We start from the raw sequence: 56,456 nt of genomic DNA on the forward strand, positions 1-56,456 counted from the left end.
GATGTCGTACTACGATAGGGACGCATGATCCACCGGTCACCCCTGCGGGCCCAGCCGTGAGCGTCGTGGTCTGCGGCGAGGCGATGCTGCTCATGCTGGCCGAGCCCGGCATCCCCCTGGAGCGCGCCACCTCCTTCCGCCGCTCGATCGCCGGCGCCGAGTCCAACGTCGCCGCCGGGCTCGCCAGGCTCGGCCACGAGGTCCGCTGGCTCGGCCGGGTCGGCGCGGACCCGGCCGGCAGGTCGGTGCTGGCCATGCTGCGCGCCGAGGGCATCGACACCCGGCACGCCGTCGTCGACCCGGACGCCCCCACCGGGCTGCTGCTGCGTGACAGCCATCCGGCCAGGGCCATCGACGTCACCTACTACCGCTCGGGCTCGGCCGCCTCCCGCCTCGCCCCCGGCGAGCTGACACCCGAGATGGTGAGCGGCGCCCGGCTCGTGCACGTCACCGGCATCACGCCGATGTTGTCCGACACGGCGCACCCGGCCACGCTCCGCCTGCTCGACCTGGCCCGCGAGGCGGGCGCGACGGTCTCCTTCGACCCGAACGTACGGCTCAAGCTCGGCCCGCCCGAGCGGTGGCGCGAGCGCGTCGCCCCGCTCATGGCCCGCGCCGACGTGGTCTTCGCCGGCGAGGACGAGCTGGAGCTGCTCGGTGTGGACCCGGCCGGGCTGCCAGGACTGGCCGTGATCAAGCATCGCGACAAGTCGGCGAGCTGCGCCGGGCTGCGGCAGGAGGCGTTCCCCGTGCCCGTCACCGATCCGGTGGGCGCCGGGGACGCGTTCGCGGCCGGGTTCCTGTCGGGGCTGCTGCGCGGGGAACCGTACGAGGTGTGCCTGCGCGAGGCGGCCGCCGTCGCGGCGCTGGTCGTGCAGTGCGCCGACGACAACTCCGGGCTGCCCGACCGGGCCGGCCTTGACCGGGCGCTGGCCGCGTTCGCCTCCTCGGGCGAGACCGTGCACCGCTGAGCCCGTACGACCAGGAGGTTTTCCGATGACCGTCGCCGTCCACGTCGGCCCCGAGCCCGTGCCCGCCCTCGTCGAGGCCGTCCGCCGCGGCGGCGGGCGCGTCGTGCCGCTGGAGGAGGCCGAGGCGCTCGTCTACTACGGCAGCGGCGACCCCGCCGAGCTGCGCGGCATGATCGGCGAGCGGATCCGGTGGGTGCAACTGCCGAGCGCGGGCGTCGAGCGCATGGCCGCCGCCGGGGTGATCACCGACGAGCCGGTCTTCACCGCCGCCACCGGCTCGTACGGCCCCCAGGTCGCCGAGCACACCCTCGCGCTCATGCTGGCCGCCGCCCGCGACCTGCCCCGGTACGCCAGGGCCACGAGCTGGAGCCCGAAGGGCTCGGCGGTGTTCGCCGGCTCGACCGTCGCCGTGGTGGGCCACGGCGGCATCGGGCGGGCGCTCGTACGGCTGCTGGAGCCGTTCGGCTGCCCGGTGATTGCCGTCACCGACCGCGGCGACGCGCCCGGCGCGGCCCGGGTCCTGCCCCGCGACCGCTTCCGCGAGGCGCTGCCCGAGGCCGACTACGTCGTGGTCGCCGCGCCGCTCACGCCCCGCACCCGCGGCATGTTCGGGGCCCGCGAGTTCGCGCTCATGCGTCCAGGCGCCTGGCTGGTGAACGTCGCCCGCGGCGGCCTCGTCGTCACCGACGACCTGGTGGCCGCGCTCCGCGAGGGCCGCATCGGCGGGGCCGCCCTCGACGTCACCGACCCCGAGCCGCTCCCCGACGGGCACCCGCTCTGGACCATGGACAACGTCCTCATCACCCCGCACAGCGCGAACCCGCCCGCCGCCTACTGGCGCGGCCTGGCCGAGCGGGTCGAGGACAACGTGCGCCGCTACGCCGAAGGCGCCCCCCTGGAGGGCCGGGTCTCCCCGTCCGAAGGCTTCTGACGAGCCCCGCCTGGATCCCGTTGGCTCAGACCAGCGTGATGCGGGCGCCGGAGCTGAGGCCCGAGTCGTGGACCTCCAGGCCGACCGGCTTGCTCTTCTTCGGCAGGTCGAACACCAGCGTCCCGGTGAACGCCCCGCCCGACTCGATCCGGATCGGGGTGATCTCCTTGCCGGCGGCGTCGAGCAACCTGACCCCGCCGTGCGCCTCGTCGTCCTCGACGACCAGCTTCTGCTGGCTCGGATAGAGGACGCGGGCGTCGGGGCCCACGTTGTCCACCTGGACGCCGACCCGGCAGGTGCGCTTCGCGGCGGCCTTCGCCGGTTTCTGGCACGTCGTGCCGGTCACGGAGAAGCGCAGCTTGCCGTCCTGCACCTGACCGTCGGCGCCGGCCTCCGGGCCGCCGCGGAACAGCCACGCGAGGGCGGCCAGGATCAGCACCGCCAGGACGGCCGCCACCACCAGCGCGGTCAGGCAGCCGGTGGCGATGCTCCGCTTCCTGCGGGGCTGGGGGTAGCCCGGCAACGGCCCCTGCCCGGTGGTCGCGTGATGCGGCAGCGGCCCCTGGTTGCCGCGGGGGTGACGGGGGAGCGGCATCTGCCCGGTCTGATGCGGCGGCACCATCCCTCCCGGCACCGGCCCCGTCCGGTCGATCCGCGGCATGGGCCCCGTGTGGTCGACATGCGGCACCGGTCCCGTACGGTCGGCGTGCGGCACCGGTCCCGTTCTTTCGGGGTGCGGCAGCTGGCCGGTACGGTCGCCGTGCGGCACCTGACCCGTGCGGTCCAGGTGCGGCACCGGCCCCGTACGTTCGGCGTGCGGGATCTGGCCGCTGTGGTCGGCGAGCGGCACCGGCCCGGTGCGATCCGGGTGCGGCGGCGGACCGCCGTGACCGGGCGCGGGCGGCCTCGGACCCCGCCGACCGCCCTGCCCCTGCCCGGAGGCGTGCGGCGGCACCATGCCGGGCACCGGCCCGCTCCGCTCAGCCGGCGGCACCGGCGGCACGGGCGCGGCAGGGTGCGCGGAGACCCCCGGCGGCACCTGCTGCATCGGTGCTCCCTGCGGCGGGACCCCTTGCATCGGGGCTCCTTGCGGTGGGACTCCTTGCACTGGCGCCCCCTGCGCCGGGGACCCCTGCGGCGGGATCTGGGCGTGCTGGGGGATCGGGGCGCCCTGGGGAGGCACGTGGGGGCCCCGGCTGCTTCCGGGGGTGGGGCCGGTGCGCTCGGCGGGCGGCGGCTGCATGCCAGGGGTCGGCCCGGTGCGTTCCGCGGGCGGGACCCCGTGCGGTGACGCCCCCGTGCGCTCGGCCGGCGGCACAGCGCCGGGCCCCTGCGGGCCGGGCCCTTGCGCCCCAGGGCCCTGAGGACCAGGCCCTTGAGGACCAGGCCCCTGCACGCCAGGCCCCTGCACGCCAGGCCCCTGTACGCCGTGTCCCTGACCGCCGGGTCCCTGGGGGCCGGGGGGCTGGGTGAGGGGGGCGAACTCCGAGGCGTTCCAGGCGTTCGTCAGGTGCTTGGTGGCCGCGAGCTGGGCGGCGGGCTCGTCGGAGGCCTCCACCAGCTCCAGCAGCAACTGCCGCGCCGTCGGCCGTCGTGACGGGTCGGGGTGGATGGCCGCCGCCACCAGCCGGTCGAGCGGCGCGGGCAGCCCCCGCAGGTCGGGCGGCGCGGTACGGGCCCGCGCCGCCATGACGTACGCGTCCCCCTCGCCGAACGGATGCCCGCCCAGCCCCGCGTACGCGATCAGCGACCCCCACGCGAACACGTCGCCCGCCGGGCTGGTGCGGCCCTCGAAGACCTGCTCGGGAGCGATCCAGCCGGGCGTGCCCATGACCATGCCGGCGTTGGTGTGCCGGGCGTTGACGTGCGTCGAGCGGGCCAGTCCGAAGTCGATGACCCGCGGCCCGGCCAGCGTCAGCATGACGTTGGCCGGCTTGAGGTCGCGGTGCACGAGCCCGGCGGCGTGGATGGCGGTGAGCGCGGCGGCGACGCCGACGGCGGCGGCGTGCAGCACCGACGGCGACAGCGCGCCGTGCTCGATGAGGTGGTCCTCCAGCGAGATGCCGTCGATGTACTCGGTGACGAGGTAGAGCACGCCGCGGTCCTCGCCGTGGTCGAGCACCCGCGCCGTGCAGAACGAGGCCACCTTGCGCGCGTTGGACACCTCTTCGTGGAAGCGCGCCCGGTAGACCGGGTCGGCGGTGTAGTCGCGCCGGATGGCCTTGAGCGCCACCCTGGAGCCGTCGGCGGCCTTGGCGAGGTAGACGACCCCCATGCCGCCGGTGCCGAGACGGCTGACCAGCTCGTAGGAACCGATCGCCGGCGGGTCTTCCGGCTTCAGCGGAGTGCCTGCGGAGCGCCCCAAAGTCGCCGTCCTCTCGCCGTGGTCATCCCGTCCCAAACCGAACCGAACCTCCGCCCGGCATGCCGTTTCGTACCCCAGACTCTAACGGAGGAAGGGGCCCTCCGTAGGCCACTGGCGCTGAGCAGGCATGGCCTCAGGAACGGCCGGGCTTGCGGCGCGCCTGGCGCATCCGGACGCGCAGCCGGGCGGGGTCGGCGGTGTGGGGGATCGGGCGGTGCGGGGACAACAGCCGCCCGATCGGCTTGGGTTTGGCCTCCCGCAGCACCGCGGCCAGGAACGCGGTGCCGACGGCCAGCGTCAGGTGCATGGCGTCGCAGCCGGGACGGGCCCACCACTCGTCGGCGGCGGTGCCGTTGAGCCAGATCTCCGGCGCGAAGGAGTCGGCGTACGGCAGCCGCGCGCTGCGCTGGTGCACCGCCAGCGGGACGAGCACGGGGGTGCCGGCGGGCAGGGTGGCGCCGTACCAGTGGGTCTCGGCGGCGGTCACCCGGGACAGCGCCGGCACCGGCGGCCACAGCCGCAGCGCCTCGCGCAGGCAGGCCCGCAGGTGCTCGGGGTCGGCGCGGGCCGCCTTGCGGTGCGCCGGGTGCGTGGACAGCAGCGCGAGCGTCTGCATCAGCGCGGCCGAGACGACGCCGAGCCCCATCAGCCAGTAGGCGGCCTGCATGAGCCCCCGCGACTCGGCCTCGCCGGGGGTCTCGGCGATCAGCCCGGCCAGGCTGCCCGGCTCGGCCCGTCGCAGGTGGTCGAGGATGCGGGTGTCGTAGCGGCCGGACAGCAGCTCCCTGCGCCGCCTGGCGCGCCGCCGGCCGGCCCGCGTGAGGCGGGTCAGCAGCCGGGTCAGCTCCTCGTCGCCGGCCGCGCCGTCGCCGTAGACGCAGCGGCGGGCCACGCGCTGCCAGCGCGCGTCGAGCCGGTCGAAGTCCACCACGCCGCTGGTCAGCTCGGCGGCCTCGGCGCGGGCGATCTCGATGAACGCCGGGCGCAGCACGTCGGCGGGCAGCCCGAAGGGACGCTCCTGCATGCACGCCTCCAGCCCGGCCTCGACGCCGGCGGCGTAGACCTCGCGCTCCTCGACCAGCACGCGCAGCGCGTCGCGCCGGGACAGCACCAGCAGGGCGGGGCCGCGCCGGCCGCGGACGAACACGGGACGGCCGCCGTACCGGGACTCCAGGGTGGCCAGCAGGGGACGGGCCCGCAGCGGGTCGCGTCCGGGGAGCGTGTGCGGCGCCCACGGCGGGACGAGCGCGGCCGAGAGCCGCAGGCTCTGCAGCATGCCCGCCCTGGGCAGCCCCCTAGGCACGAGCGCCCTCCCGCCCAGTGGAACGTTCCACCGGCGCCCGCGGGTCCGGGGCCGTGCGGGCCCTGGCCCTGCGGACCGCGGGCGCCTCCGAGGTGGCCGGAGCGGGAAGGAGGTCCATGCCGCTCATGTGATCGCGCCGCCCGGCCCGCCCGCAACGCGGGGTTTCGGTCAGTGGAACGCTTCCGGCCGCGGGGCCCCGCGGCGTTCCGGTCATCGGGACGTCTGCTCGCCGAGCAGCGCCGCCGAGATCGCCTGCGCGGCCCCGCGCACCGCGATGGCGAGCCGCCCCAGGGGCACGCCGTACGCGGGCGCGGCCACGCCCACGGCCATGCGGATCCGCCCGCCCGGCGAGCCGAACGCCGGCCCGAAGACCGGTGCGGCCACGCACGACACGCCCTCGGCGAACTCCTCCCGCGCGTACGCCACCCCGTGCCGCCGCACCTGGGCCAGCTCCCGCTCCAGCCCCGCCAGCGTGGTGATCGTGCGGCCGGTCAGCCGTTCGAACGCGCCCCGCGCCAGGAACTCCTGCCGCAGCCCGGCGTCGAAGGCCAGCAACGTCTTGCCGGTCGCCGTGCAGTGCAGCGGCGCGCGGTCCGTGGCGTCGGAGGGGGAGGCGACCCGGTCGTGGCCGTACAGCCGCTCGACGTAGCGGGCCTCCAGGCCCGAGGGCACGGCCAGGTTCACCGTCTGCCGGGTGGTCTCGTACAGGTAGAGCAGGTAGGGCAGCACCGCCCGCCGCGCGCCGGGACCGCGTTCCGGCCCGCCCGCCAGCACCTCCAGCAGGTCGCCGGGCAGGTAGCCGGTGCCCGCTCGCCTGGCCAGCCCCCGCCCGCACAGCACGCCGAGTATGCGGTGGGCGGTGGACTTGGGCAGGCCGGTGCTGCGGCAGAGCTGCGCGAGGCTGACCGGCTGGCGCGCCCCGCTGAGCGCGAGGAGGATGTCGATCCCCCTCTCCAGGCTCCCCGGGTGCGACACCGGGCGGTCGTCGGCGAGCGGTGGCTCCTGGCCGGCCGTTTGCGTGAGCATGAATGTCCCTTCGCTCTCCGCGAGCAAGAGGGGGCTTCCCCGAGACTGCGGCTTGACCCTTCTTGGCCTACCCCGGTGGCCGCGTCTCCAAATACCCAGGTCAGCGTAATTTGATGAGCTCGGCACAGACCGAGACGGCCACCTCCCCGGGCGTTCTGGCTCCGATGCCGCGCGCCCGGCCGGCGATCAGCGCCACGTGCGGCACGCTCCGGGCCGGCGCCGCCCGCAGCACCGGCTCCTCGCCGGCGACGTGGCTCAGCGGCCGGTCGCCACGCGGACCAGGTGGGCGAGCGCCCGGGAGCGGCTGTGCGGCGGCCAGGCGATCACCGTCGTCACGGGCGGCGCGTCCACCACGGGGACGGTGGCGAGGTCGGGGCGCAGGTTCGCCCGGACGGACTCGGGCAGGATCACGCTCGCGCGGCCGAGCGCGACCATCTGGAGCAGCTGCGTCAGGCTGCGCACCTCGGGGCCGGGCCCCTCGGGGTAGGAGCCGTCCGGCCCCGGCCAGCGCGCCTGCGGCAGCCCCGGCAGCGCGGCGACCTCCGCCGTCATGAGCCGGGGCCGGACGGTCAGCGGATGCCCGGCGGGCAGGACCGCGACCTGTCCCTCGGTGCACAGGGTCTCGGTGTCGAACCCCGCGACCGAGTCGAAGGGCAGGTGCAGCAGCGCCGCGTCGGCCTCGCCGTCGCGCAGGAGGCGCTGCTGCTGCTGGGACTCGCACAGCAGCAGGTCGACGGTGACCGCGCCGGGCTCGGCGGCGTAGGCGTCGAGCAGCTTCGCCAGCAGCTCCCCGGACGCGCCCGCCTTGGTGGCGAGGATCAGGCGCGGCTCGTCCGCCGCCGCCTCCCTGGCCCGGCGCTCGGCGGCCGACAGCGCGGCGAGGATCGTCCGGCCCTCGGCCAGGAGCACCGACCCGGCGGGAGTGAGCGTGACCCTGCGGCTCGACCGCTCCAGCAGCTTCACCCCGAGCCGCCGTTCGAGCCGCATGACGGTCCGCGACAGCGGCGGCTGGGCGATCCCCAGGCGCTCGGCGGCCCGGCCGAAGTGCAGCTCCTCGGCGACGGCGACGAAATAGCGCAGCTCCCGCGTCTCCACGTCCCCAGGCTATCCGGGGCGATCGATACCCGTGGGGTATCGCTGCCGTACCCGGTCGGTGTTGGCCCGCCGCCCGGCCGGCGGCCACGATCGGAGCCATGACCGAACAGACGATCGCGCTGGTCACCGGCGGCAACAAGGGAATCGGGTACGAGATCGCGGCCGGCCTCGGCGCGCTGGGATGGAGCGTCGGCGTCGGCGCCCGCGACGAGCGGCGGCGGGTGGAGGCCGTGGCGAAACTGCGCGCGGACGGCGCGGACGCCTTCGGCGTTCCGCTCGACGTGACCGACGACGCGAGCGTGGCGGCCGCCGTCCGGCTGCTGGAGGAGCGCGCCGGCCGGCTCGACGTGCTGGTCAACAACGCCGGCGTCACGGGCGGCCCGCAGCAGCGGCCCACCGCGCTCGACCCCGCCACCGTACGGGCGGCCCTGGAGACGAACGTCATCGGCGTCGTCCGGGTCATCAACGCCATGCTGCCGCTGCTGCGCCGCTCGGCCGCGCCACGCATCGTCAACCTGTCCAGCCACGTCGCGTCCCTGACCCTGCAGACCACGCCCGGCGTGGACCTCGGGCCGATCAGCGGGGCGTACACGCCGTCGAAGACGATGCTCAACGCCGTCACCATCCAGTACGCCAAAGAGCTGGCCGGGACCGGCATCCTCATCAACAACGCCTGCCCCGGCTACGTGGCGACCGACCTCAACGCCTTCCACGGGACCGCGACGGCACGGGAGGGCGCGGCGGCCGCCATCCGGCTGGCCACGCTGCCGGACGACGGGCCGACCGGCGGCCTGTTCGACGACGCCGGCGTGGTGCCCTGGTGACCAGCCGGGCCAGTAGCCGGGCCCAGTAGCCGGGTCCGTACGCGTGCGGCGCCGGTGGGTCAGGGGCGCAGGGCCGCGGCCTCGGCGGCGAGCTTCTCGACGCGGGCCCAGTCGCCCGCCTCCAGGGCGTCGGCCGGGGTGAGCCAGGTGCCGCCGACGCAGCCGACGTTCGGCAGCGCCAGGTAGTCGGCGGCGGTCGTGGCGCGGATGCCGCCGGTCGGGCAGAAGCGCACGTCGGGGAGCGGCCCCGACAGGGCCTTCAGGTACGGCACGCCGCCCGCCGCCTCCGCGGGGAAGAACTTCAGCTCCTTGATCCCCCGCTCGGCCAGCGCCATGACCTCCGACACGGTGGCCGCCCCGGGCAGGTACGGCACCCCGCTCGCCTCCAGCGCCTCGACCAACGACGGCGTGGTCCCCGGCGAGACCAGGAAACGGGCCCCGGCCGCGGCCGACGCGGCGATGTCCTCGGCGGTGCGTACGGTGCCCGCGCCCACCGTGGCCTCCGGCACCTCGGCGGCGATGCGCGCGATGGCCTCGCGGGCGGCCGGGGTGCGCAGGGTCACCTCGATGGCCGGCAGGCCGCCGGCGACCAGCGCCCGGGCCAGCGGCACGGCGGTCGCGGCGTCCTCGATCACCACGACGGGGATCACGGGGGCCAGATCGAGCAAGCTCATGCGGTCTTCTCTCCTCATCGGCCCGCCGCCGGCGGCGGGCCGCATCAGTTCACGGACGGACCGGCGGCCGTCCTCAAGATCAGGGGACGGACCGGCGGTCGCCCTCAGGTCAAAGGACAGACCGGCGGTCGCCCCCAGGTCAAAGGACGGACCGGCGGTCGCCCTCAGGTCAAGGGACGGACCGGCGGTCGCCCCCAGGTCAAGGGACGGGCCGGTGGCCGTCCTCAGCTCACCAGTTCCCGGCGGGCGCGCTGGTTCAGCCAGGCAGCCGCGCCGGTCAGCGCGGGCTGCGGGGCGACGATGAGCGACGTCCCGATGCCCTCCAAATATGCCGACATATCAGGGTTGGAGGTGAAGCGTGCGCGGAAGCCGCTGGCCCGCACCCGCTCCACGATCCTGGGCAGCACCCCGCCGCCCAGGTAGACCCCGCCCCGCGCGCCCAGCGTCAGCGCGACGTTCCCCGCGAAGCTGCCCAGCAGGCCGCAGAACACCTCCACCGTCTCCGCGCACAGCGAGTCGTCCAGCCTGGCCACGATGTCGGCGGCCGACAGCTCGGGCGCGCTGACGCCGTTGACCTCGGCCAGCGCCCGGTGCAGCCGGACCAGGCCGGGCCCCGACAGCACGTGCTCGGCCACCACGTGCGGCAGCCCCCGCGCCCGTAGGACCCGGACGATCTCCAGCTCCCGCTCGTCCACGACCGGCACGGTGACGTGCCCGCCCTCGCCGGGGACCGGCGTCCAGCCGTGCTCGGTCGGCACGAGGGCGCTCACGCCGAGCCCGGTGCCGGGGCCGAGCACGGCCTTGACGCCGCGCGCGGGCTCCGGCCCGCCGAGCGGCACCAGGTCGTCGCCGCCCAGCTGCGGCAGCGACAGGGCCAGCGCCTCGAAGTCGTTGAGCAGCCTGGCGTAGGGCACGCCGAGGTCGCGTACGGATCCGGCCCAGGCCGAGTTCGTCAGCCGGTAGTGGTCGCCGTCGATCGGTCCCGCGAGGGCCAGGCAGGCCGCCCCCGGCCGCGCCCCGCCCGTGTGCTGCCCGAGGTAGGCGGCCACGGCGTCGGGCAGGGTGGGGTGGTCGGCCCCCGCCAGGACCGCGACGTGCGACGGCGGCTCGTCCAGCGAGGTGACCAGCCCGAAACGGGCGTTGGTCCCCCCGACGTCGGCGACGAGCCAGGGAAGGTCAAAGGCACTCACCGCGCACCTCCGGTGGTCAGGGCGGCGTCAAGATCGCTCGCCATCCTCCGAAGGATGCCATGGACGCTCACGGAGTCCCAGAGGGGATCGTGAGCACGTTCTGGGTAATGAGCGGTCATTGTCCGCCAAGCGGACATATAGCACCGTACCGTCATAAAACACGTCACCGTGGCAGTCCGGCCGGACGAGCGCCGACCGAGACGCCCGTCTCCAGGTGGGAAGCGCCGGCCTCGGCGGGGAAGCCGAGCCCCGGGCCGTGGTGCGGCGACTCGGCGCCGCTCACGCCGAAGATCCCCGCGCCCTGCTCGGCGTGGCCCGCCATCCGGCGGAACGCGGCGAACAGCTCCCGTCCGGTGCCCACCCACTGCGCGTCGCTCAGCGGACGGCCCTCGGGCGCGCGCCGGGCCAGCTCCTCGGCCGGCACCAGCAGCTCCAGCGTCCCGGCCGCCGAGTCCAGGCGGATCACGTCGCCCTCGCGCACCAGCGCGATCGGGCCGCCGTCGGCCGCCTCGGGCGACAGGTGGATGGCCGCCGGGACCTTGCCAGAAGCACCCGACATGCGGCCGTCGGTGACGATCGCCACCCGCTGGCCGCGGTCCAGCAGCACCGCCAGCGGCGGGGTCAGCTTGTGCAGCTCGGGCATGCCGTTCGCGCTCGGCCCCTGGTAGCGGATGACCGCCACGAAGTCCTGCCCGTCCAGCTCGCCCGCCTCGAACGCCTTCAGCAGGTCGAGCTGGTCGTCGAAGACCTTGGCGGGCGCCTCGATCACCAGGTGCTCGGGCTTGACCGCCGACACCTTGCTGACCGCCCGGCCCAGGTTGCCCTCGACCATGTGGATGCCGCCGTCCGCCGAGAACGGCTCGGCGACCGGCCGCAGCACGTCGAGGTCCTTGCTGCCGCCGGTGACCGGCGACCACACCAGCTCGCCGTCCACCAGCTCGGGGGCCTCGCGGTAACGGTCCAGTCCCGGCCCGGCCACCGTCATGACGTCGCCGTGCAGCAGGCCCGCGTCCAGCAGGTCGCCGATGAGCACCTGCATGCCGCCGGCCTCGCGGAAGTGGTTCACGTCGGCCTGGCCGTTGGGGTAGATCTTGGTGAGCGACGGCACGACCCCGGACAGGCGGGCGAGGTCGTCCCAGGTCAGGACGATCCCGGCGGCGGCCGCCATGGCGACCAGGTGCAGCGTGTGGTTGGTGGAGCCGCCGGTGGCCAGCAGCGCCACGCAGGCGTTGACGACGCTCCGCTCGTCCACCAGCTCACCGATCGGGGTGTACTCAGCGCCGTGCGCGGTGATCTCCACCGCGCGCCGCCCGGCCGCCTCGGTCAGCGCGTGGCGCAGCTCGGTGTGCGGGTTGACGAATGTCGAGCCCGGCAGGTGCAGGCCCATGACCTCCATCAGCGCCTGGTTGGAGTTGGCGGTGCCGTAGAAGGTGCAGGTGCCGGGGGAGTGGTACGACTTCGCCTCGGCGTCCAGCAGCTCGTCCCGGCCGACCTTGCCCTCGGCGAAGAGCTGGCGGGTGCGCGCCTTGACCTTGTTCGGCAGGCCGGAGGTCATCGGCCCGGCCGGCACGAAGATCGCCGGCAGGTGCCCGAAGTGCAGCGCCCCGATGAACAGGCCCGGCACGATCTTGTCGCACACGCCCAGCAGCAGCGAGGAGTCGAACATGTCGTGCGAGAGCGCGATCGCCGTCGCCATGGCGATCACGTCGCGGCTGTAGAGCGACAGCTCCATGCCGGGACGGCCCTGCGTGATGCCGTCGCACATGGCCGGCACGCCGCCCGCGACCTGCGCCACGCCGCCGGCCTGGCGCACCGCCGCCTTCAGCTCGGGCGGGTAGGTCTCGTACGGCTGGTGCGCGGAGAGCATGTCGTTGTAGCTGGTCACGATGGCCACGCCCGGCTTGGCCGAGCCGCGCAGCGCCGGCTTGTCCGCCTCGGGCGCGGCGGCGAAGCCGTGGGCCAGGTTGGCGCAGCCGAGGTGGGCGCGGGCCGGGCCCTTGGCGCGCGCCGCCTCGCCGTCGCGGCGGATCCGCGCCAGGTAGTTCGCCCGGCTGGCGGCGCTGCGCTCGGCGATGCGGTCGGTGACCTCCTGGACGACGGCGTTCATGTGCGGGTTCTTGGCGGGGTTCACAGTTCCTCCTCGTGCCACGCACGACCGCTGCGGCCGAGCAGTTCGTGGGCTCCGGCGGGGCCGGTCGTGCCGGCGGGATAGGGCTCGGGCAGCGCGGGGGCGGCCCGCCAGGCGTCCAGGATCGGATCGATCCAACGCCAGGCGGCCTCGACCTCGTCACGCCGCATGAACAGGGTGGGGTTGCCGGCCAGCACGTCGGTCAGCAGCCGCTCGTACGCCTCGGGCACGCGGGCGGTGAACGTCTTGCCGAAGCTCAGCGACATCGGCACCGGCTTCAGCGTCACCTCGCCCGCGCCCGGCTCCTTGGCCATGAGGTGCAGCTCGATGCCCTCCTCCGGCTGCAGGCGCAGCACCAGGCGGTTCGGGCTGCCACCGGGAAAAATGGAGTGCGGCACGTCCTTGAACTGCACCACGATCTCCGAGCGCCGGTACGGCATGCGCTTGCCGGTGCGCAGGTAGAACGGCACCCCGGCCCAGCGCCAGTTCCTGATCTCGGCCCGGATCGCGGTGAAGGTCTCCACCCGCCGCGAGGACTCGGTGGGCGGCGTCGAGCCGGGCTCGTCGAGGTAGCCGGGCACGTCGCCGGCGCCGACGTACTGGCCGCGCACGGTGAACCGGTCGGCCTCGGTGCCCGTGATGGGCCGCAGCGCCTGCAGCACCTTGACCTTCTCGTCGCGGATGGCCTCACGGTCGTTCTGCGCAGGCGGCTCCATCGCGGTGAGCGTGAGGAGCTGGAGCAGGTGGTTCTGCACCATGTCGCGCAGCGCGCCCGCGTGGTCGTAGTAGCCGCGCCGGCCCGGCGTGCCGACGGTCTCTGCGGCGGTGATCTGGACGTGGTCGATCCACAGGGAGTTCCAGATCGGCTCCAGGAAGGCGTTGGCGAACCGCAGGACCAGCAGGTTCTGGACGGTCTCCTTGCCCAGGTAGTGGTCGATGCGGAAGATCTGGCGCTCGTCGAAGATGGCGCCGACCTCGTCGTTGATGCGCTGCGCGCTCGGCAGGTCGTGGCCGAGCGGCTTCTCCAGCACCACGCGCGAGCGCGGCGTCACCAGGCCGGCCTCGGCGAGCTCGCGGCAGAAGGGGCCGAACGTGCGGGGCGGGCTGGCGAGGTAGAACACCCGGTCACGGTCCTCGTGCGGGGCGAGCAGCTCGGCCAGGTGACGCCAGCCGGGGTGGCCCGGGGCGCCGACGTCCACCGACACGTGGTGCAGCCGGCCCAGGAAGCGCTGCCACACGGCGGGGTCGTCCACGGGGACGGAGTCGCGTACCTCGGCGTCCACCTTGCCGCGGAAGTCGGCGTCGGCGAGCCCGCCGCGGGACATGGCGATCACGCGGGTCTCGGGGGAGAGCCGGCCGTCCCTGTCGCAGTGGTACAGGGCGGGCAGCAGCTTGCGCATGGACAGGTCACCGGTGCCGCCGAAGACGACGAGGTCAGCGGTGTGGACGGGACCTGCTGCGGGAGAGGTGGACACGGTGTCGAGCTCCGAAGATCTTCCAATGCGAGGACACAACGGACACTAACGAGAGTTTGGGTTGTGCACAAGCAGAGTTTTGGCATCTGAGATAAGAAAGTCTGGAGTTTCCATTACACAAGCGGGTGTGGTTCACTTGGCCGATGTCCCGTCGTACCGCCGCGAACCTCGCCACGAGCGGCGAGGTGCTCCGCCTCATCCGCACCGGTGAGGCCGTGACGCGGGCCGACCTCGGCCGCGTCACCGGCCTGTCGCGCCCCGCGGTGCAGCTGCGCGTCGCCGAGCTGCTCGAACGCGGCCTGGTCGTGGAGCGCACCGACGCTCCCTCGACCGGCGGCCGGCCGCCCGTCCGGCTGGAGTTCAACGCCGGGGGCGGCCTGGTGCTGGTGGCCGCGCTCGGCGCGACCCGCACCCGCGTCGCCGTCTGCGACCTGGCCGGGCGCGAGCTGGACGGCCGCGAGTTCCAGGTGGACGTCGAGGAGGGCCCCGGCGTCGTGCTGCCGCTGCTCATGGACACCTGGGACGACCTGCTCGGCGACCGCCCGCGCGAGCTGATCCGCGGCGTGGGCATGGGCGTGCCGGCGACGGTCGAGTTCGCGCAGGGCCGCACCGAGAGCGCCCGCGTGATGGCCTCGTGGACCGGCGTGGTGATCCCGCCGGTCATCCAGGCCCGCTTCCCCGTCCCCGTGCTGGTCGACAACGACGTCAACGTGCTGGCCATCGGCGAGCACCGCGGCCTCTACCCCGACGTCGGCGACCTCATGTTCGTGAAGGTGTCGACGCGGATCGGCGCGGGCGTCATCGCCGGCGGCGGCATCCTGCGCGGCGCGCTCGGCGCGGCCGGCGAGATCGGCCACATCCCCGTGCTCGACGGCGGCGGCGTGCTGTGCCGCTGCGGCAACACCGACTGCGTCGACTCCGTGGCCAGCGGCACCGCGCTGCTGCGGGAGCTGCGTGCGGCCGGCAAGGACGTCAGGACCATCGCCGACGTCACCGCGCTGGTCCGCGCCGGCGACGCCGAGACCATGGCCATGGTGCGCACGGCCGGCCGCCGCATCGGCGAGGTGCTGGCCGGCGCGGTCAACATACTCAACCCGTCGATCGTGGTGCTCGGCGGCGACGTGGCCGAGGCGTTCGGGCCGCTGGTGTCGAGCATCCGCGAGGTCGTCTACCGCCGCTCCACGGCGCTCGCCACCCGGCGGCTGCGCATCGAGCCGAGCAGGCTGGGCGCGCAGGCGGGCATCAGCGGATGCGCGGTGATGGTGCTCGACCACGTGCTCGCGCCCGAGGCCGTGGACGAGACCATGACGGTCACCGCCCTGCGCCGCCAGCCGGTCTGACTCAGGCGTCCCACACCGGCTCGGCGGACTCCCGCACCCCGCCGTCCGCGCGGAAGATCAGATGCCGGTCGAGGTCGCGGGCGAACCAGCGGTCGTGCGTGACGGCCAGCACCGTCCCCTCGAACCCCTCCAGCCCCCGCTGCAGCGCCTCCGCGCTGGCCAGGTCGAGGTTGTCGGTCGGCTCGTCGAGCAGCAGCAGCGTGGCCCCCGACAGCTCCAGCAGCAGGATCTGCAGCCGCGCCTGCTGGCCGCCCGAGAGCGTCTCGAACGCCTGCCCGCCCGCCGGGGCCAGCTCGTAGCGGGCGAGGGCGGCCATGGCGTCGTTGCGGGTCAGCGCGTGCTCGGCCATGATCAGCTCGGCGATCGGCCGGCCCCGCAGGTCGGGCCGCAGATGGGTCTGGGCGAAATATCCGGGGACGACCCGCGCGCCGAGCCGGGCCGCGCCGGTGTGCGCGATCGGCTCGCCGGCCAGCAGCCGCAGGAAGTGCGACTTGCCGGTGCCGTTGAGGCCCAGGACGCCGACGCGCTCGCCGTAGTGGATCTCGGCCGAGAACGGCCGCAGCAGCCCGGTCAGCTCCAGCTCCTCGCACGTCACGGCCCGCTTGCCGGTGCGCCCGCCGCGCAGCCGCATGCGCACGTTCTGCTCCTTCGGCGCCCGGCGCGGCGGGCCCTCGCGCTCGAAGCGCTCCAGCCTGGTGAGCGCCGACCGGTAGGCCCCGGCCAGCGCGTCGTTGTGCGCCGAGCGCTGCCGCAGCGTGTGCGCCAGGCGGCGCAGCCTGGCCCGCTCGTCCTCCCAGCGCCGCCGCCGGTCCTCCAGCCGCTCCGCGCGCCGCCGCCGCGCCTCGCCGTAGCCGGCGAAGCCGCCCCCGTGCACCCACACCGTACGCCCCTCCACGGTGACGATCCGGTCGGCCGCCTCGGCGAGCAGCTGCCGGTCGTGCGAGACGAGCAGCACGGTCTTGGCCGAGTCGCGGATCGCCCGCTCCAGCCACTGCTTGGCCGGCACGTCGAGATAGTTGTCCGGCTCGTCCAGCAGCAGCACCTCGTCGGGGCCGCGCAGCAGCGCCTCCAGCATGAGCCGCTTCTGCTCGCCGCCGGACAGCGTGCCGAGGCCGCGGCCGGCGATTCGTTCGTACGGCAGCCCGAGCGCCGCGTCCGCGCACACGTCCCACACGACCTCCAGCGCGTAGCCGCCCGCGTCGGCGTAGTCGGCGAGCGCCTGGGCGTAGGCGAGCTGCGCGGGCTCGTCGTCGCGCCCGGCCAGCGCCGCGGCGGCCGCCTCCATATCCGCGGCGGCCTGCCGCACCCGCCGGGGCGCGACGCCGAGCAGCAGGTCGTGGACGGTGCCCTCGCCGATGAACTGCCGCATCACCCCGATGCCGCCGCTGCTCGCCACCCGCCCGCCGTCCGGTCGCAGCTCGCCCGCGATCAGCCGCAGCAGCGTCGTCTTGCCGCCGCCGTTCGGGCCGACGAGCGCCGCCTTGGCCCCGTCGCCCACCTTGAACGACGCCTCCAGCAGCAGCGGCCGCCCGTCCGGCAGCAGGTACGTCAGATCGCTCACTTCGATGTGCCCCAAGCCGCCGCCCTCTCTCGATCGTCGTTCCACTACTAGACCATCGATCCGGTCGGCGTACAACGTATTATCGGCGGCGTGGAGAACGTGTGGTCGCGCCCGCGCAGGGCGCCCAGGCAGACGCTGACGCTGGAGCGGATCGTGGCCGAGGCGGTCGCGCTGCTCGACGAGGAGGGCGTGACCGGGCTGACCATGCGCCGGCTGGCCGAGCGGCTCGGCACCGGCTCGACCACGCTCTACTGGCACGTCAGGACCAAGGAGGACGTCCTCGACCTGGCACTCGACGCGGTCTTCGGAGAGGCGCCGCTGCCGGCGGCGCGGCCGGGCGAGCCCTGGCACGAGCCGGTGCGCGCGCTCATGGGCGCCTGGCGGTCGGCCCTGCTGCGTCACCCGTGGTCGGCGACCGTCCTCGACCGTCCGCTCCTCGGGCCGAACGCCCTGGCCCGCACCGAGTTCCTGTTCCAGACCCTGATCGCGGCCGGATTCCCCGCTCCTGGTGGCGCCGCGCACAGCCTGGCCGCCTTCGTCACGGGCTCGGTGATCTCGCAGGTCACCTGGCAGGAACGCGCGGGGGAGGAGGTGGACGTGTTCCTGCGCGAGCGGGCGGGCGGCTGGCCCGGCCTCGCCGCGCACGGTCTCGCGCCCGAGTGGGACGCCACGTTCGCCGAGGGGCTCGGCTACCTCCTGGCCGGGATGGAGCAGGCGCGGAGCTGACCGGGCGGGTCAGCAGGTGCAGAGCAGGCCGCGCAGCGCCGTCTCCAGGCACCCGCCCGACCTCGCGGGTCGCGGCCAGGGGAAGCGCACCAGCGACTCGTCCACCCGTACGGTGGCGCCGAAGCGGTCCAGCTCCCACAGCCACACCTCGCCCGCCGTCTCGCCGAGCTGCCGCGACACCCCGGCCGTGAGCTGCGGCCGGTGGGAGTCGTTGACGTGGGCCAGCACCCGCTCGGCGACGTCGGTGAGCGGGTCGGGCGCCGCGCCCAGGTAGTCGTCGGCGTCCAGCATCCCCGACTCCTGGCCGGTCAGGTAGACGACCTGGGCCACGTCCAGGCGCAGCAGCCGGGGCGCGTCCGGCCGCCCGAACCGCTCCAGTGCCTCGAACAGGCTCTCGTCCGCGCAGTGCGCGGCCACCGCCACGGCCGCGCCGCGCGCCTCGTCCTCGGGGACGGCCTCGGCCCAGCCCTGCACCTCGATGAGGCCGCGCGGGTGCGCGGCCGCGCCGAGCCTGCGCATCGCGGTCAGGTTCACCGCCACCACGGCGTCGCCGACCAGGCCGTGCAGGGTCTCGCCTGGGCGCACGAGGAGCACCGGACGGCCGCGCTCGTCCACACCGCCGCGGGCGGGCGAGGGAACGCCGTCGACGGCGAGCTTGGCGACCTCGGCGGTCGCGGCGAGAGTGCGGACCCGCTCGGGGATCGGCAGCATGACGCCTCCTTGGGCAACAGACACAGTGATAGGTTAGGCTTACCTAAGTAAGGATTACCTAATCACATCGAGGTGAACGTGCGCTACACCGGCCCCAAGGTGCGACTGTCGCGTCGCGCGGGCGTCCCGCTGACCAGGAAAGCCGTCCGCTACTTCGAGACGCGCCCCTATCCGCCGGGCGAGCACGGCCGCAAGACCAACCGCCGCAACACCGGCGACTACGGGCTGCGGCTGCTGGAGAAGCAGAAGCTGCGCTGGTACTACGACGTCTCCGAGCGGCAGCTGCGCCGCTACTGGGACCTCGCGGTGCGCAAGCCGGGCGCCTCGGGCGCCGAGCTGGTGACGCTGCTGGAGACCCGCCTGGCCTCCCTCGTGCTGCGCGCCGGGCTCGCGCCGTCGATCTACGCCGCCCGGCAGTACATCGCCCACGGGCACATCGCCGTGGACGGCCGCAAGGTGGACATCCCGAGCTACCTGGTCAAGCCGGGGCAGGTCGTGTCGGTCAGGGAGCGCTCGCGCGGGATGCAGCCGTTCGTGGCCGCCGCCGCCGGCATCCACGCCGACGAGCGCACGGCGGCGTACCTGTCCGTGGACCTCGCCGAGCTGCGCTTCACGCTGACGAGCCGGCCGGAGCGCGAGCAGATCGCGATCCCCGTCGACGAGCAGCTCGTGGTGGAGTTCTACTCCCGTTGACCGCGGCCGGGGGGCGTCACGCGGCGCCCCCCGCGCGCGGCTCACTCGACGGGGCTGTGCCGCCGCAGCTCGGCGACCTCCTTGCGGAGCTCGGCGAGCTCCCGCAGGATCAGCTCGGAGTGCACGGCGGCGTCGTCCTGGAGCGCGGCGCGCTCCTCGGCGCTCTCCTCGTCCATGGCGCTGACCACGACCGCCATGAACAGGTTCAGGATCACGAACGTGCACACCAGGATGAAGATGGTGAAGAAGATCCAGGCCGACGGGTGCTGGGTCATCACCTCCCTGGCGATGTTGCCCCAGTCGTCGCCCGTCATCGTCTGGTAGAGGGTGAACAGCGAGGTCGGCAGGGTCCCGAAGCGGTCGGGGGCGGCGCTGCCGTAGAGCTTGGTGGCCATCACGGCGGCCACGTACAGCACGAGGCCCAGCAGCACCACGATGGAGCTCATGCCGGGCATGGCGCGCAGCAGCGCCGAGACGACCCGGCGCAGGCTGGGCACCACGGACAGCAGCCGCAGCGCCCGCAGGACGCGCATCGCCCGCAGCACCGACAGGCCGCCGGTCGCGGGCGCGAAGGCGATGGCGACGATGAGGAAGTCGAAGATGTTCCACGGGTCGCGGACGAAGTGCGCCCGCTCGACGTAGATCTTGGCCAGCAGTTCGACGGCGAAGATGTAGAGCGCCGCGTGGTCCACCACGGTCAGCAGGGTGCCGTAGCGCTCCACGACGGGTGGGAACGTCTCCAGGCCCAACGTGGCGGCGTTGACCAGGATGACCCCGACGATGAAACGCTGGAAGCGCTTATGGGCGAGTACGGCACGAGTGCGTTCGCGCACGGATGATGCTCCTAGGGGAATGGAACAGGTGCCGTCCCATGATGGCGCAACATGATCAAGACAGTGGCGGTATATAAGGACGCATGTCATATCCCCCGTACGACCCGCCCTACTACGGCCCCCAGGTGCACAATCACCCCAACGGCACGACCATCCTCGTGCTCGGCATCCTGAGCCTGGTGGTGTGCCTCTTCATCGGCCCGTTCGCCTGGTCGATGGGCAATACGGCGCTGCGCGAGATCGACGGGAGCGGCTACGTCTTCGCCAACCGCGGCCAGGTCCAGGCCGGGCGCGTCTGCGGCATGGTCGCCACCGCCCTAATGGCCCTCACTCTGCTGTTCGTCGCCTTCGGGTTCACCGTCGCCATCGTCACCTCCTGAGGCCCCCGCCGGGGCTCGCCGGCCGTGGTCGCCGAGCCCCGACTCCAGCAGGTCGAACGCCCGCTCCGCCTGCCTCCTGAGATCGGGCTCGATGCCCGCCCAGTCCTCGCCCGCCGCCATGCGAGCGGCCGCGTACGCCCCCAGCAGCCGCGTGGCGGCGAGGATCTGCGCTGCCACCAGCCGAGGGGAGAGGTCCTCCGGCGCGGAGTCCAGCTCGTCGGCCAGCGCCCGCGCGAGCGCCGTCTCGCGCTGCTCCTGGAGCTCGCGCATCCTGGCGACCAGCGCGGGGCTGGCGGCGACGATCCCGGCGAAGACGTCGGCGCCCTGGTTGAGCCCGTAGCGCCAGTCGCGGCCGGCGATCGCGTCGAGGAAGTCGCGGCGGAAGGCCCGCACCACGCTCTCGCCCGGCTCCCGCTCCCGCAGCACCCGCGCCGGCAGGTCCACGGCGACGTCCTGCCGGTCGGCGAACAGGTCCTCCTTCGTCCCGAAGTAGTTGAAGACCGTGTTCACCGACACGTCGGCCGCCCGCGCCACCTCGGCCACGGTCACGTTGTCGAACCCTTTCGCCATGAACAGCCCCATCGCGATGTCGGCGATGCGTTGCCTGGTCTCGCGCTTCTTCCGCTCCCGCAGCCCCTCTTCCATGCCTGCATGCTACCCAAATTGCAGTCACTCCAAGATTGTGATTACCTCAATCTTGGAGGCGATGAAATGATCGAGACAACGGGTCTGACGAAGACCTTCGGCGACGTGACCGCCGTCGCTGGCGTGGACATCACCGTGCAGCCCGGCGAGATCGTCGGGTTCCTCGGCCCCAACGGCGCCGGCAAGACCACCACGATGCGCATGCTGACCACCCTGCTGCGGCCCACCTCGGGCGTCGCCGTCGTGGCCGGGTGCGACCTGCTCGCCGACCCGCGCGGCGTGCGCCGGCGCATCGGCTACGTGTCCCAGGGCGGCGCCGTCCCGCCCGCCGAGCCGCTGCGCGGCGAGCTGGAGCTGCAGGGCATGCTGTACGGCCTCGGCCGCGCGGAGTCCGCCGCCCGCACGCGGGCCCTCCTCGACCGGCTGGAGCTCACCGGGCTGGAGGAGCGGCCGGGCGCCGCGCTGTCGGGCGGCCAGCGGCGCCGCTTCGACATCGCCTTCGCCCTGCTGCACGAGCCGGTCCTGCTCTTCCTGGACGAGCCCACGACCGGCCTCGACCCGCAGAGCCGGGCCAACCTGTGGGACCACGTCCGCGCCCTGCGCGCCGAGAGCGGCCTCACGGTCTTCCTCACCACCCACTACCTGGACGAGGCCGACGCCCTCTGCGACCGGCTGCTGATCATCGACCACGGCCGGATCGTGGCCGAGGGCACGCCGGCCGCGCTGAAGAGCGGCGGACGCACCCTCGACGACGTCTTCCTCGACATCACCGGCCGCTCACTGCGCGAGGAGGCGGGGGTCTGATGCTGCGCGACACCTGGGTCCTGTTCCGCCACGGCGTGCGCACGACGCTGCGGCAGAAGGTCGGCATCGTCTTCGGGGCGGTGCAGCCGCTGCTGTTCCTGGTGCTGTTCGGGCCGCTGTTCGTCACGATCGGCACGTGGGAGACGCTCGTGCCCGGCCTGATCATCCAGCTCGGATTGATGAGCATGGGCCTGGCCGGGTTCGGCGTGGTCTTCGAGCGGAGTTCCGGCGTGCTGGAGCGGATGCGCGTCACCCCGGTCAGCCGGCTGGCGCTGCTGCTCGGCCGGGTGCTCAACAACGCCGTCACGCTGATCATCCAGACGGCGCTGCTGCTGGCCGCGGCCTACGCCCTCGGCCTGCGGGCCCCGGCGGCCGGGGTGCTGGCCGGGTTCGCGCTGGTGCTGGTGCTCGGCGTCAGCCTGGCCGCGCTGTCGTACGCGGTCGCGCTCACCCTCGACCAGAACCTGTTCGCGCCCGTGATGTCCACCGCGGTGATCCCGCTGGTGCTGCTGTCCGGGTCGTTCCTGCCGATGTCGATGGCGCCGGGCTGGCTCGACGCGCTCTCCCACCTCAGCCCCTTCCGCTACCCGCTGGAGGCGCTGCGCGAGCTGTTCCACGGCCACTACGCCAACGGGACGGTGGCGCTCGGCGTGGCGGTGACCGTGGTCTTCGCCGCGGTCAGCCTCACCGTCGGCACGCGCGTGTTCAACCGCGAGAACGCCTGAGGGTCAGGCCGCGCTCCGCGAGCGCCGGTCGAGCGCGGCCACGATCGCGCCGGGGTCGACGGTGCCGTAACCGTAGTCGTAGTCGAAGCCGACCTCGCTGCGGTCCTCGGCGGTGCGCCGCAGCAGCGCCCGGAGCTGCGCCGGCGACAGCCGGGAGGCCGGCCACCGGGTGCGGACCGCGGCCACCAGCCCGGCCGCGACCGGCGCCGCCGCCGAGGTGCCCGAGTCGGCCTCGCCCTCGCCGAACGCCCGCGAGCCTGCGAAGCGCGTGTAGGCGCACACGTCCGGCTTGCGGGCGGTCAGCCGCCCGGGGCCGCGCGAGGAGCAGCCCAGCCGCGCGCCGTTGACGTCCACGCCGCCGACCGACAGCGCGCGGGGGTGGGAGTTCGCGCCCGCGATGGGCCGGCTCGGGAACGGGTGGCGCCCGCCGGGGCGCTCCCGCCCGCGGTCGCCCGCCGCGAACAGCACGTCCGCCCCCATCCGGTCGAGCGCGGCCACCATGAGGTTGAACGGGTGGGCCGCGTTGTCGGAGTAGTTGCCGGGATGCCCGGCGGGGAAGTCGCCCTCCGGCGAGAACGACCCCCACGAGTTGCTCACCACCAGCGCGCGCGTCTCGGCCGGCTGGGCCTCCAGCACGCCGCGCAGGTGCGCGAAGGCGGCCACCGCGTCCGAGAGCAGACCGCCCGGCAGCGGACCGCCCGGCAGCGGGCCGCCCGTGACCGCGCTGACCGCGCCGCCCGGCAGGGCGTGCGACAGGGCGTCAGGCCGGGCGGGCGGCAGGGCGGATGACAGGGTGGATGACAGGGTGGATGACAGGGCGGGCGGCAGGACGGGCGGCAGCAGCGGGATGTCGATGAGCGCGGCCTGCGGGGCGGCGATCAGCGCGTCGAAGGCGCACATCGTCCCGTGGCCCACCCCGGACTCGCCCGGCGCCGGGACCGACCGGCCATCCGGCGGCCTCCAGCAGCGGGCGGTGTCGACCGTCACCGCCCGGCCGAGCCGCCGCGCGGCGTGGGCGGCGTTGACGCCGGTGTCCAGCACCGCCAGCGCCACGCCGGCGCCGTCCAGCCCCTCGGCGTGCAGCCCGGCCACGCCGAGCAGCCGCTCGACGTCGTGCCAGTCGCCGACCGGCGCCTCGCCCACGGGGACGGGCGAGGGCTCCACGACCGGGTCGGCGAACACTCCGACGACGTCCGGCCGCAGCGCGACGCCGGAGGCCGGCTCGCCGTCGGGGATCGTGCCGCGCACCAGCACCGAGGCGTCGCCGGGGGCCAGCGAGACGTCGAGCGGCCGGTTGAGCGGGAGCGGGTCGCCGCCCGCGCGGGGGACCGGCCGCGGCACCGTCACGGGCGCGAACGCCGGATCCAGCTCGACGCCCGGCAGCTCGGCCACCAGACCGGCGGCCACGTCGGCCGTGGTGACCTTCGAAGACGGGTCGGCGACGGCCGCGGCCAGATCGGGGGAGGGGCGGAGCTGGATCATCACGCGCATGGGTCACCACCGGAGGTCGTGGGGAGCGAGTCACCCCACCTTGCTCCATCCGGCGGGGCCCGTCCAGCGCCTTCGGCAGGTTTGACCTGCGAAAACGCCGCAAAAACCGCGAAGCGGACGACATTTCTTCCGGCCTGTCAGGCTTCCATGATCCCGGTCCGTTCACTACCGTGAGGCTCCATGACGCTCCAGGCGCGCACGCCGGTCGACGACGGAGAGAAGGCCCACTGGCTGGCGGTGCGGCCGAGGCTCGTCCTCGCCAGCGCCTTCATGCTCTTCCTGGAGCTGGCGCTGATCCGCTGGACCGGGTCGAACATCGTCCACCTGAGCTACTTCACGAACTTCGTGCTGCTCGGGTCGTTCCTCGGCATCGGGCTCGGTTTCCTGCGGGTGGGGCGCTCGCGGCGGCAGCCGTACTACTCGCCGGTCGTGCTCGCCGCGCTCGCGATCGTGGTGCTGGCCTTCCCCGTCACCGTCGACCGCGACACCGAGGGCGTCCTCTACTGGACGAGCCTGTCCACCACGGGGCCGCCCGCCTGGCTCATCCTGCCGGTCATCTTCTGCGCCGCCGCGCTCGTCCTCATGGGGCCCGCCGAGCTGGTCGGCCGCTGCTTCCCCGAGCTGCCCCGCCTGGAGGCCTACCGGTACGACCTCATCGGCAGCCTCACCGGCATCGCGGCGTTCACCGCGCTGTCGTTCCTGAGCGCGCCGCCGGTCTGCTGGGCACTGATCGCGGCCATCTGCTACGGCGTGCTGCTCGTGCCCCGGCCGCGCTCGCTCTACCTCGGGCTGGTCACCGTGCCCTCCCTGGCCGTCGTCGGGCTGCTGCTCACCGAGACGCTCACGGCCGGGGCGGTCTGGTCGCCGTACTACAAGGTCACCGCCAAGCCGCTGACGGTGCTCGGGGTGCCCGTCACCGACATCGCGGTCAACGGCATCCCGCACCAGCAGGCCGTGCCCGCCGCCGCCCGCCTGCAGTGGGAGGCCCAGTACGGGTTGCCGTACGAGCGGGCCTCCAAACCGCCCCAGGACGTGCTCATCGTCGGCGCGGGCAGCGGCACCGACGTCGCGATCGCGCTGTCCAAGGGCGCCCGGCGGGTGGACGCCGTCGAGATCGACCCCAAGCTGCGCGAGCTGGGCGGCTCGGTGCACCCCGACCACCCCTACGACGACCCCCGCGTCACCACGCACATCACCGACGGGCGGGCCTTCCTGGAGCGCGGCGGCGGCGCCTACGACCTGATCCTGTTCGCGCTGCCCGACTCGCTCACCCTCGTCTCCGGGGCCAGCTCGCTGCGGCTGGAGAGCTACCTGTTCACCGAGGAGGCCATGCGGGCCGCCCGCGCCCACCTCAAGCCCGGCGGCACGTTCTCGATGTACAACTACTACCGCGAGAGCTGGCTGGTGGACCGGCTCGCCGTCACCATGCAGCGCGCCTTCGGCCACAAGCCGTGCGTGGACGTCGTCAGCACCGCCGGGCAGCAGGCCGTCATCACCGCCGGGCTGACGGCCGCCGACCAGCGCTGCGCCGCCGAGTGGCCGGGCGCCGCCGCGGGCACGCCGCCACCCGCCGACGACGACCGGCCCTTCCTCTACCTGCACGACGCGACGATCCCGCCGCTCTACCTCGTCACGCTCGGGCTCATCCTCGCCGTCAGCCTGCTCGCCGTCCGCGTCGTCGCCGGGCCGTACCGGCGGATGCGCCCCTACAGCGACCTGTTCCTGCTGGGCGTGGCGTTCATGCTGCTGGAGACCAAGAGCGTGACCGGCTTCGCGCTGCTGTTCGGCACCACGTGGGTGGTCAACGCCGTCGTCTTCGCCGGCGTGCTGGTCGCGGTGCTCGCCGCCGTCGAGATCACCCGCCGCTTCCGCACCCCGCCGCTGCCCGTCATGTACGCCGTGCTGCTGGCCGGCCTGGCGCTCGCCTGGTTCGTACCGAACGCCTGGCTGCTGTCGCTGCCGGTGCCACTGCGCGCCCTGGCCGCCGTCACGGTCGCGTTCCTGCCGATCTTCGCGGCCAACGTGGTCTTCGCCAAGCGCTTCGCCGAGACCGCCGACGCCACCACGTCCTTCGGCGCGAACCTGCTCGGGGCGATGGTCGGCGGCTGCCTGGAGTACGCGGCCCTCGTGATCGGCTACAAGGGCCTGCTCGTGGTCGCCGCCCTGCTGTACGTCGGCGCCTTCGCCCTGCTGCCCCGCAGGAGCGCCGCCGCCTGACGCGGCCTCGTCAGAGGCCGCAGAGCTCGTCCAGGGACTTGGCGCCGGCCTTCTGGGTGTTGCGGGTGGGCGTCTGCGTCGGCGCCGCGGCCCGGGTCTGCGTCGGCGACGTGGAGGGGGCGGTGACGCTGGGGGAGGCGGTGACGTTCGCCGTCTGGGCCTGGCGGGGCGGGCGCATGGAGTCGGAGATCGCCTTCTTGGTGGCCTGGCGGATCTTGGCCCAGTCGGGGCGGCCCGAGTAGAACTCCGGCGGCACGAACTGCAGGCTGGTGATCTTGGCGTCCTTGACCTTGACGGCCAGCTCCATGATCGGCGGGAGCAGGGGCTGCGGGATGTTCGTCTGCGCCATGCGCTTGGCCGCGCCGGCGATCTTCCTGAAGTTGGTGAGGATGACCTGGGGCGTGGCCTGCTGGGCGAAGGCGCCGATGACACAGCGCTGGCGGGCCATGCGGGAGAAGTCGTCGCTGTTGACGCGGGAGCGGCCGTACCAGAGGGCCTGCTCGCCGCTGAGGCGCCGGTAGCCGGCCTTGATGGTGCCGGCGGTGCCGTAGAGGCCGCCCCACTTGACGTCCGACTCCACGTGGACCTTCAGGCCGCCGATGGCGTCCACGAGGGCGGCGAAGCCGTACATGTTGATGAGGGCGTAGTAGTCGATCTTGAGGCCGAGGGTGTAGCCGATGGCGTCCATCAGCGCCCGCGGGCCCATGTTCTTGCCGCCCATGATCTGCGGGTTGTCGTTGGCGTACTGCCAGACCTCGTTGAGCAGGCCGCCGTTGGGCAGCTCGGCCATGAAGCCGTTGGGGAACTGCTTGTGCAGCGGCGAGCTGGCCGGGAAGTGCACGTGCTGGAGGTTGCGCGGCAGGCTGAACAGCACCGTGTTGCCGGTCTTGGTGTCGATGCTGGCCACGTTCATGCTGTCGGTGCGCACGCCGGTGCGGTTGCCGGCCGCGTCGCCGCCGATGAGCAGGAAGTTGACGCGGGTCTTGCCGGCCCAGGGGTCCTCGGGGTTGTGCGCGACCGTCGGCGTGCCCGGGTCGGAGGAGGACGGGAAGATGTTCCCCAAGGTGTCGCGCACGGTGATCATGGTGTTGGCGACGAACGCGAACGGCGCCATCACCGCCACGCACAGCACACCCACGACGATGCCGGTCAGGATCTGGCCCTGCTGGTTGAGCCGTTTGGGGCTGAGCACCACGTACGAGCTGACCACGATGGCGAACCAGGCCAGCGCGAGCGCCGAGGCGGTGATGATCACCGCGAGCATCATCCCGTCGCCGACGAACGCGGCGGCGTCGGCCAGGTTGCGGGTCAGCCCGAAGGCGAGGGCGGCGAGCAGCAGCACCGCGTACACGCTGATGAGGATCAGCCCGGTACGGCGGCGCCCGGCGCGCAGGTGCGCGGCGCCGGGCGCGACGGCCGACAGCGCGGTCCAGCCGAGCACGGAGGCGGGCGTGAGCGGCCGGGCGAAGCGGGGGGCGCCAGGGGCCGGGCGGGGCCGGCGCGCCGGGCCTTCCTTTCTGCCTCCAGGCACGGTGCCCTCCCCGTCGCGCTTTCTCACACCGGCTCCTTCAGACGCCTACCAGGCAGAACGGCCCCCATGCGGGGACAAGAATGCCAGGATTCTAGTCCCCATATCTGGACAACACAGACACTTGCCTAAGTCGAGATGAACTCTGCGCGGATTTCACAGGAGGCTCTCAGGAGACCGTGGAGGACGGAGCCATCCACGTGTTGCACTGGTAAACCTTGTTCTTCTCCCAGCCCTGACGGAACCAGCGGTTGTTGTTGGCGGGCGTCCCGTGGTCGCGCGGATAGCCCGGATAATCGCCCACCTGGCCGTAGAACCAGTACAGCCGGCTCCGCAGCGACGTGGTCACCGGATAGGTGGCGGCGACCGAGCGCATCCACATGCCGCCGAGGCAGGTGGCCTGCAGCTCCAGCCGCCTGCTGAGCCCGAGCTTGGTGCTCCGGCTGGAGGAGGCCAGCGTGCTGTCCCACCAGGAGTTCATCAGGCCCGTGACGTTCTGGACGTGGTGGCCGTACTCGTGGGCCATCATGCTGATGATGCCGCCGTGCCAGGAGATGATCTGGCCGTAGCCGCGGGCGTTGCCGTTGCCGCGCGCCATCGCCGAGGTCGAGGCGTAGATCGTGGAGTTGCGCGGGCAGTAGTACGGCACCATGCTCCCGGCGCTCGGGTAGTCGCCGCAGGCGCCCCGGCCCCTTCCGGAGGCGATGGCGTAGCCCGGAGGGCGGAAGTCGAAGCCCTGCTTCTCCAGGATCGGGCCCCACGCCCGGTCCATGCACTTGCCCGTCTTCAGGATCAGCGCCTTGAGCTGGCTGTGGCTGAAGATGCTCGCGTTGCCCGCCCGGCAGGGGATCCGGGGCAGCGTGCCCGCCCGGTAGAGACTGTTGTTCTTGAGGCTCGTGTTGACCTGCACCTGCGCCGGCGGCGTCACCGTCTCCTCCGGGGTGCGGGTCGGCTGCCGGGTCGGCTGCTCGGTCGGTCGGCGGGTCGGCGGCCGGGTGGCGCGGCTGCGCTCCGGCGTGGGCTCGTACGTCGGGACCGCGATCGGCGTCGTCGTCTCCGACCGCGACGAGCTCTTCAGCAGGGCCGCGCCGACGACGATCAGCACGAACAGCGCCGCCAGCGAACCGAACACCGCGCCGAGCACCCCGATGACGCCCATGCCCGACTTGCGGCGCGGCGGCGGCTGCCACTGCCGCGGCGGCATCGGGGGCGGTGGCGGAGGTGGCGGCGGGGGAGGGGGCGCGGGCTGCCGGTAGTGCTGGGCGTACTGCGGCGGCGGGGGAGGCGGCGGCGGCATCTGCTGCGTGTAGGGCCGCGTCAGGCCGCCCTGCGGCGGGTACGGCGGCTGCCCCGGCCCCTGCGGCGGGTGTGCGGGGCCCTGTGGCGGGTGCGCGGGACCCGGCGGCGGGTAGCCGGGCCCCTGGGGTGGGTAGCCGGGGTTCTGCGGCGGATGGCCCGGCCCCTGGGGCGGGTAGGCGGGCGGAGGCGCCTGGGGAGGCGGCCCGTACGGACCGGCCTGCGGCTGCTGCTGCCGGCCGTGCCCGGGCGGCGGCCACGGCAGCGCGGGTGGCCTCTGTGGCTGACCGGGCCCTTGTGGCGGGGGTGGATATTGCCCGTTACCTGTCACCCTGTCTCCCCGTTTGCCCCGTTGTCCCATTGCCGAGCTTTGTCCGGCGACTTGACGGACCCTTGGCAAATTTGGGGCAAAAGCATACTGATTTATCACCCGTCACGGATGTAGCAGTGCACGGTCACAGTCCGAAATCATTCGAGGTGATCTCGGTTATCTTTCGGTCTGCGGAGCGGGTGGTGTCCTAGCTTTCTTGGCATGAATCTCCAGCAGCTCCGCTATGTGGTCGCGACTGCGGAGCACCGCACCATGACCGACGCGGCCAGGTCGCTGTACATCGCGCAGCCCGCGCTCTCCCGCGCGATCCGCGATCTCGAGCGCGAGCTCGGCATGACCCTGTTCGCCCGTTCCGGCCGCGGCGTCGTCGTCACCGCGCAGGGCCGGCGGGTGGTCAAGCTGGCACGGGAGGCGCTCGACGCCGTCCACGAGATCGAGGGCCTGGCCCAGCACACCGGCGCGTCCGACGCCGAACTGCGCATCGCCTCGACGCCCAGCCTGGAGCCCGGTCTGGCGGGGCGGCTGTTGCCCGCCTACGCCGCCGAGCACCCCGGTGTACGCGTCCAGATCGTGCGCTGCGAAGGCCGCGAAGCGGTCGTCAGCGCCATCAGGGACCAGCGGGCCGACCTCGGTCTCACCGATCTGCCGGTGCCCGCCGACCTCGTCACCCACCCCCTCGAACGCCAGGAGATCGTGCTGATCTCCCCACCCGGGCTCGAACTGCCCAACCCGGTGCCGATGGGCAGGCTGCACGGCATGCGCCTGGCCCTCCCGGCCCGCGGCAGCACCCGGCGCAGGGAGCTCGACGCGATGTTCGGCAGGTACGCCGTCACCCCGACGGTCGTACTGGAGACCGACGAGCGCAACGGCTGGCTCAACGCCGTCCGCGCCGGCCGGGCCTCGCTCCTGTGGTACCGCGGCATGGCCGAGCAGGCCGCCCGCTCGGGCCTCGTGGTGCGCTCGCTCGAACCGGCCGTGCGGCGCGTCATCGCCGTCGTGCACGCCCGTCGCCGGCTGCCGCTGATCGCCCAGGACTTCCTGGCCACCGCGGAGAAGGGAACGACCGCCGCCTGACACACCGAACCGGGGAACGCTCCACTCACCCCTGAATCCCCCGACACGGACGACCCCCGAGAACCCTCACCCCCACCCCAACCCCCCTACAGAAACCCCCCAACCGCACCGAAGCGCACCGACAAGGCCCGGCATCCGTCCGAGCCCGGGGCCCGGCGACGCGGCCCGGCCCCCGAGGGAGCCCCTTCCAGCGGCCCCTCATCCAGCCCCCAGAGCACGGCCTCGCCCTTCTCGGCGACGGCGGCCGGGGGCAGATCCTCCCCGGGACACGGGGACACCTCATCGGGACACGGGAAGCCGCACCACCGCACGCAGTCCGGGCGCGGCGTCCTCCAGGACCACCGTGCCGCCGTGCGCCCGCACGGTCTCGCGCACGATGGCGAGCCCGAGCCCGGTGCCGCCCTCGTCCCTGCTCCGCCCGGAGTCGAGCCTGGTGAAGCGGTTGAACACCCGCTCGCGGTCCTGCTCCGGGATGCCGGGACCGTCGTCGGTGACGGTCAGCACGCCGTCGGCGGTCAGCGCCACCTCGACCTTCGAGGAGGTGTGCCGTACGGCGTTGTCCATGAGGTTGGTCAGCACCCGGCTCAGGTCGAGCGCGTCGCCGCGGACCACGACCGGGTCGCAGACCGTCAGCCGGGCCTCGGCGTAGCGGTCCACGACCCGGCGTACGACCTCGTCGAGCTCCACCGGCTCGCGCCTGGCCGGGACGCCGCCGCGCTCGTCCAGCCGGGCCAGCGCGAGCAGGTCCTCGGCCAGCCGGGACAGGCGCAGGGTGTCCTCCAGCACGCCCTCGGCGGTCTCCTGCCAGTCCTGCCCCTCGGGGTGGCCGAGCGCGACCTCCAGTTGCAGCCGGATGCTGGCGAGCGGGCTGCGCAGCTCGTGCGCGGCGTCGGAGACGAGCGCCCGCTGACGCTGCTCGGCCTCCTCCAGCCTGGCCAGCATGTCGTTGAGCGTGGTGGCCAGGTGGTGCACCTCGTCGCGGGAGGCCGGCACAGGCAGCCGCCGGGAGCGCGCCGTGTGCGTGATCTCGGCGGCGCCGCGGCGCAGCGCCGCGATCGGGCGCAGCGTGCGGCCGATCATCAGCCAGCTCGCCACGGCGAGCAGCACCACCAGCGCGGGCGTGCCCACCATCAGGACCCGGCCGGCCGTGCCGAGGCTGGTGCGGATCTCGCTGATGGACCGCGCCGCGAGCACGGTCTGGCCGCGGTCCGCGCGCAGCACGACCACGTGCAGGAAACCCGGGACGGCGTACGGCCGCCCGTCCACCTCCACGGCCTTGCCGGACTCCAGCGCCCGTGCCCGGCCGGCGGCGTCGAGCAGCGGCACCAGCCGGTCGGCGCCGTACGTGACGTGCGTGATCCGGTTCCGCGCGTCGAGCACCTGCACGATCGTGCCGTCGTGGGTGGTGATCGGCGTGGTGAGCGTGCCGGAGTCGGCCGCCACGCGTACGACGTCCGCCTGCCGCCTGGTGCCGTCGTCCACGGTCGCCATCAGCGCCCGGTCGAGGACGCTGAGCAGCACCGACGCCGAGAGCGCCAGCGCCAGCGCGAGCACCGCGACGGCGACCGCCGACAGCCGGAAGCGCAGTCCCTGCCGCCGCCACCAGGCCAGGGGCGAGCCGGGCGACCCGTCAGCCACCGTCGCCCGCCAGCCGGTAGCCGGCGCCGCGCACGGTCTGCAGCGCGTTCCTGCCGAAGGGGACGTCGATCTTGCGGCGCAGGTAGCCGACGTACACCTCGACGACGTTCGGGTCGGTGTCGAAGGTGTCCCAGACGTGCTCCAGGATCTCCGACTTCGACACCACCTCGTCGCGCCGCCGCAGCAGGTACTCCAGCAGCGCGAACTCCCGCGGCGTCAGCTCGATCGCGGCGCCGTCGCGCTCCACCCGCCGCCGCGCCGGGTCCAGCGACAGGTCGCCGGCTTGCAGCACCGCCGGGCGCCGGCCCGCGTCGCGGCGCAGCAGCGCGCGCAGCCGGGCCACCAGCACCACGTACGAGAACGGCTTGGTCAGGTAGTCGTCGGCACCCAGGTCGAGCCCGTCGGCCATGTCGTACTCGCCGTCCTTGGCCGACAGCATGAGGATCGGCACCCAGTTCTCCTCGGCGCGCAGCCGCTTGCAGACGTTGTAGCCGGACAGCCGGGGCAGCATGATGTCGAGCACCACGACGTCGTAGTCGCCGTGGCGGGCCGCGTGCAGGCCCTCCTCGCCGTCGTGGGCGAGATCCACGGCGAAGCCCTCGGCCTGGAGCCCGCGCTGGAGCGCCGCCGCCATCCGCCGCTCGTCCTCGACGACCAGTACCCTCATGCGGTGATTCTCCCGTTCTGTCGCTGAGAGCGCGCTGAGAAGACTGAGAGGGGTCTCAGACAGTCTCAGGTCCGCCTAAGGATGCCTCACGCAGGCTAGGGCCATCGACATACCGTTAAGGAGTGAGATGCGTAGAGGCACGCTCGTGAGGTGGGGAGTCCCGATCGCGGCGGCGGCCGTGATCGGAGCCGCGATCGGCGCCGGCCCCGTCATCGCCGCGGTGAGCGGCGAGCCCACGCTGCCGGAGCGCTCGGCCGAGCAACTGCTCGCCGACGCCGCGGCGGCCACCGCCAAGGACCAGGGCATGAGGCCGATGTCGGGCACCGTGCAGCAGACCGCTTCGCTCGGTCTGCCCGCGTTGCCCGTCACCGGCGGGGACACCGGCCCGCTCAGCCTGTTGTCCGGCACGCACGAGGTGAAGGTCTGGTACGGCGGCGAGAACAAGATCCGCGTCGCCATGCCCACCCACCTCAACGAGACCAACCTGATCTACAACGGCGAGCAGTCCTGGTACTGGGACAGCGCCGCCAACACCGCCACCCGGCTGCGGATCAAGGCCGACGCCGGCGAGAAGCACGAGCTGCCGACGCCGCAGCCGACCGACGTGACGCCGCAGCAGGCGGCGCAGCGGCTGCTCGCCCAGGTGGACGAGCACACCGCGGTCCGGGTGATCAACACCGCCGAGGTGGCCGGCCGGCCGGTCTACCAGCTCGTCCTGGCCCCCAAGGCGGGCAGCTCGCTGGTGCAGGAGGTGCGGATCGCGCTCGACGGCGAGACGTACATGCCGCTCCAGGTGCAGCTCTACGCCAAGGGGTCGGCCGAACCCGCCTACCAGGTGGGCTTCACCCAGGTGACCTTCACCCCGCCGGCCCCGGAGAACTTCACCTTCACGCCGCCCCCCGGCGCCAAGGTGAAGGAGGCCACGATCGGCGAGGAGAGCATGGGCGCGAAGGCCGAGGAGCGCGCCGAGCACGCCGCCGACATGGCCGGCAAGGCCAAGCTGGTCGGCGACGGCTGGACGACCGTCGCGGTCGTGCCGTTCTCCCTCTCCGACCTCAAGGCCGAGGCGGCCGGGCAGGACGGGCAGGCCGGGCAGGACGGCCGGGGCGCGCAGGCGAACGCGCTCGTGGACAGCGTGCTCAAGTCCGCCACCCCGGTGAGAGGCACGTGGGGCTCCGGCAAGCTGATCAGGACGAAGCTGCTGACCGCCCTGCTGACCGACGACGGCCGCCTGCTGGCCGGCGCGGTCACCCCGGAGGAGCTGGTCCGCGTGGCGGGGACGAAGTGACACCAGCAGTGACATCCGTCACCGGCACGACGCAGGAAGCGGGGGCGCCCTTCGGGGCGGCCCCGCCCGCCGGCGACCGCTCCGCCGCCATCGTCACCCGCGGCCTCACCAAACGTTTCCGCGGCGGCCAGGTGGCCGTGGACGCGCTGGACCTGACCGTGCCGCGCGGCTCCGTGTACGGCTTCCTCGGGCCCAACGGCTCGGGCAAGACCACCACGATCCGCATGCTGCTCGGCCTGGTCACGCCCACGGCCGGCACGTACGAGGTGCTCGGCCTGCCGCCCGCCAGGGCCCTGCCGCGCGTGGGGGCGCTGGTCGAGGGGCCGGCGTTCTACCCGTACCTGTCGGGCGCGGCCAACCTCATGCGCTTCGACGCCGCCGACCCGTCGGCGCGCCGCGCCACCGCCCGGCGGCGGATCGCCGACGCGCTCGACCGGGTCGGGCTGTCGGCCGCGGCGGGCAAGCGCTACCGGACGTACTCGCTCGGCATGCGCCAGCGGCTGGCCATCGCCGCCGCCCTGCTCGGGCCGCGCGAGCTGCTCGTCCTGGACGAGCCCACCAACGGGCTCGACCCGCAGGGCACCCGCGAGGTGCGCGCCCTCGTCAAGGAGATCGCCGCCGACGGCACCACCGTCTTCGTCTCCTCGCACCTGCTGGCCGAGATCGAGCAGATGTGCACGCACGCGGCGATCATGCGGGCCGGCCGGCTGGTCGTGCAGGGCACGATCGCCTCGCTGAGCGCCGGCCGGGTCCCGCTCATCCGCGTCGAGACGCCGGACGCGGCCGAGGCGGCGCGGGTGCTCGGCGAGCTCGGCCTGACCGGCGTACGGGCGGGCGCGGGCGAGGTCACCGCCGAACTCGGCGGTCAGCGGCCCGAGATGATCAATGCCGCTCTGGTGGGGCAGGAGGTGGCGGTACGAGGGCTCGCGGTCGTCCGGCCGAGCCTCGAGGACGTGTTCGTCGGACTGACAGGAGAGGGATTCGATGTCGACGGCTGAGACCCGTACCCAGGCGGGCGCGGGCACCGCCGCGGCCGAGCAACTGCGCCGCATGCCCGGCCTGGTGCCGGTGACGGAGACCCTGCGCACCGTCGCACGCCGCCCGCCCGAGCCCTTGACCCACCCCGCCGGGGACGACGCGGGCGGGATCGTCGGAGAGCCCGCGGCCGAGGGACGCCGGATCGGCGCGTTCTGGCGGCTGCTCGGCTCGGAGCTGAGCCTGACCTTCCGCCGCCCCCGCAACATGGCGCTGCTCGCGGTGCTCGGCGTCGTCCCCGTCATCCTCGGCATCGGCCTGCGGTTCGCCTCGGGCACGGCCGGCGACGACGAGATGGGCGGCATCGTCCAGAACCTCGCCGGCAACAGCCTCATGTTGACGTTCCTGTCGTTCTCGTTCCTCGTGCTGCTGCTCATGCCGGTGGCGGTGAGCGTGGTGGCGGGCGACGCGATCGCCGGCGAGGCGGGCGGCGGCACCCTGCGCTACCTGCTGGCCGCTCCGGTGGGCCGGGGACGCCTGCTGGCGGTCAAGTACCTGAACGCGGTCGTCTTCGGCTACGCGGTCACCGCCGTCGTGGCCGTGACGGCGCTGCTGACGGGGCTCGCGCTGTTCCCCGGCGGCTCGGTGACGCTGCTGTCCGGCACCACGATCACGATGGGGGAGGGGCTGCTGCGCATCCTGCTCGCCGTCGGCTACGTGGGCGCCGCCATGGCCGCGCTGGCCGCCGTCGCGCTGGCGCTGTCGACCTTCACCGAGGTCGCCATCGGCGCCATCGCGGGGACCCTGGTGCTGCTGGTCGTCTGCCAGGTGGTGCGCGCGGTGCCGGCGCTCGATGCGGTCACGCCGTACCTGCTGCCGACCAGGTTCACCGCGTTCGACGCGGTGCTGCGCGATCCCGTCGACTTCGCGGCGCTCCGTGACGGGCTGCTGTCCTTCGCCGCCTACATCGCGCTGTTCGGCTCGATCGCCTGGGCCCGCTTCTCCGGCAAGGACATCACGTCCTGAGCGGCCCCGGCGGAGCCGACCGCGGCCATGACGCGGTCGAGGGCGGCCAGGTCGTCGGCGCTGAGGGCGGCGAGGGCGTCCGGCGGGCGGGCCAGGATGCGATCGGCCCGCTCCGCGGCGGCCCGCCCCGCCTCGGTGAGCGTGACGATCCTGTGGCGGCGGTCGCCGGGATGGACGGTGCGCCGCACGTAGCCGCGGCTCTCCAGGTCGTCGACCACCAGCGTCGTGTACGGCCTGTCGGTGCCCAGCCAGGCCGTCAGCTCGCGCATGGTCAGCGGGCCGGGCAGCAGCCGGCGCAGCGCCTTGGCGCGCGAGAAGCTCATGCCGAGGGCGTCGGCGACCTCCTTGCGGCGGTCGTCCTCCAGCACCAGCGCGCGCATCGCCGCCCACACGCGGGCGAGCGCCGCGGCGCGGTCGTCGGGGGTCTCCGGATCGTTCACGAGGGGCCTCCGTCCTGGATGAGCCGCTCGGCGGTGCGGGCGGCGCTCCGCTCGGCCCGGGGGCCCGTGGTGAGGACGCCGAGCAGCAGGATCGTCGCGCCGCAGCCGACGCCCACCCACCAGCCGATGTGGCTGGCCTGCGGGAAGCCGGTGGGCAGCGGGCCGCGTACGGCGGAGGTGACCAGCGCGCCGATCACCGCCACGCCGAGCGACTGACCGATCTGCCGGCTCGTGGATGCCACGGCGGCGGCCACCCCCGCCTGGGCGACCGGCATCCCGGAGACGGCGGTGTTGGTGATGGGCGCGTTGAGCATCCCGAACCCCAGCCCGAACAGCACGTACGCGGTCAGCAGCTGCCAGAGCGGCGTGTGCGCGGTCAGGCCGGTCATCATGAGCATGCTGGCCGTGAGCCCCACCCCGGCGACGACCAGCGGGACGCGCGGCCCCGCCGTGCCGACCAGGCGGCCGGACACCGGCGAGCACACCGCCGTGAGCGCGGCCATGGGCAGCGTCAGCAGACCGGCGTGCAGGGCCGAGTAGCCGAGGCTCTCCTGCAGGTAAAGGGTGTTGAGGAAGAGGAAACCGCCGAGCGCGGCGAAGCCGCACACCGCGATCAGCGTGGCCCCCGCGAACGGGGCGCTGCGGAAGAAGCGCGGGTTGATCAGCGGCTCGCGGCGGCGCAGCTCGTACGGCACCAGCACCGCCAGCGCCAGCGCGGCGAGCGCGAAGCAGCCCAGCGTCTGCGCCGAGCCCCAGCCGGCGGCGGGCGCCTCGATCAGCCCGTACGTGAGGCTCGCCAGCAGCACGACGACCAGGGCCTGCCCTGCGACGTCCACCGGCCGGGGGCGCGGCGCGCGCGACTCGGGCACGAACAGCGCGCACAGCACGAGCGCCGCCAGCCCGACCGGGATGTTGATCCAGAAGATGGACCGCCAGCCGACCGAGGCCACGAGCGCGCCGCCGAGCGGCGGCCCGAGCGCCATGCTGATGCCGACGACCGCGCCCCACACGCCGATCGCGCGGGCCCGGCTGCGCGGCTCGGTGAAGGTGTTGGTGATGATCGACATGGCGACCGGGTTGAGCATCGAGCCGCCGACGGCCTGCAGCGCGCGGGCCGCGACCAGCCACCCCAGGCCCGGCGCGAGCGAGCAGGCGAGGGAGCCCAGCGTGAACAGCACGAGCCCGGTCTGGAAGGTGCGCCGCCGGCCGACGCGGTCGCCGGTCGAGCCGGCCAGCATGAGCAGCGAGGCCAGCACGACGGTGTAGGCGTCGATGATCCACTGCAGGCCGGAGACGGAGGCGCCGAGGTCGCGCCGGATGGACGGCAGCGCGATGTTCACGATCGTGTTGTCCAGCCCGACGATGAACAGGCTGGTGCAGCAGATGGCCAGAACGAGCATCGGCCTCACGGGCCGGACCTGCCGGGCGCGGAGGCCGAGGTTCGTCGATGCCATGCAACGATTATATTGCCGTAACTAACTTTCTCCCGCCCGCCCGCCCGCCGGCGAGGCCGGGCGGGCGGATGAGGAGCCGGCCGCGGGGCCGCCGGGCGGGCGGATCGGGAGCCAGGACGGCTGCGCCGCCGGGCGGGCGGATCGGGAGTCAGGACGGCCGCGCCGCCGGGCGGGTGCGCGGGTCAGGCGCTGGGGCGGCGGCGGAGGCCGAGGGCGCCGATGATGACGCCGATCACGCCCACCGCGAGGCCCGCTCCGCCCAGCAGCCGGGCGGTGCCGTCCGTGCCGCCGTCCGTCGAGGCCGCCACCGCGGTCGCGGTCATGCTCGGCGCAGCGGAAGCGGGGGCCGTGCTCGGGGCGACGGCGCCGTGACCGTCGTCGCCGTTGGCCGGGGTGAGCTTAAGCAGTGGCGCCGGGTGCTCGGCCTCCGTGCCGTCGGTCTTGGGCGCCTCGGACCAGTCGACGACCTCACCGCTGGAGTAGGTCTGCTTCGTCGGGAAGACGAGCTGGTCGGTGTCCGTGGGCAACTGGCCCATGGACACCTCGAACTCCTGGAACTGCCCGGGCTCGATCTTGCCGCCGGACCAGACGACCTTGGTCACGGCCTCCTTGAGCTCGCCGTACTGGGTCTTGACCGGCGTGGGCAGCTTGCCCTCGGTGACCTTCACCTTCCATCCGGGCACGGGCTTGACCGACACGAACGCCAGCGGGTGGTCGGCGGGGAAGGTGACCTCGATCGTGGTGGTCGAGGCGTCGTCACGCTCGTTCGGCACCCGGAAGGCGACCTTGGTGAAGCCGCCCTGCTCGGCGGAGCCCGGCTGGATGGTGACGTGGGCGAGGGCGGGCAGGGCGAGCCCGGCGGTGAGTGCGGTGGCGGCGGCGATCACGGTCGCGGCCCGGCGTACGAAGGACATGCGGAAACTCCACTTGAGAGGAAAGGGAAGAACAGGGGTGTCAGAACGGTCAGGCGGGAAGTGGAGGACCGCGCCTGGCCAGGCAGTGCCGGAGAACCGGCGAGAGAGGGACGGCCCGCGCGGCGGCCACCGGCGGGCGGGGCCGCGCGGCGGGCACGGCGACCGGCCGCAGCAGCGTGAGCCGCCGCCCGGCCCGCCGGAGCAGGGCCCACAGCGCGGCCTCGCCGCGCGCCAGCCACACCCCCGTGAGAAGCGTGGCCGTGAGGTGGGCGGCCAGCATGCCGGCGTTGACCGCGAGCCCCTGCCCGTGCCCGTGCACGGGGACGTAGGCGATGTCCTGGGAGCCGGCCCGCGCGAACAGCTCGTGCAGCCCGAGCTGCGCGCCGACGAGCACGACGTTGACGACCGGGGCCGAGCGCTCCCGGCCGGTCAGCGCGAGCCCCAGCCCGGCCGAGGCCGCGAGCCCCAGCCCGGCGGCCCACGGAGCGGGCCCGGAGCCGCCGCCCACCAGGTGGGCGAGGGCGGCGAGAGTCACGCAGACGGCGGAGAAGGCCGCCGTCCGCGCCAGCCTCAGGGGGAGTCGCGCGCGCATGGGTGTGCCCCATCGTCTCACGGGGCAGGGTTGCCTGTGGCCTCAACCGGGCGATGCCTGGGCGTTGCACACTGTTTGTCGCTAGGGTCGTGCCGATCTACGTTGACATAGAGGTGAGAACGTTGCGGCACTTAGGCGGTTTCCTCATCGGGTTAGTGGTCACGGCGGCCGTCCTGGCGGGCGGCGGCTGGGCCGTGACGCAGGCCGCCGCGCAAGCCGCAGCGCACGTCACGGGGCAGGCCCCGGTCACCCCGGCCGACAACCAGAAGCTCTGGATCGCGCTCGGCGCGATGGCCGCGGTCGGCCTGGTGTACGGGCTCGTGGTGGCGGGCCGGATCTCGCCGCTCGCCACCTTCGTGCCGTCCATGGCGCTGCTGTCCTGGACCGTCGTCTACGCGCTCGATCCGGCGCGCGCGATCTCCCTCGTCCCCGCAGAGCCGTCGGTGGACCAGATCGTCAGGGAGGCCGGCGCCGGCGCGCAGACCCTCCTGACGACGGGCGTGCTGGCCCTGCTGGGCGTGGCCCTGTTCATCCCCGTGCTGATGCCGTCGCGCTGGTCGCGCCCGTACGACGACGATGACGACGACTACGAGAGCTCCCAGGAGGGCGGCTACTACTGATCCGCCCCCGCCGGCCGGCCGTCGGCGAGCACCGCCTCGCCCTTGTAGAGGCGGGTGACGACGTCCTCGATGTCCGCGTCGGCCGGCGCGGTCGCCATCAGGTCCGCCAGCGTGCCGTCGAAGGCCAGCCGGCCGTGGTCGATGACCATGACCCGGCGGCACAGCCGTTCGACGTCGCCGAGGTCGTGGGTGGTCAGCAGCACCGTGGTGCCCTGCTCGGCGTTGACCCGCAGCAGGAACTCGCGGATGCCGGCCTTGCTGACCACGTCGAGGCCGATCGTGGGCTCGTCCAGCACCAGCACCTCGGGCGCGTGCAGCAGCGCCGCCGCGAGATCGCCGCGCATGCGCTGGCCGAGGCTGAGCTGGCGCACCGGCGTGCGCAGGAACCCGCCCAGGTCGAGCGCGTCGGTCAGCTCCGCCAGCCGGGCGCGGAAGGCGGCCCGCTCGACCTTGTAGAGCAGCCGGATCAGCTCGAAGCTGTCGGCCAGCGGCAGGTCCCACCACAACGTGGTGCGCTGACCGAAGACCACCCCGATGCGCCGGGCGAGCGCGGTGCGCCGGCGCGAGGGGTCGAGCCCGGCCACGCGCACCCGGCCGGAGGTGGGCGTGAGGATGCCGCAGAGCATCTTGATCGTGGTGGATTTGCCCGCGCCGTTCGGCCCGAGGCAGCCGACGAACTCTCCGGCGGACACGGTGAACGACAGGTCGCGTACGGCGTGGACGACGTTCTTCCTGACCTTGAACGTGCGTCCCGCCCGGTCGAGCTCGATCATCGTCAACTCCCGGTGGATCGGTAGTGCCTGACGCCCCGCCGCCAGGCCAGCGCGGCCAGCAGGGCGAGGGCCGGCGCGGCGACCGGCCCGAGGAAACGCATGAACTCCGGCGTGCCGAACGGGTCGTCGCGGCCCAGCACGTACAGGCCGGGCTGCCAGTTGACGAAGGCGAGCGGCAGCACGTACGTGACGCCGCGCACCAGGTCGCGCCCGTAGATGGCGAGGGGGTACTGGGTGAGCTGGTGGCCGCCGTAGGTGAAGGCGTTGACCACCTCGGGGGCGTCGGTCAGCGCGAACTGGGCCGCCCCGGCCAGCGTCCACAACGAGGTGAAGACGACGAGCCCCGTGGCCGTCATCACCGGCAGCATCCACAGCCGGCCGGGATCGATGTCGAGCGCCGCGACCGCCCAGACGAGCACCACGGCGGCCTGGACGACCCGGCCGACGCGGCTGGGGGTGAAGCGGTCGGTGGCGAGTTGCAGCCAGGCGCCCGCCGGCCGGATGAGGAAGGTGTCGAGGGTGCCGTCCTTGATGTGCCGGCTCACCCGGTCGAGGTTGCTGACGAACAGGTCGCACAGCGTGAACGGCAGGCTTGCCGCCCCGTAGAGGAACAGCACCTCCTCTCGGGAGAAGCCGGCGAGGCTGGTGGTGTTGGCGAAGACGACGAGGATGACGCCGAGGTCCATGGCGGCCACGGCCAGGCTGAGCACGGTCATCAGCCAGAACGAGACGGGATAGGCGGCTGCGGCCCGCGTCCACGTCCAGGCCAGCAGGAAATAGGTCCTAACCACCCTGGATCACCACCTTGTGGCGGATCGCCCGGGTGGCCAGGGCGCCGAGCCCGAGCAGCACGGCCGCCCAGAACGCCTGGAAGGCCAGGGACGGCAGGACGGGCGCGGTCCCGAGATAGAGGTCGGTGGGCACCTGGACCATGGCCGCCCACGGCAGCGCGGCGGCGAGGTCGCCGAGCGCGCCGGGGAAGATGTGCAGGGGCAGCATCATGCCGGAGAAGAACGTGCTGAGCACCAGCGACAGCACGGCCACCCCACGGTCGTCGACGAGCCAGCAGACCGACAGCGCGACCAGGTAGCGCCAGCCGAAGCTGACCACGATCGCGAGCACGAGGCCGGCCAGGAACGCCGCCCACTGGCCGGCCGTGGCGGGCAGCGTGATCCCGAACACCGCCGCGCCGACCGCCATCGGCGGCAGGCCGCGCACCAGGAGCAGGTAGGCGGCCCGGCCGGTGTCCTCGGCCAGCGTCCAGAGCTGCAGCGGGGCGGGGCGGACCAGGTCGAGCGCGATGTCGCCGCTGCGGATGCGCTCGGGCAGGCCGAGGCCGCCGCCGAAGAGCTGCATCGGGGCGATGAGCGCCTGGGTGACGAAGCAGTAGGTGACGGCGTCGGTGAGGTCGTATCCGGCCAGGCCGGGGCGGGCCTGCCAGAGGGCGATGAGGATGTAGGCGCGCAGGATGCCGAACACGCTGTTGGTGAAAGCTCCGGCGAGGGCGGCCCACACGTAGGTGGCGTGCTTGCGGAAGCCGTACCGGACGAGCCGGGCATAGAGCGGGAAGGTCTCGCACCTCCGAAGTGTGACGGCACGGTGACGAACCGTGTCCGGGCCCGCGCACGGGCCTGCCGATGGGAAAGCAGGGCATTATCCGTCGGTGGCCCGCGAGCCCGCAACGGATTTAACACGCTCTCGCCCTCGGAAATATTTAGGAAATATCCGGGTAAGAAATGAGATACCTACTGGCCGGTAGCGAGGGCCGTATCCGGGGGAATGAGACCTGTCGGAGGGTCGTTATGCGGATCAACGGGGATGTGGTACCCGAATACCCCTTGAGCTGGCAGGCCCGCGCGCTGACCGGAGTCATGTGGGGCACGCTGAAGCCGGCGTCCACGCTCCTCATGCGTCATCCGCTCGCGCTGGCCGGCGCCGCCCGCGTCGGCGAGCTCGCCCGGCTGGTGCAGGCGCCACAGCCGGCGCACGTGTCGATCGTGCCGGCCGCCTTCTCCGACTGCGGCGGCGAGTGGGTGCGCGGCGGTGAGGAGCTGGAGGAGAACAAGGTGCTGCTGTACTTCCACGGCGGCGGCTACTTCTCGTGCTCGCCGCGTACCCATCGCTCCATCACCTGGCGGCTGTCGGTGGTGGCCAGGCGTCCCGTGCTGGCGCTCGACTACCGGCAGGGGCCGGTGCACAAGCTGGCCGACTCGCTGGCCGACGCCCTCGACGCCTACGAGTGCCTGCTGCGGCGCGGCCACGCCCCCGAGAACGTCATCGTCGCGGGCGACTCCGCCGGCGGGCACCTGACGCTGGCCACGCTGCTGGCGCTGCGCGACCGGGGCCTGCCGCTGCCCGCCGCCGCCGTCTGCATGTCGCCGTGGACCGACCTCACCGACATCCCGCGCCGCGCCAACCGCTGGCAGGACCCGCTGCTGCCGGCCAGCCGGGTACGGTGGCTGGCCCGCCGCTGGACCGACGGGCTCGACCCCCGCGACCCGCTGGTCTCGCCGGTGCTCGGCGACTTCACCGGGCTGCCGCCGCTCATGATCATGACCGGCTCCACCGAGGTGCTGCGCGACGAGGGGCGGCGGGTGGCCGAGGCGGCGCGCCGCGCCGGGGTCCCCGTCCGGTACGAGGAGTGGCGGCGCATGCCGCACGTCTTCCCGATCCTCGCCGACGTGCTGCCCGAGGCCAGGATGGCCTTCCGGCACATCGCCAGGTTCCTCGCCGCGGCGGGAGCCAGGCCGGCGGTGCGGGATGACGAGGCGGCGGCCTGAGCGTTGCCTGAATGAGGGGTCTTCCTGGCCCCGTTCGCCCGGCAGCGTGTAAGGTTAGGTATACCTTACCTGCGTCAGGGGGCAGTGACATATGGCTGACAGGCCCGTGGACCACCACCGGGGGATCGTCCAGCGGACCGAGCGGCTCTCGCCGCACATGGTCCGCGTCGTGGTCGGGGGCGACGGGCTGGCGGACTTCGCGACCTCCGGCCTCACCGACCACTACGTCAAGATCGTCTTCCCGCACGAGGGCGTCGAGTACCCCCGCCCGTTCAGCGTGAAGGCGTGCAGGGAGACCATGCCGCGCGAGGTGTGGCCGCGCCTGCGCACCTACACCGTGCGCGCCTGGGACCCCGACGCGCTGGAGCTGACGCTCGACTTCGTGGTCCACGGCGACGAGGGCCTGGCCGGCCCCTGGGCCGAGCGGGCCGCGCCCGGCGACGAGGTGTTCCTGCTGGGGCCGGGCGGCGGCTACGCGCCCTCCCCGGAGGCGGGCTGGCACCTCATGGTGGGCGACGAGAGCGCGCTGCCCGCCATCGCCGCCTCGCTGGAGGCACTGAGGGACGGGACGCTCGCGTACGTGCTCATCGAGGTGGAGGGGCCGCAGGACGAGCTGAAGCTCGGCACGGCGGCCGAGGCGCACATCACCTGGCTCTACCGGGGCGACCGCCCCGTGGGGGAGCGGCTGGTCACGGCCGTCCGCGAGCTGGAGTTCCCGGACGGGGACGTGCACGCGTTCGTCCACGGCGAGGCCGGCTTCGTCAAGGAGCTGCGCCGCCACCTGCGCGTCGAGCGCGGCATCCCGCTGGAGCGGCTGTCGATCTCCGGTTACTGGCGGCGCGGCGTGGACGACGAGGCCTGGCGCGAGGTCAAGCGCGACTGGAACAGGAAGGTCGAGGCCGAGGAGGCCGCGGCCCTCGCGAGCTGACGCCCCTCCCCGGGGCCGGGGAACACCAGCCTCACCCGCAGCTTCCGGCCCTTCCCTTCCTCACCTGCGGGGAATGACCGCCTTACCTCCAATACCGCTTAAGTAAGACATGCGGACAGCCTCCGCGGATGCGGCCACAGTGTGCCTTGGCCGTGTTCCAGACAGGAGAGGCGAAATCCGGATGGCGCGTGGTGAGAGCGGCATGCCTCCCGGCGTGCGGCCCCTGGCGGCGGGCGACCCGGTCGTCATCGGCCGGTATCCGCTCCTCGGCCGTCTCGGGGCGGGCGGGATGGGAGTCGTCTACCTGGCCGAGCATCCTCGGGGCGGCCTCGTCGCGCTCAAGACGCCGCACGCGGCGCACCTCCACGATGCCACGCTGCTGGCCCGCTTCGCCGAAGAAGTCGCCTTCTCACGCAGATTGGTGCCGTTCTGCACCGCCGCCGTGCTGGAGGACGGCGCCGACCACGAGCGGCCGTACCTCGTCACCGAGTACATTCCGGGGCCCGCGCTCTCGCAGGTCGTCCTCGCCACCGGACCCCTCGCGCCCGGCCTCGCCTACGGCGTCGCACTGGGGGCGGCGGCCGGTCTGGTGGCCGTGCACGAGGCGGGGTTCGTCCACCGCGACCTCAAGCCCGCCAACGTGCTGCTGTCGCCGCGCGGGCCGCGCGTGATCGACTTCGGCATCGCCCGCGACGTCACCGGCGAACGCGGCGCGGACGCCCACACCCAGGCCGGGCAGGTCATGGGCAGCCCCGGCTGGGTCGCGCCCGAACGGCTGACCGGCGGGGACGCCCTCCCGGCGGCCGACGTGTTCGCGTGGGGGTGCGTGGTGGCGTTCGCCGCGTCCGGGCACCACCCGTACGGGAGCGGCCACGGGGGCGACGAGACGGAGGCGATCACCCGGCGCATCCTCTTCGAGCCGCCCCGGCTGGACCGCCTGCCCGTCCTGCTGCGGCCCGCCGTGGAAGCGGCGCTGGCCAAGGAGCCCGGCCGGCGGCCCGACGCCGCGGAACTGCTGCGGGCGCTGCTGGCGGCGGGCGGGGTCGGCGTTCCGTGGGATCTGCGGCAGGCGGTGGAGGGGGTGCTCGGCCGGATCTGGACTCCGGTGCCGTACCCGGTGGGCGACCACCCACCGTCGGGGGAGCCGGCCGTGTCGCCGGCGGTGTCATCCGGGCAGCCGGCGAGCGCGGTGGCGTCCGGGCCGGGGGACGGGCGTCGCCGGGGGCGGGCGGGGGCTCAGCTGTCGCACGCGACCTTCGCCGCCCTCGCCACCGTCTCGATCGCGGCGGTCACCGTCATCGCCGCCGCGTCCGGTTCCGGGCAGGACGTGGAAGGCGGGTCCGTCGCGCCGCCGCCCGCCGTGGTGCCGCAGTCCAGCGCCGACTCCACCCTGCGTCCCCCCGCCACCCGCACCGGCGGTCCGTCGCCGCCCGGCCGCGCGGGCACCCCGAGGACGGTCCCGGCCGTCGCCACCCCCGCCGTCGAGCGCCCTTCCGGCAGGACCCCCACCGTGTACGTCACCCGCACCCGCACGGCGGCCACCGTCGCCGTCGTCACCCCGGCCCCGAACCGGGAGGACACCTCCCGGCCGCCCACCGCCGGCGAACCCGGCGACCCCGATCCGGGCGGCCCCGATCCGGGCGAGTGCGCGAACCCGGCGAGCCGGCGGCGCGGCGACGCGGCGGCCCGCCGCGACTGCCCGCGCCCGACCGCCTCGATCACCACGATCCCCCAGGACGGCCCCGGCGAGTCCCCGGACCCGTCCACGTCGGCCCAGCCGACGCCGACGGCCACGGGAAGCTCCTGACCGGGCCGGACGGGGGGCACGGGTGCCGGCCGGACCAACTGGCGGGCGGCCGGCACCCGCGTGCCCCCTACGCGCGGGTCAGCGTACGCGGGCCCGGGACGCCGAGGCGCCGCCGCGCGAGGACTCCCAGCCGGCGACCACGGCGGGATCGGCGGCGAGGGCCCGGGTCAGCGGGACCTTCACCGTCGTCGTGCCCCGGCGCGGCACGGCGGTGACCGCCGAACCCGCCGTGCCCCGCGCGTCCCGTACGAACAGGTGGGCCTTGCCCGGCCCCGCCGCCCGGAACGTCACCGTGACCGCGCTCCCGGCCCGGACCGCCGTGACCACCTGCCCGGCGACAGCCGCCGCGGGGCCGCCGGCCGGTGGCACGTTCACGCGGACCGCCTGCTCCAGCGACTGCGGCGAGTCCAGGCTGGACAGCGCCGTGTCCGGGATGACCGGTTCGGGGGCCGGCCGCTCGGTGCTCCGGTAGCCCGCCAGCGAGGCCACGCCCCACCGGTACGGGTCGCCCTGCACGCCGCCCCACGTCGACCAGCCGATCCGGGTCTGCCCGGTCTTGTCCTGGGTGTCGGAGTCGTACACCAGGATGTTGAGCCCGAGGTGCTGCGGATCCACCGAGCCGGGCAGCAGCTCCAGCGGGATCGCGGCCTCCACCGTGTACTCACCGGGGGAGACCTTGGACGCGATCCGCATCCCGGTGGCCGGGCCCTGCCGGTTGTCGGCGTCGCGCAGCGCGCACGGCGGCCCCTCGGCGGTCACCGGCAGCACCGCCGCCTTGAACGTCGTGGAGGTGTTCTCCGACGTGCCGCGCGGGTCGAGCGCGATCTCCACCGCGTCGGTGCGCCAGTGCCGCTTGCAGTCGGCGGCGGCCAGCCGGGTGCCGAGCACGTCGTCCTTGACCCGGACCGCCACGTACAGCGTGTCCTCGTGCCAGGCCAGCCGGGCCGTGGCCGAGCAGTCGGCCGCCGACGAGCACGCCGTGCCCTCCCACAGCCGGGAGACGTCGATCGCGGGCCCCGGGTAGCCGGAGTCGTCCCCGTCCACGTCGAGCCCGGCGCCGGCCTGCGGGATCGTGGCCGCCGGCACCAGCTCCAGCGCGGGCCGGCCGGTGACCACACCGTCCACGGTGACGGTGTAGGCGTAGTCGCCGCCCTCGTTGGACGTCTTCAGCGCGGCGTCGGTGTTCGTGACCGTGAACGGCACCGTCGCCGACGCGCCCGGCGCCAGCTCGGGATAGGCCGCCTCGGCCCGGTCGGCGGCGAAGCCCGCGGGCAGGTCCACGCGCACGGTGCCGGTGCGCGGCGCGTCGCCGACGTTCGTCACCACGACGCCGACCTGCCGCGAGCCGCCCGACGGCAGCGTCAGCACCGGCGTCACCAGGCCGCGCAGCTGCGGCACGCCGACGTCTGCGGTCCACTTCTCGTACTGGGCGATCTGCGGGAGGAGCTGCTGCCGGCCGCGTACGGCGGGGCTCGCCTCGACCTGCCGGTCGGTCCAGCCGCGGCCCCGCTCGGTGGTCAGCACCGCGCCGACCCGCGCCCGGCCCGCCGCCCCCGCCGGCGTGACGGTGAACCGCGCCGTCGCCGCCCGCCCGGGGGTGATCCGGCCGAGGTCGCCGGAGCCGGAGGCGGTCCAGCCCTCGGGGAGGCGCAGCGCGGCCGACGAGCGGCCCAGCGGCTCGCGGGCGGTCACCGAGACCTCGACGGCGAACGGCGTCCCAGGGCGGACGTCGAACGCGCCGGTACGCAGCGACAGCCCGGTGCCGAGCGGCACGGACCCCGCCGGGCGGGTCAGCACGCCGTCCAGGATCGCCGTGGGCGCCGCCGCGGCCGTGGTGCCCGGCTCGGGGAACGGCACCCGCGCGTCCACCTGGGTGAAGAAGTCGCAGCCGAGCTGTGCGGGGTCGGCGGGAACGTCGGGGAAGACGGCCCAGCCCTGGGAGGCGTAGACGCGCTGGGAGTCGCGCTCGATGGCCGCCCACGTCCGGCCGCCGCCGGAGGTCCGCCCGCTCCACACGCCGTACACGTTCTGCGCCGGGTTCGCCGGGCGGAAGGTCGCCCCGCAGGACGGCCCTGCCTGCGAGGTGCCGCGCCCGCCGCCGGTCAGCAGCCGGGCCGGCGCGAACGGCTTCAGCCCCTCCCGCGTGAGCTGCTCGGGGAACGCCTTCGGGTCGGCCGCCGCGTAGAACGCCTCGATCGCCAGCCTGGCCGCCTGCTGGTGGTTGCCGTGGTTGCCGGGCGTCGGCGCCGGGTCCATGGTCAGCAGGATCTCCGGCCGGGTCTGCCGGACGACCCTGACGACCTTCTCCAGCGTGTCGCCGCCCCAGACCTGGTCGGTCAATGGGGCGCTCACCGTGTAGTAGAAGTCGACGTCGTCCAGGTTGAACACCTCGCGCACGCCGGCCCCGCCGACGGCCGCGCGCTCCTCGGCCTCGCGCAGCAGCCCCAGCGCGGGCCCCTCCTCGGGGCCGACGGCGTTGCCGCCGCCCTCGCCCCGCGTGACGGTGACCACGCCCGTGCGGACGCGGTGGTCCTCGTTCCACTGGCCGAGCGTGGACAGGCTGAACGCCTCGTCGTCGGGATGCGCGCCGACGAACAGCGCGTCGAGGTCCACGGGCGCGGCCGGGGCGGCCGCCGCCGCTTGGGAGGGCAGGGCGGCGGCTCCCGGGACGAGCAGCAGAAGGGCGGACAGGATCAATCGCATGGCGCCTCCGGAGGATCTACTCGCGAACCGCCCCCTGGAGCAGCCCGCGGACGAAGTGTCGCTGGAGGAACAGGTAGAAGATCACGACCGGCGTCGCCACGATCACCGACCCGGCCGCGAGCAGGGTGAAGCCCGAGGTGTGCTGGCCCTGGAAGAACGCCAGGCCGAGCGGCGCCGTACGCAGCGACTCGCTGGTCACCATGATCAGCGGGATGAGGAACTCGTTCCACGTCCACATGAAGACCAGCACCGTCAGCGTCACCACCGCCGGCCGCGCCGGCGGCACCAGCACCTGCCACAGGATGCGCCACGTCGAGGCCCCGTCGATGCGCGCCGCCTCCACGATCGCCCGGTTCGAGGCGCGGAAGTAGGCCCGCATCCAGAACGTGCCGAACGCCACCGAGAGCGCCACCTGCGGCAACGCCACCGACCAGAACGTGTCGATCAGCCCGAGCGAGCGCAGGTCGAAGTAGAGCGGCACCGCGACGGCCTCGCTCGGCATCATGATCCCGAGCATGAACAGGTAGAACAGCGCCGACTGCCCGCGAAAGCGCATCGTGCCGAACGCGTACCCGCTCATGACCGACAGCACGACGCTGACCACCACGACGAACGCCGACACCGCGATGCTCGTACGCAGGTACGTCCCGAACCGGCCCACCTCCCAGGCCGCCGCGAAGTTCGCCGCCCCCGCCGTCCCGCCGCTGTCGGACGGCCCCAGCGCCGCCCCCAGGATCGTCACGATCGGCAGCAGCGCGAACACCGCGAACACCGACAGGATGACGTAGTTGGCCACCCGCTCCCCGCGCGAGATCACGTGAGCCCCCTGTCGGCGAACCGGTTGATCCCGAACGAGATCATGAAGATGAGCAGCGCCAGCGTCACCCCGACGGCCGCCGCCGAGCCCACCTGGCCGAGCCCGAAGGCCCGGTGGTAGACCTCGTACGACGGCACCGTCGTGGACGTGCCGGGACCGCCCCGCGTCGTCACGTACACCAGGTCGAACGTGCGCAGCGCGGCGATCACCGTGAGCGTGAGGGCGACCGCGATCTCGCCGCGCACCGACGGCAGCGTCACGGCGAAGAACTCCCTGACCGCGCCGGCCCCGTCGAGCCGCGCGGCCTCGTACAGGTCGGGCGGCACCCGGCTCATGCCGGACAGCAGCAGCACGGTCACCAGCCCCGTCTCGACCCACGTGCCGACCACCCCGACGGCGGGCAGCGCGAAGGTGTAGTCGCCGAGCCAGCCCCGCGTCAGCGAGTCCAGCCCGAGCGCGCCGAGCAGGCCGTTGAGGGTGCCGTCGGGCGCGTAGACGCGCCGCCACGCCACCGCCACCACGACCATCGCCACCACCTGCGGCAGGAACACCACCGTGCGGAAGAAGCCGAGCCCGCGCACCTTGGCGTGGTTGAGCACCGCCGCCAGCGCCAGGCCGATGGCGAGCGGGATCAGCGCGTAGAACACGACGAGCACCAGCGCGTGCCCGAAGGCGGCGCGCAGCCCCTCGTCGGCCACGATGGCGGCGTAGTTGTCCAGGCCCGCCCACCTGCCCACGGACAGCCCGTCCCAGTCGTAGAGGGAGAACTGCACCGCCCGCCCGATCGGGAACAGCAGGAACGCCGCGTAGATCACGAACGCCGGCAGCAGGTAGAGGTAGGCGACGCGCCGGGGCTCGCCCGGAGGCCGCCCCGCCGCCCTCCGCCGTGCCATCAGTTGCTCTCGGCGAAGGTCTTGTAGTCCTTCTCCAGGGTGGCCAGGAACTCCTGCGGGCTCGCCTTCCCGGCGAGCAGGTCCTGCAGAGCCGCGCCGAGAGTGTCGGCAAAGGTCGGGGTCGCGTAGTCGAGGTAGGGGACCAGCCCGTCCTTCTCCGTGACGGTGCCGAAGGCGGTGAAGACGTCCTGCTGCGGCCCCGCCTTGACGCTCTGCTCCCCGGTCTCGGCGACCGGCAGGTTGCCGGTCGAGGTGAGCACCTTCATGGCGTCCGCGCTGGTGATGAAGTCGACGTACGCGGCCGCCGCGTCCGGGTGGGGGCTCTTGGCGGTGATGGCGAAGGGCAGCCCGGTGCCTCCCGTCGCGACCGGCGCGGCGTCGGCGGTGACGCCCGGCGGCAGCATGAAGCCGAGGTCGTCGCCGAGCGCCTTCTCCAGGTCGGCGAGCAGCCAGGTGCCCGCGACGAGGAAGACGCCCTCGCCCTTGCCGAACGCCTGCCAGGCGGGGTCGTAGCCCTGGCCGTTGAAGCCCTTGGCGAAGTAGCCCTTGTCGACCCAGCCGACGAGCTGCTCGGCGGCGGCGGTGTTCTCGGGCGTGGTCCAGGAGGCGCCCTTGCGGCCGAAGGCGAGCGCGGAGATCTGCTCCGCGGGCACGTGCCGGCCCTGGACGGTGCCGAAGACGTGGATGGCGGGCCACTTGTCGAGGTTGCCGAGCTGCAGGGGCACCTCGCCGGCGGTCTTGGCGGTGCCGAGCGCGGTCTCGAAGTCGGCCCACGTCTTCGGCGGCCGCAGCCCGAGCTTGGTGAGCTTGGCCTTGTTGTAGAAGACGCCGACGACCTCGCCGACCTGGGGGAGGCCGTACAGGTTGCCCTCGCCGAAGAGCTTGCCGTCGGCGCTGTAGCGGGAGTAGCGCAGGACGGACTCGGGGTAGCGCTGCTTCCAGCCGTAGGCGTCGGCGTAGGCGTCGAGCGGGAGGAGCTGGCCGGCCTTGACGAACGCGCCCATGGAGGAGCGGCCGTTGTTGGCCTCGACGACGTCCGGGGGCTCGTTGCCGCTGAGGGCGAGGCGGAGGGTGGTGTTGAGGTCGTCGAAGGAGCGGGACACCCGGTTGAGCTTGATGTTGGGGTATTTGGCCTGGAAGGCGTCGTTGAGCTGCTTCATCTGCGCCGCCTGCCCGCCGCGGACCTCCTGGTCCCACACGGTGAGCGTGACGTCGCCGAGGGCGGCGGCGTCGGTGCGCACGGCGGACGGGGCCGCCGGGCTCTGCGGGGCGGGCGGCGCGGAGGATCCGGGTGCGCACGCGGTCAGGGCGAGGGCGGCGGCGGCGAGCAGTGCGATCGCCGGGGTGCGGCCCGTCCGTCGCGCCGTCCGTCGCGTCGTGGACGTCATGGTTACTCCTTCTGCGCGGGCACGCGGGAGGTGCCGGGGTCCCCGTCGTCGTGCGCGGGGCCACCCCCGTGCGAGTCGTCCCGCGGACCCTCTTTCCTGGATCCGGCGTCCGTCACCGGGGTGGCCTCGCCGCCCGGCTGGGGCTGGGGGGCGACGCCGACGTCGGCGTAGCGGGCGATGGTGGCGGCGGCGCGGCGTACCGCGCCGACCGGGTCGGTGGGCACCAGCCGGTCCAGGAAGGCGTAGCGGCGGGCGAGCGAGCTGCCGTAGGCGCCGCTGTGGGGGGCCGTGGCGCGTACCTCGTGCCACCAGTCGGCGATGTCGCCCCAGCCGGGGGCGGCGAGCGAGCCGCCGAACTGCTGCACGGCGAGGGCCGCGCACACCTGGGCGAAGGCGACGCGGTCGGTGAGCGGCCAGCCGCAGAGGGTGCCGAGCACGAAGCCCGCGCCGAACACGTCGCCGGCGCCCGTGGGGTCGAGCGCGTTGACCCGCGGCGCGGGCACGAACGCCTCCTCGCCGGTGGTGGAGTCGATGGCCATCGCGCCGTTGGCGCCGTCGGTCACCACGGCGACCGGCACGTGGTCGGCGATGGCGTAGAGCGCGTCGCGCGGGGTGTCGGTGCGGGTGTAGGCCATGGCCTCGACGGCGTTCGGCATGAAGGTGTGGCAGATCGACAGCTGCTCCAGCACCCCGGAGGACCAGGAGCCGGACGGGTCCCAGCCGACGTCGGCGAAGATCAGCGCGCCGTCGCGGTGCGCCAGCTCGGCCCAGTTGCACGCGCTGCCGGGGGTGCCGAGCGGCTCGTCCTCGGAGAGGGTGACGATCACGGCCTTGGAGCGGGGCGGCTTGCCGATCATCTCGGAGGCGGACATGGGGGAGGGGTGGCCGTGGGTGACCATGCTGCGGTCGCGGTCGACGGCCATGGAGACGGTGACCGGCGAGTGCCAGTGCTCGAAGCGGCGCGACCTCGACAGGTCGACCGACTCCTGCTCCTCCAGCGTGCGCCAGCAGAAGTCGCCGTAGTCGTCGTCGCCGAAGGCCGCGGCCAGGGAGGTGCGCAGGCCGAGGCGGCTGGTGGCGATGGCGAGGTTGGCGATGCCGCCGGGGCACGAGCCCATGCCGTCGGCCCAGATCTCGGTGCCGGCGGCGGGCATGGCGGGCAGCCCGGTGAAGATGATGTCCAGGAAGACCGTGCCCGCCAGGAACACGTCGAACTGCGGGCTGCCGGGGGTGCGTTCGCCGGCGAGAGGGTCGTACGCCTGAACAGTCACGGGAATGAGGCCTCCTCGACACGCCGCGATGTGCGCAATCTTGCACGTTTACCCGCACACTTCAAGCCCTCCGTGCGAACGATGACACCAAATGCGTACGAAATGCTTACTTGGTGCTTACTGTTGGGCGGAAATGACTGATAAGGTGACGCCGTGCTCCAGCGCCTCCGGCATGCCGAGATCATGCGCCGCGTCCGGCTCTCAGGCGCCACCAGCGTCCGCGATCTCGCCAGCCAGCTCGGCGTGAGCCCGTCCACCATCCGCAGGGACCTCGAGGTGCTCGACCGCGACGGCACGCTGCGCCGCGTCCGCGGCGGCGCTCTCCCCAGCCTGGACGCCGACGCCGACCGGCCCTTCGCCGAGGTCGCCGAGGTCGACGGGCAGGACAAGGAGGCCGTGGCGGCCCGCGCGGCCGAGCTGGTCCGCGACGGCGACGTGGTGCTGCTCGACATCGGCACCACCACCGCGTGCCTGGCCCGGCGGCTGCGCGGGCGGCGGGTGACGGTCGTCACCTCCAGCCTCGCCGTGCTCGACGCGCTGCGCTGCGACCCCGAGGTCGAGCTGCTGCTGCTCGGCGGCATGGTCCGGCGTCCCTACCACTCGCTGGTCGGGGTGCTCACCGAGGCCGCGCTGAAGCAGGTGGTGGCCGACCGGGTTTTCCTGGGCGCCAGCGGCGTGCGCCCCGACGGGCAGCTCGTCGACACCACGCTCGCCGAGGTGCCGCTCAAGCGGGCCATGATCGCCGCGGCGGGGCAGGTGCTGCTGCTGGTCGACCGGCACAAGTTCCCCGGGACGGGCGCCCTGCGCGTGTGCGGGCCCGAGGACGTCGACGTGGTCGTCACGAACGCCGGGGCCGATCCGGCCACGCTGCGCAGCCTGACGGCCGCGGGCGCCGAGGTGCTGCTCGCTTGAGGGTGAGGGAGTTCGTATGAGACTGGCCGTGATCGGGGGCGGCGGCTTCCGCGTGCCGCTCGTGTACGGCGCGCTGCTGCGCGACCGGGCCAAGCCGCGGGTCGAGGAGATCGTGCTCCATGACGTCTCCGCCGACCGGCTGGCGGTCGTCGCCCACGTGCTGCGTCAGCTCGCCGCAGGGCACGACGACCCGCCCGCGGTGCGCGTCACCACCTCGCTCGACGAGGCGCTGCGCGGGGCCGACTTCGTCTTCTCCGCGATGCGGGTCGGCGGCCTGGCCGGGCGCACCGCGGACGAGCGGGTCGCGCTGGAGCTGGGGCTGCTCGGCCAGGAGACCACCGGTCCCGGCGGCATCGCCTACGGCCTGCGCACCGTGCCGGTCGCCGTGCGGATGGCCGAGCGGGTCGCCGAGCTGGCGCCGCGCGCCTGGGTCATCAACTTCACCAACCCGGCCGGCATGATCACCGAGGCGATGCGGACTGTGCTCGGCGAACGGGTGATCGGCATCTGCGACTCGCCGATCGGCCTGATCCGCCGCGCCGCCGCCGCGCTCGGGCTCGACCCGGCCCGCGTGGAGCCCGACTACGTGGGGCTCAACCACCTGGGCTGGCTGCGCGGGCTCGGCCACGACGGCCAGGACGTGCTGCCCGGCCTGCTCGCCGACGAGACGGCGCTGCGCCAGGTCGAGGAGGCCCGGCTGTTCGGGCCCGGCTGGGTGCGCACGCTCGGCGCCCTGCCGAACGAATACCTCTATTACTACTACTTCACCCGCGAGGCGATCGCCGCCAGCCGGGGCCGCACCCGGGGCGAGAGCCTGCTGGACGGGCAGGAGGCCTTCTACGCCGCCGTCCAGGCCGATCCCGGTCAGGCGCTGGCCGAGTGGCGGCGGGCGCGCAGGGAGCGCGACGAGTCGTACATGGCCGACGTCCGCGACACGGCCGAGGCGGGCGAGCGCGATGCGGCCGACCTGGAGGCGGGCGGCTACGAGGGCATCGCGCTCGCGCTGATGGCCGCGCTGTCGCGCGGCGAGCCGGCCACGATGATCCTCAACGTGCGCAACGGCTCGGCCGTCCCCGGCCTGCCCGCCGAGGCGGTCGTGGAGGTCCCGTGCGCGGTGGGCGGCGCGGGCGTGCGCCCGCTGGCCACCCGCCCGCTGCCGGGCCGCTTCCTGGGGCTGTTGCAGCAGGTCAAGGCGGTCGAGCAGACCGCCATCGAGGCAGCGCTGAGCGGGTCGGCCGAGCTGGCCGTGGCGGCGTTCGCCCTGCATCCGCTGGTCGACTCGGTCTCCACGGCCCGCGCCCTGCTCGACGGCTACCGCGCCCGCGTCCCGGAGCTGGCGCGGGTCGTGCCGGGCGCGGTCTGAGCCCCGGATTCTGTCGGTCCCGCCGCGCATACTGGCCTTCGGCATCGCTCCGAGGGAGGCGCCATGGCGAGAGGCTCTCGAAAGCGCACCGGCGGCCGGAGCGCCGGGCGGCGGGCCACTGCGGCCTCCCGGCGGCGGGAGGCTGCGAGGTCCCGGCAGCCGCGGGGCGCCGCGACCTCCCGGCGGCGGCGGGATGTCGCGGCCTTCCGGCGGTCGGGTGGCGCTGGGGCCCTCCGGCGGTGGTGGGGTGCCGCGGCCTTTCGGCGGCGGCGGCGGAACGCCGCGGCGGTGACGGTCGCGGCGGCCGGTGGCGGCGTGGTCTGGTTCGCGGCCGAGCACCCTGGGTGGGCGGCGGGCATCGCGGGCCTGCTCGTGGTGCTGTTCGTCGGCGGGCTGATCCTGCGGCACCGCGCGATCGAGGCGGGACGGCGGCGGTTCCTCGCCGCCAACGCCGAGCTGGAGAAGGTCGATCTGATGTCGGGCCCGGAGTTCGAGCACCTGGTCGCCGAGCGGATGATCGCCGAGGGGTTCCGCCAGGTCCGCGAGTGCGGCGGCAGAGGCGACTTCGGGGTGGACATCACGGCCGTCGCCCCCGGTCACGGCCGTTACGCCGTCCAGTGCAAGCGCTACGCCGGGTCGGTGGGCGCGCCGGAGGTGCGCAACTTCCTGGGCGCGCTCGCCAACACCTTCGCCGGGCACACCGGCGTGCTCGTCACCTCCGGCCGCCTCACCCGGCAGGCCAGGGAGGAGGCGCTGGGCGCGCGGGAGCCACTGATCCTGGTCGAGCGCGACCCGCTGGCCGACTGGCTGGTCGGCGCGGCGCCGCTGCTCCCGGCGCGGCGGGCGCGCCGCCCCGGCCCGCTGGCCGGC

Annotated in this window: 50 protein-coding genes (1 of these 50 running past the window's edge); 21 read left to right on the top strand and 29 right to left on the bottom strand. The window is 73.9% G+C overall.

The features are described 5' to 3' along the window. The first annotated feature begins 56 nt into the window (after nt 1-56). Together ACBR40_RS02070 and ACBR40_RS02075 are read left to right on the top strand one after the other, a co-directional pair. The gene (locus ACBR40_RS02070) at nt 57-971 is read left to right on the top strand and encodes a sugar kinase (RefSeq protein WP_344215099.1); all 915 of its coding nucleotides are present in this window, start codon (nt 57-59) and stop codon (nt 969-971) included. Between the two features lie 25 nt (nt 972-996). Continuing rightward, nucleotides 997-1,902 carry a D-isomer specific 2-hydroxyacid dehydrogenase family protein gene (locus ACBR40_RS02075; RefSeq protein WP_344215097.1) on the top strand — a complete coding sequence of 302 codons (906 nt, stop codon included), beginning with the start codon at nt 997-999 and terminating at the stop codon, nt 1,900-1,902. A 25-nt stretch (nt 1,903-1,927) separates the two neighbouring features. Here ACBR40_RS02075 and ACBR40_RS02080 read toward each other — a convergent pair whose 3' ends face one another. The 4 genes from ACBR40_RS02080 to ACBR40_RS02095 all read right to left on the bottom strand — a co-directional run bounded on the left by ACBR40_RS02080 (nt 1,928) and on the right by ACBR40_RS02095 (nt 7,691). Beyond that, on the bottom strand, nt 1,928-4,267 hold the full coding sequence (locus ACBR40_RS02080) for a protein kinase (protein ID WP_371247147.1): 2,340 nt from the start codon (nt 4,265-4,267) through the stop codon (nt 1,928-1,930). Between the two features lie 133 nt (nt 4,268-4,400). Next, a complete protein-coding gene (locus ACBR40_RS02085) occupies nt 4,401-5,570 on the bottom strand; it encodes a cytochrome P450 (RefSeq protein WP_344215093.1) in 1,170 nt (389 codons plus the stop codon). A gap of 210 nt (nt 5,571-5,780) precedes the next feature. After that, entirely contained in the window at nt 5,781-6,596 is an 816-nt protein-coding gene (locus ACBR40_RS02090) for an IclR family transcriptional regulator (RefSeq protein ID WP_371247148.1), read from the bottom strand. Between the two features lie 255 nt (nt 6,597-6,851). Beyond that, on the bottom strand, nt 6,852-7,691 hold the full coding sequence (locus ACBR40_RS02095; protein ID WP_371247149.1) for a LysR family transcriptional regulator: 840 nt from the start codon (nt 7,689-7,691) through the stop codon (nt 6,852-6,854). 98 nt (nt 7,692-7,789) lie between these two features. Here ACBR40_RS02095 and ACBR40_RS02100 point away from each other — a divergent pair, with 98 nt between their 5' ends. Then, entirely contained in the window at nt 7,790-8,515 is a 726-nt protein-coding gene (locus tag ACBR40_RS02100; RefSeq protein ID WP_371247150.1) for an SDR family NAD(P)-dependent oxidoreductase, read from the top strand. 59 nt (nt 8,516-8,574) lie between these two features. On the opposite strand, the gene eda is transcribed toward ACBR40_RS02100, so the two are convergent. The 4 genes from eda to zwf form a co-directional block, all read right to left on the bottom strand. Next, nucleotides 8,575-9,189, bottom strand: coding sequence for a bifunctional 4-hydroxy-2-oxoglutarate aldolase/2-dehydro-3-deoxy-phosphogluconate aldolase (gene eda / locus ACBR40_RS02105; protein ID WP_371247151.1), 615 nt, complete (start codon nt 9,187-9,189; stop codon nt 8,575-8,577). Between the two features lie 224 nt (nt 9,190-9,413). Continuing rightward, the gene (gene glk / locus ACBR40_RS02110) at nt 9,414-10,379 is read right to left on the bottom strand and encodes a glucokinase (RefSeq protein WP_371247152.1); all 966 of its coding nucleotides are present in this window, start codon (nt 10,377-10,379) and stop codon (nt 9,414-9,416) included. A 163-nt stretch (nt 10,380-10,542) separates the two neighbouring features. Then, the gene (edd, locus tag ACBR40_RS02115) at nt 10,543-12,486 is read right to left on the bottom strand and encodes a phosphogluconate dehydratase (protein ID WP_364453182.1); all 1,944 of its coding nucleotides are present in this window, start codon (nt 12,484-12,486) and stop codon (nt 10,543-10,545) included. A gap of 20 nt (nt 12,487-12,506) precedes the next feature. Beyond that, on the bottom strand, nt 12,507-13,982 hold the full coding sequence (gene zwf / locus ACBR40_RS02120) for a glucose-6-phosphate dehydrogenase (protein ID WP_344219134.1): 1,476 nt from the start codon (nt 13,980-13,982) through the stop codon (nt 12,507-12,509). Nucleotides 13,983-14,125: 143 nt separating this feature from the next. Between zwf and ACBR40_RS02125 the strand changes: the two genes are divergently transcribed. Next, the gene (locus tag ACBR40_RS02125; protein ID WP_344219132.1) at nt 14,126-15,322 is read left to right on the top strand and encodes an ROK family transcriptional regulator; all 1,197 of its coding nucleotides are present in this window, start codon (nt 14,126-14,128) and stop codon (nt 15,320-15,322) included. Nucleotide 15,323: 1 nt separating this feature from the next. Here the strand turns inward: ACBR40_RS02125 and ACBR40_RS02130 are convergent, their stop codons facing one another. After that, on the bottom strand, nt 15,324-16,898 hold the full coding sequence (locus tag ACBR40_RS02130) for an ATP-binding cassette domain-containing protein (protein WP_371247153.1): 1,575 nt from the start codon (nt 16,896-16,898) through the stop codon (nt 15,324-15,326). 75 nt (nt 16,899-16,973) lie between these two features. Here ACBR40_RS02130 and ACBR40_RS02135 point away from each other — a divergent pair, with 75 nt between their 5' ends. Next, entirely contained in the window at nt 16,974-17,609 is a 636-nt protein-coding gene (locus ACBR40_RS02135; protein WP_371247154.1) for a TetR/AcrR family transcriptional regulator, read from the top strand. Nucleotides 17,610-17,618: 9 nt separating this feature from the next. On the opposite strand, the gene ACBR40_RS02140 is transcribed toward ACBR40_RS02135, so the two are convergent. Further along, entirely contained in the window at nt 17,619-18,320 is a 702-nt protein-coding gene (locus ACBR40_RS02140; RefSeq protein WP_344219126.1) for a DUF2470 domain-containing protein, read from the bottom strand. 78 nt (nt 18,321-18,398) lie between these two features. Between ACBR40_RS02140 and rpsD the strand changes: the two genes are divergently transcribed. Next, nucleotides 18,399-19,013 carry a 30S ribosomal protein S4 gene (gene rpsD, locus ACBR40_RS02145; RefSeq protein WP_344219140.1) on the top strand — a complete coding sequence of 205 codons (615 nt, stop codon included), beginning with the start codon at nt 18,399-18,401 and terminating at the stop codon, nt 19,011-19,013. A 41-nt stretch (nt 19,014-19,054) separates the two neighbouring features. On the opposite strand, the gene ACBR40_RS02150 is transcribed toward rpsD, so the two are convergent. Further along, on the bottom strand, nt 19,055-19,846 hold the full coding sequence (locus tag ACBR40_RS02150; RefSeq protein WP_371247155.1) for an ion transporter: 792 nt from the start codon (nt 19,844-19,846) through the stop codon (nt 19,055-19,057). Nucleotides 19,847-19,929: 83 nt separating this feature from the next. Between ACBR40_RS02150 and ACBR40_RS02155 the strand changes: the two genes are divergently transcribed. Further along, nucleotides 19,930-20,226, top strand: a complete 297-nt coding sequence (locus ACBR40_RS02155; protein WP_371247156.1) for a DUF4190 domain-containing protein — start codon at nt 19,930-19,932, stop codon at nt 20,224-20,226. On the opposite strand, the gene ACBR40_RS02160 is transcribed toward ACBR40_RS02155, so the two are convergent. Beyond that, entirely contained in the window at nt 20,164-20,871 is a 708-nt protein-coding gene (locus ACBR40_RS02160) for a TetR/AcrR family transcriptional regulator (RefSeq protein ID WP_371247157.1), read from the bottom strand. The two genes, ACBR40_RS02155 and ACBR40_RS02160, sit on opposite strands and share 63 nt — an antisense overlap. A gap of 66 nt (nt 20,872-20,937) precedes the next feature. Between ACBR40_RS02160 and ACBR40_RS02165 the strand changes: the two genes are divergently transcribed. Both ACBR40_RS02165 and ACBR40_RS02170 read left to right on the top strand, forming a co-directional pair. Continuing rightward, nucleotides 20,938-21,675, top strand: coding sequence for an ABC transporter ATP-binding protein (locus ACBR40_RS02165; protein ID WP_371247158.1), 738 nt, complete (start codon nt 20,938-20,940; stop codon nt 21,673-21,675). Then, entirely contained in the window at nt 21,675-22,400 is a 726-nt protein-coding gene (locus ACBR40_RS02170; protein ID WP_371247159.1) for an ABC transporter permease, read from the top strand. The genes ACBR40_RS02165 and ACBR40_RS02170 overlap by 1 nt, the downstream gene beginning before the upstream one ends. Nucleotides 22,401-22,403: 3 nt before the next feature. On the opposite strand, the gene ACBR40_RS02175 is transcribed toward ACBR40_RS02170, so the two are convergent. Beyond that, nucleotides 22,404-23,891, bottom strand: coding sequence for a S8 family serine peptidase (locus ACBR40_RS02175; RefSeq protein ID WP_371247160.1), 1,488 nt, complete (start codon nt 23,889-23,891; stop codon nt 22,404-22,406). 180 nt (nt 23,892-24,071) lie between these two features. Between ACBR40_RS02175 and ACBR40_RS02180 the strand changes: the two genes are divergently transcribed. Then, nucleotides 24,072-26,108 carry a spermidine synthase gene (locus ACBR40_RS02180; RefSeq protein ID WP_371247161.1) on the top strand — a complete coding sequence of 679 codons (2,037 nt, stop codon included), beginning with the start codon at nt 24,072-24,074 and terminating at the stop codon, nt 26,106-26,108. Between the two features lie 10 nt (nt 26,109-26,118). Here the strand turns inward: ACBR40_RS02180 and ACBR40_RS02185 are convergent, their stop codons facing one another. Together ACBR40_RS02185 and ACBR40_RS02190 are read right to left on the bottom strand one after the other, a co-directional pair. Further along, a complete protein-coding gene (locus ACBR40_RS02185; protein ID WP_371247162.1) occupies nt 26,119-27,666 on the bottom strand; it encodes an LCP family protein in 1,548 nt (515 codons plus the stop codon). 139 nt (nt 27,667-27,805) lie between these two features. Continuing rightward, nucleotides 27,806-29,263: a neutral zinc metallopeptidase gene (locus tag ACBR40_RS02190; protein ID WP_371247163.1), complete on the bottom strand. Its 1,458-nt coding sequence runs from the start codon at nt 29,261-29,263 to the stop codon at nt 27,806-27,808. A gap of 201 nt (nt 29,264-29,464) precedes the next feature. Here ACBR40_RS02190 and ACBR40_RS02195 point away from each other — a divergent pair, with 201 nt between their 5' ends. Continuing rightward, the gene (locus ACBR40_RS02195) at nt 29,465-30,337 is read left to right on the top strand and encodes a LysR family transcriptional regulator (protein WP_344219107.1); all 873 of its coding nucleotides are present in this window, start codon (nt 29,465-29,467) and stop codon (nt 30,335-30,337) included. A gap of 279 nt (nt 30,338-30,616) precedes the next feature. Here ACBR40_RS02195 and ACBR40_RS02200 read toward each other — a convergent pair whose 3' ends face one another. After that, nucleotides 30,617-31,975, bottom strand: coding sequence for an ATP-binding protein (locus ACBR40_RS02200; protein WP_364452257.1), 1,359 nt, complete (start codon nt 31,973-31,975; stop codon nt 30,617-30,619). After that, entirely contained in the window at nt 31,968-32,642 is a 675-nt protein-coding gene (locus ACBR40_RS02205; RefSeq protein ID WP_344219103.1) for a response regulator transcription factor, read from the bottom strand. The genes ACBR40_RS02200 and ACBR40_RS02205 overlap by 8 nt, the downstream gene beginning before the upstream one ends. A gap of 127 nt (nt 32,643-32,769) precedes the next feature. Between ACBR40_RS02205 and ACBR40_RS02210 the strand changes: the two genes are divergently transcribed. The 3 genes from ACBR40_RS02210 to ACBR40_RS02220 are packed head-to-tail and all read left to right on the top strand — an operon-like array spanning nt 32,770 to nt 35,931. Beyond that, nucleotides 32,770-33,930: an outer membrane lipoprotein carrier protein LolA gene (locus tag ACBR40_RS02210; RefSeq protein WP_371247164.1), complete on the top strand. Its 1,161-nt coding sequence runs from the start codon at nt 32,770-32,772 to the stop codon at nt 33,928-33,930. An 8-nt stretch (nt 33,931-33,938) separates the two neighbouring features. Further along, nucleotides 33,939-34,928, top strand: coding sequence for an ATP-binding cassette domain-containing protein (locus tag ACBR40_RS02215; RefSeq protein WP_371247165.1), 990 nt, complete (start codon nt 33,939-33,941; stop codon nt 34,926-34,928). Further along, nucleotides 34,915-35,931: an ABC transporter permease gene (locus ACBR40_RS02220; protein ID WP_371247166.1), complete on the top strand. Its 1,017-nt coding sequence runs from the start codon at nt 34,915-34,917 to the stop codon at nt 35,929-35,931. Before ACBR40_RS02215 ends, ACBR40_RS02220 begins: the two co-directional genes overlap by 14 nt. On the opposite strand, the gene ACBR40_RS02225 is transcribed toward ACBR40_RS02220, so the two are convergent. The 4 genes from ACBR40_RS02225 to ACBR40_RS02240 all read right to left on the bottom strand — a co-directional run bounded on the left by ACBR40_RS02225 (nt 35,868) and on the right by ACBR40_RS02240 (nt 39,331). After that, on the bottom strand, nt 35,868-36,371 hold the full coding sequence (locus tag ACBR40_RS02225; protein WP_371247167.1) for a MarR family winged helix-turn-helix transcriptional regulator: 504 nt from the start codon (nt 36,369-36,371) through the stop codon (nt 35,868-35,870). The two genes, ACBR40_RS02220 and ACBR40_RS02225, sit on opposite strands and share 64 nt — an antisense overlap. Beyond that, nucleotides 36,368-37,825 (bottom strand): MFS transporter, encoded by a 1,458-nt coding sequence (locus ACBR40_RS02230; protein ID WP_371247168.1) that lies wholly within the window; start codon nt 37,823-37,825, stop codon nt 36,368-36,370. The genes ACBR40_RS02225 and ACBR40_RS02230 overlap by 4 nt, the downstream gene beginning before the upstream one ends. 182 nt (nt 37,826-38,007) lie before the next feature. Beyond that, nucleotides 38,008-38,739 (bottom strand): YcnI family protein, encoded by a 732-nt coding sequence (locus ACBR40_RS02235; RefSeq protein WP_371247169.1) that lies wholly within the window; start codon nt 38,737-38,739, stop codon nt 38,008-38,010. A gap of 49 nt (nt 38,740-38,788) precedes the next feature. Beyond that, a complete protein-coding gene (locus ACBR40_RS02240; RefSeq protein ID WP_371247170.1) occupies nt 38,789-39,331 on the bottom strand; it encodes an MFS transporter in 543 nt (180 codons plus the stop codon). 113 nt (nt 39,332-39,444) lie between these two features. Here ACBR40_RS02240 and ACBR40_RS02245 point away from each other — a divergent pair, with 113 nt between their 5' ends. After that, nucleotides 39,445-39,951 (top strand): hypothetical protein, encoded by a 507-nt coding sequence (locus ACBR40_RS02245; RefSeq protein WP_371247171.1) that lies wholly within the window; start codon nt 39,445-39,447, stop codon nt 39,949-39,951. On the opposite strand, the gene ACBR40_RS02250 is transcribed toward ACBR40_RS02245, so the two are convergent. The 3 genes from ACBR40_RS02250 to ACBR40_RS02260 are packed head-to-tail and all read right to left on the bottom strand — an operon-like array spanning nt 39,945 to nt 42,239. Continuing rightward, on the bottom strand, nt 39,945-40,724 hold the full coding sequence (locus ACBR40_RS02250; protein ID WP_371247172.1) for an ATP-binding cassette domain-containing protein: 780 nt from the start codon (nt 40,722-40,724) through the stop codon (nt 39,945-39,947). The genes ACBR40_RS02245 and ACBR40_RS02250 overlap by 7 nt on opposite strands. 2 nt (nt 40,725-40,726) lie before the next feature. Next, nucleotides 40,727-41,515 carry an ABC transporter permease gene (locus ACBR40_RS02255; protein ID WP_371247173.1) on the bottom strand — a complete coding sequence of 263 codons (789 nt, stop codon included), beginning with the start codon at nt 41,513-41,515 and terminating at the stop codon, nt 40,727-40,729. Then, nucleotides 41,508-42,239: an ABC-2 family transporter protein gene (locus ACBR40_RS02260; RefSeq protein ID WP_344219081.1), complete on the bottom strand. Its 732-nt coding sequence runs from the start codon at nt 42,237-42,239 to the stop codon at nt 41,508-41,510. Before ACBR40_RS02260 ends, ACBR40_RS02255 begins: the two co-directional genes overlap by 8 nt. 323 nt (nt 42,240-42,562) lie before the next feature. Here ACBR40_RS02260 and ACBR40_RS02265 point away from each other — a divergent pair, with 323 nt between their 5' ends. The 3 genes from ACBR40_RS02265 to ACBR40_RS02275 all read left to right on the top strand — a co-directional run bounded on the left by ACBR40_RS02265 (nt 42,563) and on the right by ACBR40_RS02275 (nt 46,239). Beyond that, complete coding sequence (locus ACBR40_RS02265; RefSeq protein ID WP_344219079.1) at nt 42,563-43,504, top strand: alpha/beta hydrolase; 942 nt, start codon at nt 42,563-42,565, stop codon at nt 43,502-43,504. 91 nt (nt 43,505-43,595) lie between these two features. Then, a complete protein-coding gene (locus tag ACBR40_RS02270; protein WP_371247174.1) occupies nt 43,596-44,432 on the top strand; it encodes a siderophore-interacting protein in 837 nt (278 codons plus the stop codon). A 181-nt stretch (nt 44,433-44,613) separates the two neighbouring features. Next, nucleotides 44,614-46,239 carry a protein kinase gene (locus ACBR40_RS02275; RefSeq protein ID WP_371247175.1) on the top strand — a complete coding sequence of 542 codons (1,626 nt, stop codon included), beginning with the start codon at nt 44,614-44,616 and terminating at the stop codon, nt 46,237-46,239. A gap of 78 nt (nt 46,240-46,317) precedes the next feature. On the opposite strand, the gene ACBR40_RS02280 is transcribed toward ACBR40_RS02275, so the two are convergent. The 5 genes from ACBR40_RS02280 to ACBR40_RS02300 are packed head-to-tail and all read right to left on the bottom strand — an operon-like array spanning nt 46,318 to nt 53,311. After that, nucleotides 46,318-48,942 carry a sugar-binding protein gene (locus ACBR40_RS02280; protein ID WP_371247176.1) on the bottom strand — a complete coding sequence of 875 codons (2,625 nt, stop codon included), beginning with the start codon at nt 48,940-48,942 and terminating at the stop codon, nt 46,318-46,320. A gap of 16 nt (nt 48,943-48,958) precedes the next feature. Beyond that, complete coding sequence (locus tag ACBR40_RS02285; RefSeq protein WP_344219071.1) at nt 48,959-49,759, bottom strand: carbohydrate ABC transporter permease; 801 nt, start codon at nt 49,757-49,759, stop codon at nt 48,959-48,961. Then, a complete protein-coding gene (locus tag ACBR40_RS02290; protein ID WP_371247178.1) occupies nt 49,756-50,652 on the bottom strand; it encodes a carbohydrate ABC transporter permease in 897 nt (298 codons plus the stop codon). The genes ACBR40_RS02285 and ACBR40_RS02290 overlap by 4 nt, the downstream gene beginning before the upstream one ends. Then, entirely contained in the window at nt 50,652-52,040 is a 1,389-nt protein-coding gene (locus ACBR40_RS02295; RefSeq protein ID WP_371247179.1) for an extracellular solute-binding protein, read from the bottom strand. Before ACBR40_RS02295 ends, ACBR40_RS02290 begins: the two co-directional genes overlap by 1 nt. Before the next feature lie 2 nt (nt 52,041-52,042). Then, nucleotides 52,043-53,311, bottom strand: coding sequence for a carbohydrate kinase family protein (locus tag ACBR40_RS02300; protein WP_344219065.1), 1,269 nt, complete (start codon nt 53,309-53,311; stop codon nt 52,043-52,045). Between the two features lie 153 nt (nt 53,312-53,464). Here ACBR40_RS02300 and ACBR40_RS02305 point away from each other — a divergent pair, with 153 nt between their 5' ends. The 3 genes from ACBR40_RS02305 to ACBR40_RS02315 form a co-directional block, all read left to right on the top strand. After that, nucleotides 53,465-54,223 (top strand): DeoR/GlpR family DNA-binding transcription regulator, encoded by a 759-nt coding sequence (locus tag ACBR40_RS02305; RefSeq protein WP_344219063.1) that lies wholly within the window; start codon nt 53,465-53,467, stop codon nt 54,221-54,223. Between the two features lie 16 nt (nt 54,224-54,239). Further along, nucleotides 54,240-55,586: a 6-phospho-beta-glucosidase gene (locus ACBR40_RS02310; RefSeq protein ID WP_371247181.1), complete on the top strand. Its 1,347-nt coding sequence runs from the start codon at nt 54,240-54,242 to the stop codon at nt 55,584-55,586. Between the two features lie 288 nt (nt 55,587-55,874). After that, nucleotides 55,875-56,456: the 5' portion of a restriction endonuclease gene (locus ACBR40_RS02315; protein ID WP_371247182.1), read on the top strand. Its footprint extends 15 nt past the window's final position; only the first 582 of its 597 coding nucleotides appear in the window; the start codon lies at nt 55,875-55,877; its stop codon lies beyond the right edge, outside the window.

Source organism: Nonomuraea sp. AD125B, from assembly GCF_041402765.1.
In the GTDB taxonomy this organism is placed as follows: Bacteria; Actinomycetota; Actinomycetes; order Streptosporangiales; family Streptosporangiaceae; genus Nonomuraea; species Nonomuraea bangladeshensis.

Excerpts from the sequence above, each read along its gene's own strand:
- ACBR40_RS02075 (WP_344215097.1), top strand. The coding sequence starts at position 997 with ATGACCGTCGCCGTCCACGTCGGCCCCGAGCCCGTGCCCGCCCTCGTC.
- ACBR40_RS02090 (WP_371247148.1), bottom strand. The coding sequence starts at position 6,596 with ATGCTCACGCAAACGGCCGGCCAGGAGCCACCGCTCGCCGACGACCGC.
- ACBR40_RS02100 (WP_371247150.1), top strand. The coding sequence starts at position 7,790 with ATGACCGAACAGACGATCGCGCTGGTCACCGGCGGCAACAAGGGAATC.
- eda (WP_371247151.1), bottom strand. The coding sequence starts at position 9,189 with ATGAGCTTGCTCGATCTGGCCCCCGTGATCCCCGTCGTGGTGATCGAG.
- edd (WP_364453182.1), bottom strand. The coding sequence starts at position 12,486 with ATGAACGCCGTCGTCCAGGAGGTCACCGACCGCATCGCCGAGCGCAGC.
- ACBR40_RS02125 (WP_344219132.1), top strand. The coding sequence starts at position 14,126 with ATGTCCCGTCGTACCGCCGCGAACCTCGCCACGAGCGGCGAGGTGCTC.
- ACBR40_RS02140 (WP_344219126.1), bottom strand. The coding sequence starts at position 18,320 with ATGCTGCCGATCCCCGAGCGGGTCCGCACTCTCGCCGCGACCGCCGAG.
- ACBR40_RS02155 (WP_371247156.1), top strand. The coding sequence starts at position 19,930 with ATGTCATATCCCCCGTACGACCCGCCCTACTACGGCCCCCAGGTGCAC.
- ACBR40_RS02160 (WP_371247157.1), bottom strand. The coding sequence starts at position 20,871 with ATGGAAGAGGGGCTGCGGGAGCGGAAGAAGCGCGAGACCAGGCAACGC.
- ACBR40_RS02165 (WP_371247158.1), top strand. The coding sequence starts at position 20,938 with ATGATCGAGACAACGGGTCTGACGAAGACCTTCGGCGACGTGACCGCC.
- ACBR40_RS02170 (WP_371247159.1), top strand. The coding sequence starts at position 21,675 with ATGCTGCGCGACACCTGGGTCCTGTTCCGCCACGGCGTGCGCACGACG.
- ACBR40_RS02175 (WP_371247160.1), bottom strand. The coding sequence starts at position 23,891 with ATGCGCGTGATGATCCAGCTCCGCCCCTCCCCCGATCTGGCCGCGGCC.
- ACBR40_RS02180 (WP_371247161.1), top strand. The coding sequence starts at position 24,072 with ATGACGCTCCAGGCGCGCACGCCGGTCGACGACGGAGAGAAGGCCCAC.
- ACBR40_RS02195 (WP_344219107.1), top strand. The coding sequence starts at position 29,465 with ATGAATCTCCAGCAGCTCCGCTATGTGGTCGCGACTGCGGAGCACCGC.
- ACBR40_RS02205 (WP_344219103.1), bottom strand. The coding sequence starts at position 32,642 with ATGAGGGTACTGGTCGTCGAGGACGAGCGGCGGATGGCGGCGGCGCTC.
- ACBR40_RS02210 (WP_371247164.1), top strand. The coding sequence starts at position 32,770 with ATGCGTAGAGGCACGCTCGTGAGGTGGGGAGTCCCGATCGCGGCGGCG.
- ACBR40_RS02220 (WP_371247166.1), top strand. The coding sequence starts at position 34,915 with ATGTCGACGGCTGAGACCCGTACCCAGGCGGGCGCGGGCACCGCCGCG.
- ACBR40_RS02230 (WP_371247168.1), bottom strand. The coding sequence starts at position 37,825 with ATGGCATCGACGAACCTCGGCCTCCGCGCCCGGCAGGTCCGGCCCGTG.
- ACBR40_RS02235 (WP_371247169.1), bottom strand. The coding sequence starts at position 38,739 with ATGTCCTTCGTACGCCGGGCCGCGACCGTGATCGCCGCCGCCACCGCA.
- ACBR40_RS02240 (WP_371247170.1), bottom strand. The coding sequence starts at position 39,331 with ATGCGCGCGCGACTCCCCCTGAGGCTGGCGCGGACGGCGGCCTTCTCC.
- ACBR40_RS02250 (WP_371247172.1), bottom strand. The coding sequence starts at position 40,724 with ATGATCGAGCTCGACCGGGCGGGACGCACGTTCAAGGTCAGGAAGAAC.
- ACBR40_RS02270 (WP_371247174.1), top strand. The coding sequence starts at position 43,596 with ATGGCTGACAGGCCCGTGGACCACCACCGGGGGATCGTCCAGCGGACC.
- ACBR40_RS02275 (WP_371247175.1), top strand. The coding sequence starts at position 44,614 with ATGGCGCGTGGTGAGAGCGGCATGCCTCCCGGCGTGCGGCCCCTGGCG.
- ACBR40_RS02280 (WP_371247176.1), bottom strand. The coding sequence starts at position 48,942 with ATGCGATTGATCCTGTCCGCCCTTCTGCTGCTCGTCCCGGGAGCCGCC.
- ACBR40_RS02290 (WP_371247178.1), bottom strand. The coding sequence starts at position 50,652 with ATGGCACGGCGGAGGGCGGCGGGGCGGCCTCCGGGCGAGCCCCGGCGC.
- ACBR40_RS02295 (WP_371247179.1), bottom strand. The coding sequence starts at position 52,040 with ATGACGTCCACGACGCGACGGACGGCGCGACGGACGGGCCGCACCCCG.
- ACBR40_RS02310 (WP_371247181.1), top strand. The coding sequence starts at position 54,240 with ATGAGACTGGCCGTGATCGGGGGCGGCGGCTTCCGCGTGCCGCTCGTG.